Source organism: Hydrogenophaga sp. (assembly GCF_051860785.1).
Taxonomy (GTDB): domain Bacteria; phylum Pseudomonadota; class Gammaproteobacteria; order Burkholderiales; family Burkholderiaceae_C; genus Hydrogenophaga.
This window is the reverse complement of sequence record NZ_JBIMLB010000018.1, coordinates 55963-112910: the sequence shown is the minus strand read 5'-3', so window position 1 is coordinate 112910 and position 56948 is coordinate 55963. Positions and strand designations below refer to the sequence as shown.

The 56948-nt window shown below is 65.7% G+C and carries 51 protein-coding genes and 1 pseudogene (2 of these 52 only partly in view); 42 read left to right on the top strand and 10 right to left on the bottom strand.

What is annotated here, in order from left to right; translation table 11 throughout:
* The 14 genes in view from ACTIF6_RS20390 to ACTIF6_RS20325 are tightly spaced (at most 30 nt apart) and all read left to right on the top strand, a layout consistent with a single transcriptional unit that may run on beyond the window.
* A protein-coding gene (locus ACTIF6_RS20390; protein WP_439589761.1) for a 3-hydroxyacyl-CoA dehydrogenase NAD-binding domain-containing protein crosses the window boundary here: on the top strand, nt 1-1786 show its 3' portion. Its footprint begins 329 nt before the window's first position; the window shows 1786 of its 2115 coding nt (coding positions 330-2115); the start codon falls outside the window, past its left edge; the stop codon is at nt 1784-1786.
* A gap of 30 nt (nt 1787-1816) precedes the next feature.
* The gene (locus tag ACTIF6_RS20385; protein ID WP_439589760.1) at nt 1817-2992 is read left to right on the top strand and encodes an acetyl-CoA C-acyltransferase; all 1176 of its coding nucleotides are present in this window, start codon (nt 1817-1819) and stop codon (nt 2990-2992) included.
* Between the two features lie 12 nt (nt 2993-3004).
* Nucleotides 3005-3442 (top strand): PaaI family thioesterase, encoded by a 438-nt coding sequence (locus tag ACTIF6_RS20380; RefSeq protein ID WP_439589759.1) that lies wholly within the window; start codon nt 3005-3007, stop codon nt 3440-3442.
* Nucleotides 3443-3455: 13 nt separating this feature from the next.
* Nucleotides 3456-5279, top strand: a complete 1824-nt coding sequence (locus ACTIF6_RS20375) for an acyl-CoA dehydrogenase (RefSeq protein WP_439589758.1) — start codon at nt 3456-3458, stop codon at nt 5277-5279.
* 25 nt (nt 5280-5304) lie between these two features.
* Nucleotides 5305-6099, top strand: coding sequence for an SDR family oxidoreductase (locus ACTIF6_RS20370; protein WP_439589757.1), 795 nt, complete (start codon nt 5305-5307; stop codon nt 6097-6099).
* A gap of 7 nt (nt 6100-6106) precedes the next feature.
* Nucleotides 6107-6535, top strand: coding sequence for a PaaI family thioesterase (locus ACTIF6_RS20365; protein ID WP_439589756.1), 429 nt, complete (start codon nt 6107-6109; stop codon nt 6533-6535).
* A gap of 10 nt (nt 6536-6545) precedes the next feature.
* Nucleotides 6546-7562, top strand: coding sequence for an NADP-dependent oxidoreductase (locus tag ACTIF6_RS20360; protein WP_439589755.1), 1017 nt, complete (start codon nt 6546-6548; stop codon nt 7560-7562).
* An 11-nt stretch (nt 7563-7573) separates the two neighbouring features.
* Nucleotides 7574-9217, top strand: a complete 1644-nt coding sequence (locus ACTIF6_RS20355) for an isovaleryl-CoA dehydrogenase (RefSeq protein ID WP_439589754.1) — start codon at nt 7574-7576, stop codon at nt 9215-9217.
* A gap of 20 nt (nt 9218-9237) precedes the next feature.
* Entirely contained in the window at nt 9238-10173 is a 936-nt protein-coding gene (locus tag ACTIF6_RS20350) for a glutathione S-transferase family protein (RefSeq protein WP_439589753.1), read from the top strand.
* Entirely contained in the window at nt 10170-10637 is a 468-nt protein-coding gene (locus ACTIF6_RS20345) for a GNAT family N-acetyltransferase (protein WP_439589752.1), read from the top strand. Before ACTIF6_RS20350 ends, ACTIF6_RS20345 begins: the two co-directional genes overlap by 4 nt.
* A gap of 29 nt (nt 10638-10666) precedes the next feature.
* Nucleotides 10667-11572: an SDR family oxidoreductase gene (locus ACTIF6_RS20340; protein WP_439589751.1), complete on the top strand. Its 906-nt coding sequence runs from the start codon at nt 10667-10669 to the stop codon at nt 11570-11572.
* A 2-nt stretch (nt 11573-11574) separates the two neighbouring features.
* Nucleotides 11575-12132 carry a methylated-DNA--[protein]-cysteine S-methyltransferase gene (locus ACTIF6_RS20335; protein WP_439589750.1) on the top strand — a complete coding sequence of 186 codons (558 nt, stop codon included), beginning with the start codon at nt 11575-11577 and terminating at the stop codon, nt 12130-12132.
* Nucleotides 12129-13049: a helix-turn-helix transcriptional regulator gene (locus tag ACTIF6_RS20330; RefSeq protein WP_439589749.1), complete on the top strand. Its 921-nt coding sequence runs from the start codon at nt 12129-12131 to the stop codon at nt 13047-13049. Before ACTIF6_RS20335 ends, ACTIF6_RS20330 begins: the two co-directional genes overlap by 4 nt.
* Nucleotides 13028-13399 carry a VOC family protein gene (locus tag ACTIF6_RS20325; protein ID WP_439589748.1) on the top strand — a complete coding sequence of 124 codons (372 nt, stop codon included), beginning with the start codon at nt 13028-13030 and terminating at the stop codon, nt 13397-13399. The genes ACTIF6_RS20330 and ACTIF6_RS20325 overlap by 22 nt, the downstream gene beginning before the upstream one ends.
* Nucleotides 13400-13421: 22 nt before the next feature.
* Here the strand turns inward: ACTIF6_RS20325 and ACTIF6_RS20320 are convergent, their stop codons facing one another.
* Nucleotides 13422-14246 (bottom strand): IclR family transcriptional regulator domain-containing protein, encoded by an 825-nt coding sequence (locus ACTIF6_RS20320; protein ID WP_439589747.1) that lies wholly within the window; start codon nt 14244-14246, stop codon nt 13422-13424.
* A gap of 143 nt (nt 14247-14389) precedes the next feature.
* Here ACTIF6_RS20320 and ACTIF6_RS20315 point away from each other — a divergent pair, with 143 nt between their 5' ends.
* From ACTIF6_RS20315 to ACTIF6_RS20290, 6 genes are read left to right on the top strand one after another with little or no spacing between them, the layout of a single operon-like run.
* Nucleotides 14390-15361, top strand: coding sequence for a Bug family tripartite tricarboxylate transporter substrate binding protein (locus ACTIF6_RS20315; protein WP_439589746.1), 972 nt, complete (start codon nt 14390-14392; stop codon nt 15359-15361).
* A gap of 4 nt (nt 15362-15365) precedes the next feature.
* Nucleotides 15366-17081, top strand: a complete 1716-nt coding sequence (locus ACTIF6_RS20310; protein WP_439589745.1) for an FAD-dependent oxidoreductase — start codon at nt 15366-15368, stop codon at nt 17079-17081.
* Nucleotides 17059-17664, top strand: coding sequence for a flavin reductase family protein (locus tag ACTIF6_RS20305; protein WP_439589744.1), 606 nt, complete (start codon nt 17059-17061; stop codon nt 17662-17664). Before ACTIF6_RS20310 ends, ACTIF6_RS20305 begins: the two co-directional genes overlap by 23 nt.
* 21 nt (nt 17665-17685) lie before the next feature.
* Entirely contained in the window at nt 17686-18456 is a 771-nt protein-coding gene (locus ACTIF6_RS20300) for a dienelactone hydrolase family protein (RefSeq protein ID WP_439589743.1), read from the top strand.
* Between the two features lie 17 nt (nt 18457-18473).
* Entirely contained in the window at nt 18474-19910 is a 1437-nt protein-coding gene (locus ACTIF6_RS20295) for a lyase family protein (protein WP_439589742.1), read from the top strand.
* The gene (locus ACTIF6_RS20290; protein ID WP_439589741.1) at nt 19907-21043 is read left to right on the top strand and encodes a mandelate racemase/muconate lactonizing enzyme family protein; all 1137 of its coding nucleotides are present in this window, start codon (nt 19907-19909) and stop codon (nt 21041-21043) included. The genes ACTIF6_RS20295 and ACTIF6_RS20290 overlap by 4 nt, the downstream gene beginning before the upstream one ends.
* Before the next feature lie 5 nt (nt 21044-21048).
* Here the strand turns inward: ACTIF6_RS20290 and ACTIF6_RS20285 are convergent, their stop codons facing one another.
* Nucleotides 21049-22836, bottom strand: coding sequence for a monovalent cation:proton antiporter-2 (CPA2) family protein (locus ACTIF6_RS20285; RefSeq protein WP_439589767.1), 1788 nt, complete (start codon nt 22834-22836; stop codon nt 21049-21051).
* Between the two features lie 101 nt (nt 22837-22937).
* Between ACTIF6_RS20285 and ACTIF6_RS20280 the strand changes: the two genes are divergently transcribed.
* On the top strand, nt 22938-24152 hold the full coding sequence (locus tag ACTIF6_RS20280; protein ID WP_439589740.1) for a multidrug effflux MFS transporter: 1215 nt from the start codon (nt 22938-22940) through the stop codon (nt 24150-24152).
* Nucleotides 24149-25089: pseudogene (locus ACTIF6_RS20275) on the top strand (MFS transporter). The gene ACTIF6_RS20280 and the pseudogene ACTIF6_RS20275 overlap by 4 nt, the downstream one beginning before the upstream one ends.
* Here ACTIF6_RS20275 and ACTIF6_RS20270 read toward each other — a convergent pair.
* Nucleotides 25073-26113, bottom strand: coding sequence for a DUF72 domain-containing protein (locus tag ACTIF6_RS20270; protein ID WP_439589739.1), 1041 nt, complete (start codon nt 26111-26113; stop codon nt 25073-25075). The pseudogene ACTIF6_RS20275 and the gene ACTIF6_RS20270 overlap by 17 nt on opposite strands.
* An 84-nt stretch (nt 26114-26197) precedes the next feature.
* On the opposite strand from ACTIF6_RS20270, the gene ACTIF6_RS20265 reads away from it, so the two are divergent.
* From ACTIF6_RS20265 to trhO, 5 genes are all read left to right on the top strand, one after another.
* Entirely contained in the window at nt 26198-28582 is a 2385-nt protein-coding gene (locus ACTIF6_RS20265) for a Tex family protein (RefSeq protein WP_439589738.1), read from the top strand.
* Nucleotides 28583-28682: 100 nt separating this feature from the next.
* Complete coding sequence (locus tag ACTIF6_RS20260) at nt 28683-29510, top strand: HDOD domain-containing protein (protein WP_439589737.1); 828 nt, start codon at nt 28683-28685, stop codon at nt 29508-29510.
* A 91-nt stretch (nt 29511-29601) separates the two neighbouring features.
* Entirely contained in the window at nt 29602-30435 is an 834-nt protein-coding gene (locus ACTIF6_RS20255; RefSeq protein ID WP_439589736.1) for an HDOD domain-containing protein, read from the top strand.
* A 40-nt stretch (nt 30436-30475) separates the two neighbouring features.
* A complete protein-coding gene (locus tag ACTIF6_RS20250) occupies nt 30476-31573 on the top strand; it encodes a patatin-like phospholipase family protein (RefSeq protein ID WP_439589735.1) in 1098 nt (365 codons plus the stop codon).
* A gap of 25 nt (nt 31574-31598) precedes the next feature.
* Complete coding sequence (trhO, locus tag ACTIF6_RS20245) at nt 31599-32540, top strand: oxygen-dependent tRNA uridine(34) hydroxylase TrhO (RefSeq protein WP_439589734.1); 942 nt, start codon at nt 31599-31601, stop codon at nt 32538-32540.
* Here the strand turns inward: trhO and ACTIF6_RS20240 are convergent.
* The 3 genes from ACTIF6_RS20240 to ACTIF6_RS20230 are packed head-to-tail and all read right to left on the bottom strand — an operon-like array spanning nt 32537 to nt 38404.
* Nucleotides 32537-34237, bottom strand: a complete 1701-nt coding sequence (locus ACTIF6_RS20240; protein ID WP_439589733.1) for a PAS domain-containing hybrid sensor histidine kinase/response regulator — start codon at nt 34235-34237, stop codon at nt 32537-32539. The two genes, trhO and ACTIF6_RS20240, sit on opposite strands and share 4 nt — an antisense overlap.
* Nucleotides 34234-37239, bottom strand: coding sequence for a CheR family methyltransferase (locus tag ACTIF6_RS20235; RefSeq protein ID WP_439589732.1), 3006 nt, complete (start codon nt 37237-37239; stop codon nt 34234-34236). Before ACTIF6_RS20235 ends, ACTIF6_RS20240 begins: the two co-directional genes overlap by 4 nt.
* Nucleotides 37240-37267: 28 nt before the next feature.
* Nucleotides 37268-38404 carry an iron-containing alcohol dehydrogenase gene (locus ACTIF6_RS20230; RefSeq protein WP_439589731.1) on the bottom strand — a complete coding sequence of 379 codons (1137 nt, stop codon included), beginning with the start codon at nt 38402-38404 and terminating at the stop codon, nt 37268-37270.
* A 114-nt stretch (nt 38405-38518) separates the two neighbouring features.
* Between ACTIF6_RS20230 and ACTIF6_RS20225 the strand changes: the two genes are divergently transcribed.
* Both ACTIF6_RS20225 and ACTIF6_RS20220 read left to right on the top strand, forming a co-directional pair.
* Nucleotides 38519-39505 carry an alpha/beta hydrolase gene (locus ACTIF6_RS20225; RefSeq protein ID WP_439589730.1) on the top strand — a complete coding sequence of 329 codons (987 nt, stop codon included), beginning with the start codon at nt 38519-38521 and terminating at the stop codon, nt 39503-39505.
* Between the two features lie 7 nt (nt 39506-39512).
* Nucleotides 39513-40370 (top strand): YbgC/FadM family acyl-CoA thioesterase, encoded by an 858-nt coding sequence (locus tag ACTIF6_RS20220; RefSeq protein ID WP_439589766.1) that lies wholly within the window; start codon nt 39513-39515, stop codon nt 40368-40370.
* A 4-nt stretch (nt 40371-40374) separates the two neighbouring features.
* Here ACTIF6_RS20220 and ACTIF6_RS20215 read toward each other — a convergent pair whose 3' ends face one another.
* Nucleotides 40375-41220 (bottom strand): NRDE family protein, encoded by an 846-nt coding sequence (locus ACTIF6_RS20215; RefSeq protein WP_439589729.1) that lies wholly within the window; start codon nt 41218-41220, stop codon nt 40375-40377.
* 19 nt (nt 41221-41239) lie between these two features.
* Entirely contained in the window at nt 41240-42184 is a 945-nt protein-coding gene (gene ygfZ / locus ACTIF6_RS20210) for a CAF17-like 4Fe-4S cluster assembly/insertion protein YgfZ (protein ID WP_439589728.1), read from the bottom strand.
* A 148-nt stretch (nt 42185-42332) separates the two neighbouring features.
* Here ygfZ and mltG point away from each other — a divergent pair, with 148 nt between their 5' ends.
* The 8 genes from mltG (at nt 42333) to ACTIF6_RS20170 (ending at nt 49275) form a co-directional block, all read left to right on the top strand.
* Nucleotides 42333-43340 (top strand): endolytic transglycosylase MltG, encoded by a 1008-nt coding sequence (gene mltG, locus ACTIF6_RS20205; protein ID WP_439589727.1) that lies wholly within the window; start codon nt 42333-42335, stop codon nt 43338-43340.
* 20 nt (nt 43341-43360) lie between these two features.
* A complete protein-coding gene (gene tmk / locus ACTIF6_RS20200) occupies nt 43361-44020 on the top strand; it encodes a dTMP kinase (protein ID WP_439589726.1) in 660 nt (219 codons plus the stop codon).
* Nucleotides 44017-45036 (top strand): DNA polymerase III subunit delta', encoded by a 1020-nt coding sequence (locus ACTIF6_RS20195; protein ID WP_439589725.1) that lies wholly within the window; start codon nt 44017-44019, stop codon nt 45034-45036. Before tmk ends, ACTIF6_RS20195 begins: the two co-directional genes overlap by 4 nt.
* A 140-nt stretch (nt 45037-45176) precedes the next feature.
* Nucleotides 45177-45548, top strand: a complete 372-nt coding sequence (locus ACTIF6_RS20190; protein ID WP_439589724.1) for a PilZ domain-containing protein — start codon at nt 45177-45179, stop codon at nt 45546-45548.
* 92 nt (nt 45549-45640) lie between these two features.
* Nucleotides 45641-46462 (top strand): TatD family hydrolase, encoded by an 822-nt coding sequence (locus ACTIF6_RS20185; protein WP_439589723.1) that lies wholly within the window; start codon nt 45641-45643, stop codon nt 46460-46462.
* A gap of 35 nt (nt 46463-46497) precedes the next feature.
* Entirely contained in the window at nt 46498-47169 is a 672-nt protein-coding gene (locus tag ACTIF6_RS20180) for an ankyrin repeat domain-containing protein (protein WP_439589722.1), read from the top strand.
* A gap of 84 nt (nt 47170-47253) precedes the next feature.
* A complete protein-coding gene (locus tag ACTIF6_RS20175; RefSeq protein ID WP_439589721.1) occupies nt 47254-47742 on the top strand; it encodes a tripartite tricarboxylate transporter TctB family protein in 489 nt (162 codons plus the stop codon).
* A gap of 21 nt (nt 47743-47763) precedes the next feature.
* Entirely contained in the window at nt 47764-49275 is a 1512-nt protein-coding gene (locus ACTIF6_RS20170) for a tripartite tricarboxylate transporter permease (RefSeq protein WP_439589765.1), read from the top strand.
* Between the two features lie 25 nt (nt 49276-49300).
* Here the strand turns inward: ACTIF6_RS20170 and ACTIF6_RS20165 are convergent, their stop codons facing one another.
* Nucleotides 49301-50065: an SDR family oxidoreductase gene (locus ACTIF6_RS20165; RefSeq protein ID WP_439589764.1), complete on the bottom strand. Its 765-nt coding sequence runs from the start codon at nt 50063-50065 to the stop codon at nt 49301-49303.
* A gap of 276 nt (nt 50066-50341) precedes the next feature.
* Between ACTIF6_RS20165 and ACTIF6_RS20160 the strand changes: the two genes are divergently transcribed.
* The 5 genes from ACTIF6_RS20160 to ACTIF6_RS20140 are packed head-to-tail and all read left to right on the top strand — an operon-like array spanning nt 50342 to nt 54576.
* Entirely contained in the window at nt 50342-51172 is an 831-nt protein-coding gene (locus ACTIF6_RS20160; protein ID WP_439589720.1) for an ABC transporter substrate-binding protein, read from the top strand.
* A gap of 12 nt (nt 51173-51184) precedes the next feature.
* The gene (locus tag ACTIF6_RS20155; RefSeq protein ID WP_439589719.1) at nt 51185-51871 is read left to right on the top strand and encodes an ABC transporter permease; all 687 of its coding nucleotides are present in this window, start codon (nt 51185-51187) and stop codon (nt 51869-51871) included.
* The gene (locus tag ACTIF6_RS20150; protein ID WP_439589718.1) at nt 51868-52581 is read left to right on the top strand and encodes an ABC transporter permease; all 714 of its coding nucleotides are present in this window, start codon (nt 51868-51870) and stop codon (nt 52579-52581) included. Before ACTIF6_RS20155 ends, ACTIF6_RS20150 begins: the two co-directional genes overlap by 4 nt.
* 26 nt (nt 52582-52607) lie before the next feature.
* A complete protein-coding gene (locus tag ACTIF6_RS20145; RefSeq protein WP_439589717.1) occupies nt 52608-53747 on the top strand; it encodes a succinylglutamate desuccinylase/aspartoacylase family protein in 1140 nt (379 codons plus the stop codon).
* 28 nt (nt 53748-53775) lie between these two features.
* Entirely contained in the window at nt 53776-54576 is an 801-nt protein-coding gene (locus ACTIF6_RS20140) for an ABC transporter ATP-binding protein (RefSeq protein WP_439589716.1), read from the top strand.
* A 3-nt stretch (nt 54577-54579) separates the two neighbouring features.
* Here ACTIF6_RS20140 and ACTIF6_RS20135 read toward each other — a convergent pair whose 3' ends face one another.
* Nucleotides 54580-56948, bottom strand: partial view of a penicillin acylase family protein gene (locus tag ACTIF6_RS20135; protein ID WP_439589715.1) — the 3' portion only. It continues 136 nt past the right edge of the window; the window shows 2369 of its 2505 coding nt (coding positions 137-2505); its start codon lies off the right edge, out of view; its stop codon occupies nt 54580-54582.

Sequence of the window (56948 nt, the reverse complement as noted above, 5' to 3'; positions counted from 1 at the left end):
CCACTACCGCATTGCCGCGCCGGGCACCAACGTGGCGCTGCCGGAAGTGAAGCTGGGCCTGATTCCCGGTGCCGGCGGCACGCAGCGCCTGCCACGCGCCCTGGGCGTCGAGCCCGCGCTGAACATGATCGTGAGCGGCGAAGCCATCAAGAGCGAGATGCTGGCGCAGGTGCCCGGCCAGATGCTGTTCAACAAGCTCGCGGCCTCGCCCGAAAGCCTGGCCGAGGAGGCCCTGGCGCTGGCCCGCGAGATGGCCGCCAAGCACGCCGACGGCAGCGCGCTGCCCAAGGTGCGCGACCTGCCCTGCAAGCACCCCAAGGGCGACGCCTACTTCCAGTTCGCGCGCAACATGGTCAAGGGCATGTCGAAAAACTTCCCGGCGCCCGCCAAATGCGTGGACGCGGTGGAAGCCGCCACGAAGAAGAAATTCGACGACGGTATGGCCTTCGAGCGCGAGATCTTCATCAACCTGATGTGGACACCCGAGTGCCGCGCCCTGCGCCACCTGTTCACGGCGGAGCGCGCCGCCAGCAAGATCCCGGACGTTCCTGAAGACACGCCCAGGCGCGAGATCGCCTCGGTGGCCATCATCGGCGCCGGCACGATGGGCGGCGGCATCGCCATGAACTTCCTCAACGCGGGGGTGCCCGTGAAGATCCTGGAGATGAAGCAGGAGGCGCTGGACCGTGGTATTGCCACCATCCGCAAGAACTACGAAGCCCAGGTGAAGAAGGGCAAGCTCAAGCAGGACAAGTACGACCAGCGCATGGCGCTGCTGACGACCACGCTGAGCTACGAAGACATCGGCTCGGCCGACCTGGTCATCGAGGCCGTGTTCGAGGAAATCGGCGTCAAGGAGAAGGTATTCAAGGAACTCGACCGCGTGATGAAGCCCGGCGCGATCCTGGCGTCCAACACCTCGACGCTGGACGTGAACGCCATCGCCAATTTCACCAAGCGCCCGCAGGACGTGGTGGGCCTGCACTTCTTCAGTCCGGCCAACGTGATGAAGCTGCTGGAAGTCGTGCGCGGCGAGAAGACCGCCAAGGACGTGATGGCCACCGTGATGGCCGTGGCGAAGAAGATCAAGAAGACCGCGGTGGTGTCGGGTGTCTGCGACGGCTTCATCGGCAACCGCATGATCGAGCAGTACGGCCGCCAGGGCGGCTTCCTGCTCGACGAGGGCTGCACGCCCGAGCAGGTGGACAAGGCGATGGAGAAGTTCGGCATGGCCATGGGGCCGTTCCGCATGGGCGACCTGGCCGGCAACGACATCGGCTGGGCAATCCGCAAGCGCCGCTACCAGGAAAAGCCGGACATGAAGTACAGCAAGACCGCCGACCTGCTGTGCGAGAAGGGCCGCTTCGGCCAGAAGACCGGTGCCGGCTGGTACGACTACGTGCCGGGCAAGCGCGACGCGATCCCGAACGCCGAGGTGGTGAAGATGATCGAGGACCACCGCGCTTCGCTCGGCATCAAGCCGCGCAAGATCTCCGACGAGGAAATCGTGCAGCGCCTGGTCTACGCGCTGGTGAATGAGGCCGCGCACATCCTGGAAGAGGGCATCGCCAACAAGGCCAGCGACATCGACGTGGTCTACATCTTCGGCTACGGTTTCCCGATCCATCGCGGCGGGCCGATGATCTACGCCGATACCGTGGGTCTGTTCAACGTGGTGCAGAGCATGAAGCGCTTTGCCAGGAATCCGCTGGACGACGCGAAATTCTGGGAGCCGGCGCCGCTGCTGGCGCGCCTGGTGGCCGAAGGCAAATCCTTCAACGGCTAAGCCCAAGAACCCACACAAGGAGAACCTTTCATGACCAACGCCGTCATCGTTTCCACCGCCCGCACGCCCCTGGCCAAGAGCTGGAAGGGCGCTTTCAACATGACCCATGGCGCCACCCTGGGTGGCCACGCGGTGCAGCATGCCGTGCAGCGCGCCGGCATCGAAGCCGCCGAGGTGGACGACGTCATCATGGGCTGCGCCAACCCCGAAGGTGCCACCGGCGCCAACATCGCGCGCCAGATCGCGCTGCGCGCCGGTCTGCCCATCACCACCTCGGGCATGACGGTGAACCGTTTCTGCTCGTCCGGCCTGCAGACCATCGCCATGGCGGCGCAGCGCATCGTTGCCGGCGAGGGCGACGTGTTCGTGGCCGGTGGCGTGGAAAGCATTTCCTGCGTGCAGCAGGAAATGAACACCCACATGCTGGCCGATCCCTGGCTCGTCGCGAACAAGCCCGAGATCTACTGGAACATGCTGCAGACCGCCGAGCAGGTGGCCAAGCGCTACAACATCAGCCGCGACGCCATGGACGAATACGGCGCGGCCAGCCAGCAGAAGGCCACGGCTGCATTGGAAGCCGGCCTGTTCAAGGCCGAGATCGCTCCCATCACCGTGACCGCAGGCGTGGCCGACAAGATCATGGGCCTCACCACCAAGCAGGTGACGGTGGAGAACGACGAAGGCATCCGCGCCGGTACCACCAAGGAAGGCATCAGCGGCATCCGCCCGGCCGTGCCCGGCGGCGTGATCTCGGCCGGCAACGCCAGCCAGTTCAGCGACGGTGGCGGCGCTTGCGTGCTCATGAACGAGACCCTGGCCGAAAAGCGCGGCCTGCAGCCGCTGGGTCGTTTCCTCGGTTTCGCGGTGGCGGGTTGCGAGCCCGATGAAATGGGCATCGGCCCGGTGTTCGCCATCCCCAAGGTGCTGGCGCGCCTGGGCCTGAAGATCAGCGACATCGACCTTTGGGAACTCAACGAAGCGTTCGCCGTGCAGGTGATCTACTGCCGCGACAAGCTGGGCATTCCGGGCGATCGCCTGAACGTGAACGGTGGCGCCATTGCAGTGGGTCACCCGTATGGCGTGTCGGGCCAGCGCCTGACCGGCCATGCGCTGATCGAAGGCAAGCGCCGCGGCGCGAAGAAGGTCGTGGTCACCATGTGCATCGGTGGTGGCATGGGCGCTGCTGGCGTCTTCGAAGTTCTGTAAGGTCGCTCCGCCATGGCCGAGGCCAGCGTCAGCCCTGAGGTGTTTCTGGCCATGGGGCGCGAGGTGCTGGCGGCTCAGCCTTTCTCGCGCCTGATCGGCGCGGAACTCGCTGCGTTTTCCCCGGGACGCTGCGAGCTGCATGTCCCGATCGGTGAATCGGTGAAGCAGCAGCATGGCTTCGTGCATGGCGGCGTGCTGAGCTACGCCGCCGACAACGCGCTCACCTATGCGGGCGGCAGTGCGCTGGGGTTGCCGGTGGTCACGGCGGAGTTCAAGATCAACTACCTGCGACCTGCGATCGGCGAGCGGTTGATTGCTCGCGCTGAAGCCGTGCACACCGGCAAGACGCAATCCGTCTGCCGCTGCGATGTGTTCGTGCTGAAAGATGGCGTGGAAAAGCTCTGCGCGGTGGCGCAAGGCACCATCGCCGCGATGCCGCCCAAGAACTGAAGAAGAGAGTGCCATGAGCCTGCGCCCCACCGTCGATTTCCTGCTCTACGACTGGCTCGATGCACCTTCGCTCAGCGAGCGCGAGCGCTTTGCCGACCACAGCCGGGAAACCTTCGACGCCGTGCTCGACACCTGCGAGCGCATCGCACGCGAGAAGTACGCGCCCTTCAACCGGCTGGTGGACACGCAGGAACCGCATTTCGACGGTGAGAGGGTGATCCTGCCGCAAGCCACGCACGACGCCCAGAAGGCCTACGCCGAAAGCGGCATGCTCAGCGCCGCGCAGGACTATGCCGTGGGCGGCATGCAGTTGCCCTACACGGTGGAGGCTGCGGCCAACGCTTTCTTTGCCATGGCCTCGGTGAGCATCGGCAGCGGCATGCTGACCACCGGCAACGCCAACCTGCTCATGGTGCACGGCACTGAGGTGCAGAAACAGGTATTCGCGCTCAACGAGTTTTCGGGGCGCTTCTCCGGCACCATGTGCCTCTCCGAGCCGCAGGCCGGCTCGTCGTTGAGCGACGTGATGACACGCGCCGTGCCCGATGGCGCCGATTTCCAGAACGACCCGCTCGGGCCGCGCTACCGCCTCAAGGGCAACAAGATGTGGATCTCGGCCGGTGAACACGAGCTGACCGAGAACATCGTCCATCTGGTGCTGGCCAAGATTCCGGACGAAAACGGCAGGCTCGTGCCCGGCACGCGGGGCATCTCGCTCTTCATCGTGCCCAAGAAGATGGTGGACACCGAAGGCGGGCTGACCGGCGAACGCAACGACGTGGCATTGGCCGGGTTGAACCACAAGTGCGGCTGGCGCGGCACCACCAACACGCTGCTCAACTTCGGCGAGGGCAAGTACCCGGTGAGGGGCGAGGCGGGTGCGGTGGGTTATCTGGTGGGGCAGGCAGGCAAGGGCCTGCACTGCATGTTCCACATGATGAACGAGGCCCGCATCGGCGTGGGCATGGCCGCCACCATGCTCGGCATGGCCGGTTACCACGCCAGCCTGGACTACGCCAAGAATCGCCCGCAAGGCCGCCCCATGGGCCCGGCTGGCAAAGACCCTGCGCAACCGCCCGTGCGCATCATCGAGCACGCGGACGTGAAGCGCATGCTGCTGGCACAGAAGTCGTACTGCGAAGGCGCGCTGGCGCTGGAGCTGTATTGCGCGCGCCTGGTGGATGAGCAGCACACCGCCGACGCCGCCACGGCAGACGACGCGCGCCTGTTGCTGGAGGTGCTCACCCCCATTGCCAAGAGCTGGCCGAGCGAGTGGTGCCTGGAAGCCAACAGCCTGGCGATCCAGATCCACGGCGGCTACGGCTACACGCGCGATTTCCCGGTGGAGCAGTACTGGCGCGACAACCGCCTGAACATGATCCACGAAGGCACGCACGGCATCCAGGCCATGGACCTGCTGGGCCGCAAGGTGCTCATGGAGAGTGGCAAGGGGCTCACGCTGCTGGCCGGCCGCATCAACGACACCATCCAGCGCGCCATTCACGTTCCCGAATTCGCCGCCCATGCCAACGCGCTGGGTCAGGCACTCGCGCAGGTGGGCGCGGCCACCAAGGCTGCCTGGGCCACGGGTGAACCCACCGACGCGCTGGCCAACGCCGTGCCCTACCTGCAGGCCTTCGGCCACACAGTGCTGGCCTGGATCTGGCTGGATGTGGCGTTGGTGGCACACGCCGCACCCGAATCGAACGCACGCACCGGCCGCCTGGCCGCGATGCGCTTTTTCTTCCATTACGAACTGCCGAAGATCGGCGCCTGGCTGCAGGTGGTGAGCCGCCGCGACCTGACCTGCGCTGAACTGCCCGAAGACGCCTTCTAATCACACGAAACCCAGGAGACCTCGCATGACGACCCGCACCATTTCCCAACTCTTCGACCTCAAGGGCAAGACCGCCCTGATCACCGGTGGCTCGCGTGGCCTGGGCCTTCAGATGGCGCATGCGCTGGGTGAGGCCGGTGCGCGCGTGCTGGTGAGCTCCCGCAAGGCAGAAGACCTGGAGAGCGCCACCGCCGAACTGCAGGCCGCCGGCATCGACGCGCGCTGGTTCGCCGCCGACTGCTCGAAGGAGGAAGACATCCACCGCCTGGCCGACGAGAGCCTCCAGCGCCTGGGCGACATCGACATCCTGGTCAACAACGCGGGCGCCGCGTGGGGTGCACCGGCCGAAGACCACCCGGTGGAAGCCTGGGACAAGGTGATGAACCTCAACGTGCGAAGCTACTTCGTGCTGAGTCAGGTCATCGCCCGGCGCAGCATGATCGCGCGCAAGCACGGCCGCATCATCAACACCGCTTCCATCGCCGGCCTGGGTGGCAACCCTTCGGGCATGAACACCATCGCTTACAACACCTCCAAGGGCGCCGTGATCAACTTCACCCGTGCCCTGGCCGCCGAATGGGGCAGGTACGGCATCACCGTCAACGCCATCTGCCCGGGTTTCTTCCCGAGCAAGATGACCGCGGGCACACTCAAGGCCATGGGCGAAGACAAGCTGGCCGCCCACGCCCCCTTGCGCCGCCTGGGCGATGACGAAGACCTGAAAGGCCTGACCGTGCTCTACGCATCCGACGCCGGCAAACACATCACCGGCCAGTGGCTGGCGGTGGACGGCGGGGTTTCCGTGATCACTGGTGGCTGAACACGACATGGAATTTTCCGTCCGCATTCCCTTCGTTGAATTGCTCGGCTTCGAACTGCGCAAGTTCGAGGGCGGCGAGGCCGAGATTGCCTTCAGCCCGTCGCCTGATCACCTGAATTCCTTCGACGTGGTGCATGGCGGCGCGAGCATGACCCTGCTCGATGTGGTCATGGCGCACGCCGCGCGATCGGTGCAACCCGATCAGGGCGCCATCACCATCGAGATGAAGACCAGCTTCACGCGGGCGGCCAAAGGCCCGCTGCTGGCCTCCGGGCGCATCCTGCACCGCACCGCCACCCTGGTGTTCACCGAAGGCCGCATTTCCGACGCCGCGGGCAAGCTCTGTGCGCATGCCACCGGCACCTTCAAGCTGGTGCCACGCCTGCCCACCGGGCCGGGCAGCGTCCAGCCCCTCAACCGCATTTCGACCGACTAGGAGACACCTCATGCCCACCAACCGCCAGATCCTGCTCGACAACCGCCCCCAGGGCGAGGCCACGGCCTCCAACTTCAAGCTCGTCACCACCCAGACGCCCGCGCTGGCCGATGGCCAGGTGCTGGTGCGCCACCACTTCCTGAGCCTGGACCCTTACATGCGCGGTCGCATGAACGACAGCAAGAGTTATGCGGCCTCGCAGCCACTGGGCGAGGTCATGATCGGCGGCACCGTGGGCGAGGCGGCTGAATCGAAACACCCCAAGTTCCAGGTGGGCGACAAGGTCGTGGGCATGGGTGGGTGGCAGGAATACAGCGTGGTCGATGCCAGCCAGCCCGGCGCGCTGCGCAAGGTCGACACCACGCACGTGCCGCTCTCGCACTACCTGGGTGCGGTCGGCATGCCTGGCGTCACCGCCTGGTACGGTCTTGTGAAGATCATCAACCCCAAGGCCGGCGACACCGTGGTGGTGAGCGCGGCCACCGGTGCGGTGGGCAGTGCCTTCGGTGCGCTGGCCAAGGCGCGCGGCTGCCGCGCGGTGGGCATCGCCGGTGGGCCCGACAAATGCAAGTACGCGGTGGAAGAACTCGGCTTTGATGCCTGCATCGACTACAAGCTGCACAAGGACGCTTACTCGCTGGCCAAGGCGCTCAAGGACGTCTGCCCCAAGGGCATCGACGGCTACTTCGAGAACGTCGGTGGCATGGTGCTTGATGCGGTGCTGCTGCGCATGAACGCTTTCGGCCGCATCGCCGTGTGCGGGATGATCGCCGGCTACGACGGCCAGCCCATGCCGCTGGCCAACCCGGCGCTGATCCTGGTGAACCGACTCAAGGTGGAAGGTTTCATCGTCAGCGAGCACATGGAGGTGTGGCCCGAAGCGCTCACCGAACTGGGCACGCTGGTGGGCACCGGCAAGCTGCGCCCGCGCGAAACCGTGGCCCAGGGCCTGGCTTCGGCACCCGAGGCGTTCCTGGGCCTGCTCAAGGGCAAGAATTTCGGCAAGCAATTGGTCAAGCTGATCTGAGGGAGGGCGCCATGGCCGCCGCCACGCACGAGGTCTTCAACCAGCCCGCGCCGCTGGTGGATGCCAACCTGTTTGCGATCAACCGGCCGATGCAGGCGGCGCTGAAGTTCAACGCGCCCGCGCTGGACACCGCCCCGCTGCAGAAGCTGGGCCAGGTGGCGGGCAGCGGCGAGATGCAGGCCCACGCGCGGCTGGCCAATGTGCACACCCCCCAGCTCAAGACCCACAGTCGCTTCGGGCACCGCATCGACCAGGTGGAGTTCCACTCCAGCTACCACGCGCTCATGACCGAAGCGGTGGGCGCGGGCCTGCACGGCGCACCCTGGGGTGAGGGTGCCGCGAGCCCACATCTCCTCAGGGCCGCCGGCTTCATGCTCTTCACCGAGCTCGAGCCCTCCGTGCTGTGCCCCATCTCCATGAGCTACGCCGTGGCGCCCGCGCTCAGGGACAACCCAGCCATCTACAAGGATTGGTCGCCCGGACTCACCAGCCGCGCCTACGACCTCGCGCTCAAGGTCTGGCGCGACAAGGCCGGCCTGACCATGGGCATGGGCATGACCGAGAAGCAGGGCGGTTCGGACGTGCGCGCCAACACCACGCGCGCCGAACCCGCAGGCAGTGACGGCTGGGGCCAGCGTTTCACCGTCACCGGCCACAAGTGGTTCTTCTCCGCACCCATGTGCGATGCGTTCCTGATCCTGGCGCAGACGAAGACCGGCCTCTCCTGCCTGTTCCTGCCGCGCGTGTTGCCCGACGGTTCGATGAACCAGCTCTTCATCCAGCGCCTGAAAGACAAGCTGGGCAACAAGGCCAACGCGAGTTCCGAGGTGGAGTTCGTGGGCGCCACCGCCTGGCTGGTGGGCGAGGAAGGGCGCGGCGTGCCGCAGATCCTGGCCATGGGCACCATGACGCGGCTGGACTGCGCGCTGGGCACCAGCGGCCTGATGCGCCAGGCCCTGTCCATTGCGCTGAACCACACCACGCAGCGCAAGGCCTTCGGCAAGACGCTGATCGACCAGCCGCTGATGAAGAACGTGCTGGCCGACCTGGCGCTCGAGTCCGAGGCCGCCACCGCGCTCGCGCTGCGCCTGGCGCGCAGCTTCGACCACCTTGACGACCCGCATGAGCAGGTGATGAGCCGCCTGCTCACGCCGGTGGCCAAGTTCTGGATCTGCAAGCGCGGCAGCCATTTCGCGCAGGAGGCCATGGAATGTCTGGGCGGCAACGGCTACGTGGAGGAGGGCGGTGAAGGCATCATGGCGCGCATCTACCGCGAGATGCCGCTCAACTCCATCTGGGAAGGCGCCGGCAACATCATGGCTCTGGACCTGCTGCGTGCGCTGCGCAAGGCCGATACCGCCGCCGCGCTGGCGCAGGAACTGGCCCCCGCGCGCGGCATGCACCGTGCGTTGGACCATCTCGCCGATCGACTTCCGGCTCGTGTCGAGGAAATGGCCACCGAAATGGAAGCGCGCCGCCTGGCGCAGGACGTGGCGCTGGCGGTGCAGGCTGCCTTGCTGGCGCAGACCGCGCCGCCCGAGGTGTTCGGCGCCTTCTGTGACTCAAGGCTCGACGGTCAGTGGGGCCACAGCTTTGGCTCCCTGGGCTCTGGCACAGGCTTCGACGCCATCATCGAACGCGCCATGCCGCGCTGAACCCATCCCTGAAAGACGCGATGTCCGACCTCATCCTTCACCATTACGCCTCCTCCCCGTTTTCCGAGAAGGTCCGCCTCATGCTGGGCCACAAGGGCCTCGCCTGGAAGGGCGTGAACATCCCGCGCATCCTGCCCAAGCCGGATGTGATCGCGCTCACCGGTGGCTACCGGCGCACGCCATTCCTGCAGATCGGTGCCGACATCTATTGCGACACGGCGCTGATCACCGATGTGCTGGAACACCGACAGCCCGAGCCACCGCTGTATCCCGAACACCAGAAGGGCGTTGCGCGTGTGCTCGCCCAGTGGGCCGACAACAGCCTGTTCTGGGCCGCCATGGCCTACAACCTGAGCCCCAAGGGCGCGGCCGCGCTTTTCGCCGGCCAGCCACCTGAAGCCGCGCAGGCTTTTGCGGCCGATCGTGGTGCCATGCGCGGCGGCATGGTCAGCCTGCGCCCGGGCGATGCCACCGCCGCCTACCGCAGTTACCTGCGCAGGCTCTCCACCATGGTGGAAGCGCAACCCTTCCTGCTGGGCGACACACCCTGCGTGGCGGACTTTGCCGCCTACCACCCGCTGTGGTTCAGCCGCGTGGTCAACCCCACCATGGCCGGCATCCTCGACGCCACGCCGCACGTCATCGAATGGCTGGACCGCATGGCACAGATCGGTCATGGACAGGCGAGCAAGCTGAGTGCCACCGAAGCGATTGCCATCGCGGCGGCGGCCGAGCCCGCCCCGCTGGCCGACGAAGCCTTTCAGGACGAGCACGGTATCGCTCTGGGCAGCCGTGTCACCGTGAGTGCCGAATCCTTCGGCCAGGAACCCACCGAAGGCATCCTGCGCGCGGCCACGCGCACCCGCTACACGCTGGAGCGCACCGACGAGCGAGCGGGACGCCTGCATGTGCATTTCCCGCGCATCGGTTTCGTGCTGAGGGAAGTGCGCGCTTGAGTCCGAACGAAAAAACCCTTGTCTGGCGCTGCCTGCCTTTCGATGCCCTGCATGCCCGCACGCTCTACCGTCTGCTGCAATTGCGAACCGAGGTGTTCGTGATGGAGCAGGCCTGCGCGTTCCAGGACATGGACGGCGCCGACCCGGCCTGTTTCCACCTGCTGGGCGAAGCCGCCGACGGGGCACTGCTGGCCTACGCCCGCCTGGTGCCGTCCGGCCTGAAATTCCCCGAGGTCAGCATCGGCCGCGTGATCAGCGCGCAGGCCGCACGCGGCACCGGCATCGGCCACCTGCTCATGCGCGAGGCGGTGCGAGCCGCGCACGGCGTGTGGGGCGCACAGCCCATCCGCATCGGCGCCCAGGCGCGGCTGCAGGCCTTCTACCACCAGCACGGGTTCGAGCCCGCCAGCGACATCTATCTTGAAGACGGCATCGACCACATCGAAATGCTGAGAGCCGGCTGACTTCGCTTTCAAACACACAGGAGACACGGATGATTCAGGACTTCAAGGGCAAGACCGCGGTGCTGACCGGCGCGGGCTCGGGTTTCGGCCTGGAATGCGCGCGCATTGGCGCGAAGCTGGGCATGAACCTGGTGCTGGTGGACGTGCAGCAGGACGCGCTGGACAAGGCCGAGGCGGAGATGCGCGCCACGGGCGTGCAGGTGCTCGCACGCCGGGTCGATGTGTCGAACCAGGCGCAGATGGAGGCCCTGGCCACCGACGTGCAGAAGACCTTCGGCGCACCGCACTTCGTCTTCAACAACGCCGGCGTGGGCTCGGCCGGCCTCATCTGGGAAAACTCGGTCAAGGACTGGGAATGGGTGATGGGCGTGAACGTGTGGGGCGTGATCCACGGCGTGCGCCTCTTCACGCCCATGATGCTCGCCGCTGCGAAGGCGGACCCCGCCTGGCGCGGCCACATCGTCAACACCGCCAGCATGGCCGGCCTGCTCACGCCGCCCAACATGGGCATCTACAACGTGAGCAAGCACGCAGTGGTCAGCCTCACCGAGACGCTCTACCAGGATCTGAAGCTCGTGAGCGACCAGCTCAGCGCCAGCGTGCTGTGCCCGTACTTCGTGCCCACCGGCATCAGCCAGAGCCACCGCAACCGGCCTGAAGCCATGGCCGATGAAAAGCCCACCCAGAGCCAGCTGATCGGTCAGGCGATGAGCGACAAGGCCGTGGGCTCCGGCAAGGTCACGGCGGCCGAGGTGGCCCAGTTCGTGTTCGACGCCATCCGCGCCGACCGTTTCTACATCTTCAGCCACCCGCGCGCGCTGGGCAATGTGCGCTCGCGCATGGAAGGCATCGTGAACCAGACCAACCCGGCCGACCCGTTCCTCGAACGGCCGGAGATTGGCGTGGGTCTGCGCGCGGCGCTGCGCGCCGTGTAGCCATGGAAGAGGGCGGTCACGCGCTGTTCCCCACCGCCATCGGCGTGTGCGGCATCGCGTGGGGCGCGGCGGGGGTGGTGGCGGTGCAGTTGCCCGAAGCCGATGCAGCCCGCACTCGGGCACGCCTGCTCAAAGGCCTGCCGCCTCTGCCCGAGGAGCCATCACCGCCCGCCGAAGTGCAGCTTGCCATCGAAGGCGTCCAGGCGCTGTTGAACGGGGAGGCGCGCCATCTGCGCGAGATACCGCTGGACATGGCCCGACTCACGCCGTTCCAGCGCGACGTGTACGCCATCGCCCGCGCCATTGACCCTGGCCACACACTCACCTACGGCGACATCGCCAAAGCGCTGGGCGACCTGGGTCTGGCCCGCGCCGTGGGGCAGGCGCTCGGCCACAACCCTTTTGCGCCGGTGGTTCCCTGCCACCGCGTGCTGGCGGCTGGCGCGCGCTCGGGCGGCTTCTCGGCCGCTGGCGGCGTGGACACCAAGCTGCGCATGCTGCAGATCGAGCGAGCCCGTTTCGGTGATGAACCCGGTCTGTTCGACGGAGAGCCCACATGATCAGCGCCACTGAACTCCAGGCCGGCCCGATCCGGGTGATGGATTTCCGTTGCAGCGCCGGTCCTGCCGAGAAACCCTTCGTTGAGCAGCACCAGGCCTATTCGGTGTCCTATGTGCGCAAGGGCAGCTTCGGTTACCGCGTGCGCGGCAAATCTTATGAGTTGGTCGCCGGATCGGTGCTGGTGGGCCATCCCGGCGACGAATTCGTGTGCACGCACGACCATCACGTCTGCGGTGATGAGTGCCTCTCGTTTCAGGTATCGCCGCGTTTTGTGGAACTTGTCGGTGGCGATCGGGGCCGCTGGCGCGCCACCGGCCTGCCGCCGCTGCCCGAGCTGATGGTGCTGGGCGAACTGGCGCAGGCGGTGGCCAGTGGCCGCAGCGACGCCGCGCTGGACGAGGTGGGCCTGTGGTTCACCTCCCGTTTCCTCGACGTGACGACCGGCCGCGAGCCAGCATCGTCCAAAGCCAGCGAACGCGACCGCAGGCGCGCAGTGGAAGCGGCAATGTGGATCTCCGCCCATTCGCAGGAAGCCATTGACCTGGACCGTGTGGCCGGAGAAGTGGCCTTGAGTCCGTTCCATTTCCTGCGGATGTTCTCGCGCGTGCTCGGCGTCACGCCGCACCAGTACCTGGTGCGTTCGCGGTTGCGGCACGCCGCGCAGCTGCTGGCCGAGAGCGACCGCGAGGTGACCGACGTGGCCCTCGAGGTGGGCTACGCCGACCTCAGCAACTTCGTGCGCAGCTTCCACCGCGCGGCCGGCATGTCGCCTGGCGCCTTTCGCCAGACCGCGCTCAAGGGCTCGAAGAAGTTGCGCAAGATTCTCCAAGACCGCGTGAACGACTTGATCGACGATGACCGCCTGATCCACCCATCAAGCAGGAAACCATCGCCATGTACGACCACCTCGGACTGAAAGTCCACGACCTCGCCGCCAGCATCCGCTTCTACCAGGCCGCGCTCGCGCCCCTCGGCCACGTGCTGGGTTCGCACGACGACACCTATGCCGGCCTCGGCCCCAAGGACGCGCCCGCGCTGTGGCTCTACGCGCATCCGGGCGGACAACCGGGCAACAAAGGGCAGGGCACGCACATCGCGTTTCGCGCCGAGACCCCGGCGCAAGTGGACGCGTTCTACAAGGCGGGCCTGAAGGCAGGCGCGGCAGACAACGGCGGCCCCGGCCCCCGTCCGGACTACAGCCCCACCTACTATGCCGCCTTCCTGATCGACCCCGACGGCAACAACGTAGAGGCGGTGTGCCCTTGAACGTCTGGGCAAACCAGGCATGTCAGGCAAGTTGCGAGGGATGCTGGATCCCTGCTGTGATCAAGGCGGATTCAATGGCCTTCACAGCGTCGCCCATGGCGGACAGGTGCCTTGACAGGATGTCGCTCTCCATCACGACCTCGGGAAGCCAGACCATGGTGATGGCGCCGATCGTGGCGCCATGGAGGCGGATAGGGAGGGCAACCGCCCCGTAGTCGGAAACGGAATTCTTCCCTTGCCGTCTGCGGGTCTTGAGTGAATAGCCCTGGGTCCGGGTCTGCGCGAGCACCGACTGCAACTCTTCCTTGGTCAGGCTTCCCATGGCGCCTGATCGTTCAAGCCGGCGGAGTATGGACTGACGCTCGGGCTGAGGACAGAACGCAAGGTAACAACGCCCCACCGCAGAGTCGATCATGCTCGGCCTGTAGCCAAGGGCGTGGTAGTTCGGGGTCAGGCTGCAACTCGAGGCCGCATCCAGTATGACCATCTGGCTGCCGTCCGGAACAGCGATGTTGACCGGCCAGGGTGTCTGCCGCTCCAGTGCGGCGCGATACGGCGCGCACAACTGCGAAAAGGCGCCGTGCCAGGCTTCCATGTTGTGGGCCGCAGCGACAGGTTGCGCGGTAAAGCGTTTGGTCAGGGGGTGGCGAATCAACCATCCGTCATCACACAGCGTCTTCAGGATGCGCAAAAGCGTTGCACGAGGGATGCCGGTGAGTCGGTGCACGTCGGCAAGCGAAATCGCCTCCTCGGCCTGTACCGCGCGAAGCACCTTGAGACCGCGGCTGAGGGCTTCGATCGACTTGACCTGCAAGTCCAGCGATTGGGGCTGATAGGGTGGTTTCACGTTGATGTTTGTCTCCGCCCTCATTGTGCTGCCTCATGCGACGCTGCACGGCCTGAAAGAAGACAACTGTTCACCAGGTGAAAACAGTGGTTCTCGTGTCCCATCAAGCCTCATAGAGTCTCGACTCCAACAAAGGAGACTTCATGAGACAAAAACTTCTACGGGTCGCGACCGGCCTGGCCATGTTCCTCAGCGCTTCCCTTCACGCACAAACTTGGCCGCAGAAGCCGATCACCATCGTGATTGGATTCCCCGCCGGAGGCGACACCGACGTCGTGGCGCGAATTTACGCCGACAAGTTGAGCAGCCGGCTGGGGCAGCCGGTCATCGTCGAGAACAAGCCTGGCGCCAGCGGGATGATTGGCGCAGCCTATGTCGCCAAGGCGCCCGCGGATGGTTACACCATCATGAATGTGGCGAGCACCTTCGCCATTGCCCCCCACGTTGTCGCGCCATCGCCTGGCATTGTCCAGGATCCCGTCAACGACTTCACCGCCATCTTCCAGGTGTCGAAGGCTCCGCTGGTGGCTTTCACGGGTGTCTCGACCAATATCAAGTCTTTGAGCGACTTGGTTCGTGATGGGAAAGCAGGCAAGCCACTCTCTTACGGAACTCCGGGATCGGGTACACCCATGCACCTGCTGGGTGAGCAATTCAAGAACTCGGCTGGAATCCCCATGATGCATGTGCCCTACAAAGGCTCAGCGCCCGTGCTCACCGACGCCCTGGCTGGCCACATCTCTGTCGGCTGGACCAGTCCCGCCTCCGTGAGCCCGCATCTGACGAGCGGGAAACTGTTGGCACTTGCGGTCTCGAGCCCTGAGCGCAGCGCTCTCCTGCCCAACGTGCCTACCTTCACCGAATCAGGCTTCCCCGATGTGCGGTTCGTTTCGTGGCAAGGATTTCTCGGCCCCAAGAACTTGCCGCCTGAGGTGGTTCAGACCCTGAACAAACACCTGAACGAAATCACCCAGATGCCGGACGTTCGGGCAAGGCTTGCGTCCATCGGACTCGAGCCAGTGGGAGGCGCCCCTGATCATTTCGCCAATACCGTGCGCGGCGACTACGAACGACTCGGCGCCATGGTTCGCAAATACAACATCAAGCTGGATTGAGCCGATGAACAAGCTGGATACGGCGGCCGACAATGCCGCCCATGGATCGACGCGCCCGTTTCACGACGTGGTCGTGGTGGGGGGCGGCCCGGTGGGGCTGGCCACAGCCCTCGAGCTGGGGCGAAGGGGCGTGAGCGTCTGTGTGGTCGAACCTGAGACGGATCTGCGCACGCGCTACCGCCATCCCCGTGCGCGCTACGTCAATCTGCGCGTCACCGAGCATTTTGCTCGTTGGGGTTTGTTGCCTCGGATGCGTGAGCGCGCGGAGTTTCCGGTGTCGTGGCCATCCCAGGTGGTTCTGACGACCCGCCTCAGTGCGCCGGATCTTGCGGTCATCGACAACGCGTTCTTCTCTGACCCGTTGAAAGTCAGCGACGCATTTCCAGAACCCATCGTGCAGGTGATCCAGGCACAGATCGAGGAAGTGCTGAGAGAAGAACTGGCCAAGCTCCCCATGGTGGAAACGCGGTACGGTTGGCAATGTGCCAGCATCGAGCAGGACAGCAACGGGGTCACTGTGAGCGTGCAGGACGCCCAGGGCAACACCCAGAAGATCCAGGCCTTGTATGCGGTGGGCGCCGACGGGGCCCGCAGCGTCGTCGCGCGATCAGGTGGCTTCCGATACGAAGGACGCGCGCGGATCGCGCAATGCGTACAGATCCTGTTTCGCTGCAAGGCGATCTATCGAGACATGCACCGATCGAAGGCGATGATGTGGTGGTGCCTGAACCCGGAGGCGCCAGCGTTTGTCATGCCGGCGGACAGCGAGGACCTTTTCCTGGTGTCCTTGCACAAGATATCCAGCGAAGAGGAAGTGCGCCAGCAGGCACCGCGCATCGTCGCGGCCTTGATCGGGAAGGATGCTCCCTTTGAGATCGAGGGGTTCGACTTCTACCACATGCACGCGCGTATTTCGCAACAGTATCGGCGCGAGCGGATCTTCCTGGTGGGCGATGCGGCGCACCAGCATCCCACCTATGGCGGCCACGGCTTGAACCTGGGCATGAGCGATGCCGTGGACCTGGGGTGGAAGCTGGCGGCGGTCCTTCGGGGTTCGGCACCCGATGGGTTGCTCGACAGCTACGACAGCGAGCGCCGGCCAATCGGCGAACGGCTGGTTCGCGAAACGGTGCGCAGCTTCGAACATGCCCCCAAGGACATGGTGACGCCGGAGATCGAGGGGGTAGGTCCGGATGGCGAGGCGGCGCGGCGCCATGCAGCCAAGGATTTCTTGCGCCTGAAGCAGCCGCAGTTCCGCAGCATTGGAACGCAGCTCGGCTATGTCTACAGCGGCTCCCCCATCGTCTGGTCGGAAGCAGGGTTGGCGCCACCAGACGCGAATCCCAACCACTACGCCCCTGACGGCCGCCCAGGTTCCATCGCACCCCACGCGAGACTTGCGGACGGCCAGTCGCTGTATGAACAGTTCGGGCCGTGGTTCACCATCCTTTGTTTTTCCGAAGGTGCCGAACTCGAACGCGCGAAGGCATTGGCTGCTGCGGCACCGCGAGCCGAGGAGTTCTGTGTGGTGCGTTCTCTGCCAAAAAAGCTGCAAGAACTCTACGGGTCGCCGATCGTTCTGGTCAGACCCGATCAGCACATTGCCTGGCGCGGTAGCACAGTCAGCCCCGAACTGGACATGCAGATCTGGCAAACGGTGTTGGGTGCGACCTCCCTCCTCAAGAAGCAGCAACACGATGACGTACATCACGCGGCCTAGCGCGGGCATGTCTTCGGAGGAAGCCTACCGCCTGCTCACCGGCGCAGTGGTTCCCCGGCCCATTGCGTGGATCACCACCGTGGACGATGAGGGGGTGGTCAACGCCGCACCGTTCAGTTCCTACAACTACGTGGCCCACAGCCCGCCCGCGTTGGCTGTGAACATCGCCAGTCGCGCCGATGGCTCTCTCAAGGACACCGCGCGCAACATGCTGCGCAGCCGAGAGTTTGTCGTGAACGTGGCCACGGTGGAAAACCTCGACGCCCTCCACGCCAGCAGTGCGGCCTACGCGGCCGAAGTCAGTGAATGCGCGACCCTGGGAATTCCTCTGGAGCCCAGCCATTTCGTGCGTGTGCCGCGCATCGCCGCTTCGCCGATCCAGATGGAATGCCGCCTGCTGCAATCGGTGCCGCTCGGCGACGTCAACACGCTGTACATCGGCGAAGTCGTCGCCTTTCATCTGTCGCCCACGGTGTTCGATGGTCGGCGCATCGACGTGCGCCAGCTGCAACCACTGGCCCGTTTGGGCGGCCCCTTCTACACCCAGGTCGGACCCGTCACAGAACGGCAGCGGCTTGAATAAATCCCCACGCAAGGAACTCGCATGTGCCATGGCAAGCTGCTGACCAGCGGCCCGCTCTACGACCCCAACGAAGAGGAATTCGTGCATCTGCCGACCGGCAGCGGCATGCTCTACGCCTCCCTGTTTCCGGCCCGGATCTCCCAACGCGGCACGGTGCTGCTCGTTTCCGATGTGTTCGGTCGCACGCCTTTCTACCGCATGCTGGGGCACCGGCTAGCCGGCATGGGCTACCGCACCTTGGTGCCGGAATTGTTCAGTGCGTCTTTTCCGGTGGCCAACGGTGACATGGAGGCCACCTTCGATCGACTGGGCCAGCTCGATCAAACGAAGTCGCTCGACCAACTCGGCGTGTGCCTGTCGACGCTGCGTGAGCAGGATGCGGCAGGTCATGTGGTGACCATGGGCTTTTGCCTCGGCGGCACCCTTGCCATGATGCTGACTGCGCGCCACTCTTTCGCTGGTGCGGTCATCTATTACGGTTTCCCTGCGCGCAAGCCCGCCACGGAAAAAGCGCCCTACATCGTGCTCGATCACCTGGACGATATCGGGCGCCATCAGGTGCCCGTTCTCGGCTTCTGGGGAGACCAGGAAGAGCGCGTGCCTCTCGATACCGTGGCCGCTTACCGGGATGGTCTGAACTCGAAGGGCGTCCGCGCAGACATCCAGCTCTGCCCGGGCGTGCGTCATGCATTTCTCACCTTTGATCCAGACAACCCCGACTATCAGGTCGCTCAACGCAGTTGGGATCAGACGCACCAGTTCCTGGAAAGCACGATTCGCCCGGCCGGCTGAATGTGATGGAGTCCATCTTGCTTCAACCCGCCACGGACGATTTCCAGCGCGTTCATCGTCTCAACCTGGCAGCGGCCGTGGCACTCTGGCAATCGGGCGAACTTTCGGACAATGCGCGTGCCGTTGCCTATCCCGCGCTGTCTGCCGTGGCCCGTTGCTATTCAGACGATCCAGCGCGTTGGTCCCAGGTCAGTGACTACCTGGAAATCGAGAAGCTCATGCTGGAGGTCGGCGGTTGGCCCATCACCGAGTTGCACTCGGGACGCAGTCGGCAGGACATCGTTGCATCCGTCCTTCGAATGGCATGGCGCACCTCGGTGCTCGACGCGGTGGCGGCGGCGGGCGAAGTGCGTCGCGCGTTGTTCGACCTGGCCGCATCACATCCACATGCCGTGCTGCCCGCGTACACCTGGGGCGTGCAGGCTCAGCCCACCACCCTGGGCCACTACCTGCTGGGTTTCAGCCAGTCGCTGGCGCGGTGGCAGCAGCGCCTGATCCAGACGTACGAGCGCATCAATCAATCCCCCTTGGGAAGCTGCGTGCTGGGCAATTCCCTGTTCTCTCTGGATCGCAACCTGCTGGCCTCTCTGCTGGGCTTTTCCGGGCCGGTGTTGAATTCGTTTGATGCGGTGCAACTCGCCACGGTCGACCTGAGTGCGGAAATCGCGGGGCATGTGAACACGGTCGCCAGCAGCATGTCGTTGTTGTACGCGGATCTGACCGCGCAGTACCACCATGCAGAGCCGTGGCTGGTTTTTATCGATGCGGACAACGTGGGTGGAAGTTCGGCAATGCCCCAGAAACGAAATCCCATGGTGCTCAGCGCGTTGCGGCGCCAGCAGAACAGGATGGTGGGTTGCGCCATGACGATCCTCCTGAATGGCCACAACGTGCCCAGCGGGATGAACGACTGCAAGTACCACGAGCCGACCGAGGCGATGCACTTGGCCACATCCCTGATGCGTGCGACGGCCGCCATGGTGCGAGCGATCCGCTTCGTTCCTGCCGCCGCAAAAGAGGAGCTTGAACGCGACTACGCCAACGCCACCGATCTCGCGCATGTGCTGCAGACCAAGGGCATTCCTTTTCGATTGGCCCATGCCTGCGTGGCAGCCCTGGTGGGTTTTGCGCGCGGAAAAGGCATTCCTCTGGGTGAGGTGAATGACGCACAGGCGCACCGCATCCTTGCCGAGACATTGGGTGGCGACCATGCTCTTGCGTCCAGCGTGCGCTGGGGCGATGTGCGGCAGGCCGCCGATGCCGACTGGGTCGTGCAGAACCGCAAAGGTCTGGGCGGCCCACAGCGGCCGTCTGTCGAAGCGATGCTGAGGCACGACGTGCAGGACGTCGAGGACATGAACCATTGGGTGGCAGACCGCACCACGCGGCTTGCCGCCGCCGACGAGGAGCTTTGCGCAAGCCTTCTCCAACTGCACAAGGAGCATTCCGTTTGAACACACCACGAATCCAGGATGTACAGGTTGACCTCCTGTCCATTCCACTGCCTCGTGACTTTCGCGGCAGCGTTTACAGCGTCACGAACAAGATGGCGCTGTTGACGACCATCCGCCTCGACGACGGCAGCACGGGGATTTCTGTGAATGGCGAAGGCGACGTCGAGACCTTCCGCACGGCACTGAAGATCGCACGCGACTGCATGGCGCCTGCCCTCATCGGCGAAGACCCGTCGTCGATCGGTCGCCTATGGGCGAAGTGCTGGCGGCTGACCGACACGCACTGGATGCCCTGGCAGCGAGCCGCTGCAGTGCGCGCCGTCGCCTGCATGGACTGTGCGCTGTGGGATCTTCTGGGCAAGCGCGCTGGACTGCCGCTGGCGCGGATGTGGGGTGGGCATCGCGATCGATTGCCCATTCTCGCCATCGCCGGTCAATACGTGGACGGTTTCGCACCACACGACTACGTTCCCGAGATGGAGGAGCTTGTGGAACTGGGATTGGCGGGTTGCAAATTCAAGGTGGGCGGACTCAGCCCCGAGCAAGACGCCGATCGCGTTCGCGCGGTGCGCCGCGCCATGGGGGAAGACTTTGTGATTTGTGTGGACGCGAATCGCGGATGGAGCCGACCCGATGCGGAGGACTTTGCCCGACGGGTGAGGGACCTGGGTGTTCGATGGTTCGAGGAACCCTGCCATTGGGAAACCGACGTAGGTGATATGAGCCACCTGCGCCGCACCAGTGACCTGCCCATTGCGGCAGGTCAGTCCGAATACACGGTATCGGCCTGTGTGCACCTGATGGACGCGCAGGCCATCGATGTATGCAATCTCGACGCGAGTTGGGGAGGAGGGGCCACGCCATGGTTGAAGGTGGCCGCCGCAGCCGAGACGCGGGGTATTCAGATGGCTCACCATGGCGAACCCCTGCTGGGCGCGCACCTGCTGTCCGCCGTGAGCAATGGCACTTATGTCGAGACGCACCACCCGTTGCGCGATCCTTTGTTCCATGGCGGCATGCACCGGCGTGGCGTCATCCAGGCGGGCGAGTACGTTCTGTCAGAGCTACCGGGCTGGGGGTTCGAACTGGACGACGATTTTGTCGCGCGGCATGTGGTGGGCGACGCAAGGTAGACCGGTCAGATTGCAGGCTGCGCCTCTTCCGGGGCCGTGTCCTTCTTCACCCGGTTGCCCAGCACCAGCGCGCGCCCCGCAAACAAGCCACCAGCCGCCTCCATGTCCATGCGCTCGGCGTCGCGCCGGCGCAGGTGGTCCATCACCTCGTCGGCTTCTTCTTCTGCAGCGCCCAGAGTGAGCACGGCCTGGCGGCCCATGGCCATGGCGGATTCGAAGGTCTCACGCACCAGGTAGCCCGCATCGGCCTTGCGCAGCTCCAGGATGTGCTCGCGGTCGAAAGCGCGGATCAGCAGCTCGGCATGCGGAAACTCGGTCTTGGCCAGGTGGGCGATGCGGGTGGCGGCCTCCTTGTTGTCCAGGCACACCAGAATCGCCTGGGCGGCGTGCGCGCCCGCGGCGTGCAGCACGTCGGCGCGGCAACCGTCACCGTAGTACACCTTGAACCCGTAGGCCTCGGCGTCGCGGATCATCTGCACGTTGTTGTCGATGATGGTGATGCTCGCGCCGCGCGCGATGACGCCCTGGCTGGCGATCTGGCCGAAGCGCCCGAAGCCGATCACCAGCACGCTGGCGGTCTGGCCGTCGACCTTTTCCACGCCATCCAGCGACACCTCGGCGTCGCGCGCCGTGAAGCGGCGGTGCACCAGCACCACCAGCGGCGTGAGCGCCATGGAGAGCACCACGATGGCCGTCATGTTGGCATTGACCACCGGGTCGATGACGCGCGCACCCAGCGCGGCGGCAAACAGCACGAAGGCGAATTCGCCGCCCTGGGCCATGAGCACCGCGCGGTCCAGCGCGTCGGCGTGCGAGCTTTTCGCGAAGCGCGCCACGCCGTAGATGCACAGGCCCTTGACCACCATCATGGCGAGCACGCCAGCCACGATGATGGGCCAGTTGCTGGTCACGGCGGCCAGGTCCAGCGACATGCCCACGCTCAGGAAGAACAAGCCGAGCAGCAGGCCCCGAAAGGGCTCGATGTCGGCCTCGAGCTGGTGGCGGAAGGTGGATTCGGACAGCAGCACGCCGGCCAGGAAGGCACCCATGGCCATCGACAGGCCACCCAGCTGCATGAGCAGGGCCGCGCCCAGCACCACCAGCAAGGCGGCGGCGGTCATCACCTCGCGCGCTTTGGCGTTGGCCAGGATGCGGAAGAGGGGGTTGAGCAGCCACACGCCGGCCGCTACCAGCGCCACGAGCGAACCCAGCGCCAGGCCGATGGTGGCCAGGCGCGACGAATCGGCCGCCGCCTGCTGGCCCAGGTCCGGTGCCATGAAGGTCACCACCGCGAGCAAGGGCACGATCAGCAGGTCTTCGAACAGCAGGATGGCAACGATCTTCTGGCCGCGCGGCTGGGCGATGTCGCCACGCTCGCCGAGCAACTGCATCACCACGGCGGTGGAGGTCAGCACGAAGCCCATGGCGCTGACGAACGACACCGGCAACGAGAAGCCGAAGGCCAGGCCCACCCCGGTGAGCAGCAGGCCGCACACCACCACCTGCAGGCTGCCCAGGCCGAAGATGGCCCGGCGCAGGCTCCACAGGTGCGAGGGCTGCATTTCCAGCCCGATCACGAAGAGGTACATCACCACCCCGAGCTCGGCGGTGTGCAGGATGGTGGCGGGATCGCTGATGAGGCCCATGCCGAACGGCCCGATGGCCAGTCCCGCCGCCAGGTAGCCCAGCACCGAACCGAGGCCGATCCGCTTGAACAGCGGCACGGCCACCACGGCGGCGCCCAGCAATGTCACGACCTTGAGCAAGTCGCCCGCGCTGCCTTCCACGGCCATGGTGGAGTCCCTCAGTGGTTGTTGAATCAGGAAATTGTGACGCAAGTGGCGCGCCAACCCCATTCCAGCAAGGAATGCGGGGCACGGCGACAATCGCCGCCATGCGTTCTTCTGGTTTCTTTCGGATCGCCCTGATCCTGGGTCTGCTTTCGGCCATCGGTCCCTTCGCCATCGACATGTACCTGCCCGCACTGCCGGCGATCGGCAGCAGCCTGGGCGCGCCCGTGGGCCAGGTGCAATGGACCCTGATGGCTTTCTTCCTCTCGCTGGGTGTCGGCCAACTGCTCTATGGACCGGTTTCGGACATGGTGGGGCGCAAGCCGCCGCTGTATTTCGGCCTGGGCCTGTTCACGCTGGCCAGCGTGGGCTGCGCCCTGGCCACCGATGTGGAGACTCTCGTGGTGCTGCGTTTCCTGCAAGGGCTGGGTGCGGCGGCCGGCATGGCAATCCCGCGCGCTGTGGTGCGCGACCTGCACACCGGCAACGAGGCGGCACGCATCATGTCGCTGCTGATGCTGGTCTTCAGCGTCTCGCCCATCCTCGCGCCGCTGGCGGGCAGCGGCGTGATCGCGCTGGCCGGCTGGCGCGGTGTGTTCTGGGCCGTGGCGCTCGCCGCGGTGGCCGGGCTGGTCATGGTGTATGGCGCGCTGCAGGAGACGCGCACGCAGGCTGAACGCGTGGAAAGCAGCCTGGGCAGCGCCTTGCGCGCCTACGGCTTGCTGTTTCGCGACTGGCACTACCTGGGCCTGGTGGGCATCGCCAGCACGGCGCTGGCGGGCTTCTTTGTCTACCTCGCGGGCTCGCCGTTCGTGATGATCGACCACTATGGCCTCACACCCACGCAGTACAGCCTGGCGTTCGGCGTCAACGCGGCAGCCTTCTTCGGTGCCGCCCAATGCACCGCGCTGCTGGGTCGTCGCTTTGGTCTGGTGAACGTGGTCAAGGGCGCGGCCACGGCCTCGGGCCTGACGATGACGCTGCTGCTGGTGTATTACCTGCTCGGCGGTGACAGCCTGTGGGTGCTGATCGCGCTGTATTTCGTGGCCAGCGGCTTCATGGGCCTGGTGATTCCCACCACCTCGGTGCTGGCGCTGGAGCAGCACGGCGCCATTGCCGGCACGGCATCGGCGCTCATGGGCACGCTGCAGATGCTGGGTGGCGCATTGGCCATGGCCATCGTGAGCCTGTTCGCCAACGGCCAGCCGCTGCCCATGGTGGTGGGCATGGCCAGTGGCGCCTTGATCGGCGTGGCGCTGACGTGGCTCACGCTGTCGGGTGATTCGAAGGCACACCTGGCCGCCGAGGCGGGCGGGTGACGCTTCCGGACGGTTTGCCATCCCCCCAGCGCGGCAAGGCCGTGCTGGTGATCTTGCTGGGCATCACCCTGGGGGTGATGGACGGCAGCATTGTCAATCTGGCGCTGCCTGGCATTGCACAGGAACTGAACGCCCCGGCCTCTCAGGCCATCTGGGTGGTCAACGCGTACCAGATCGCATCGCTGGTGATGCTGCTGCCTTTGGCCGCGCTGGGTGACCGGCGGGTGTGCGCAGTGGATCGGCCCACGGCAACCCCGCGCTGGGCTGGGCCTTGCTGGCCGCTGGCGTGGCAGTGGGCGCCGTGTACCTGCGCCGCCAGTGGCACCTGGCAGCACCCCTGTTCCCGCTGGACCTGCTGCGCATTCCCGTCTTCGCCTTGTCCATGGGCGCGTCGCTCGGTGCCTTCTGCGCGCAGATGCTGGCCTTTCTTGCACTGCCCTTTCTGTTGCTCGACGTGCAAGGCCGTGCGCACATGGAAGCTGGCCTCATCATGACGGCATGGCCCATGGCCACCGTGCTGGTGGCACCGATCGCGGGTCGGCTCATCGGCCGCTACCCGGCCGGCTGGCTGGGCGGCATCGGCATGGTGGTGTTCGCCCTGGGCCTGTTGCTGGTGGGCCTGCGGCCGGAACACACCACGGCCTTCGAGATGGGCTGGCGTCTGGCGCTGTGCGGCGCGGGTTTTGCGCTGTTCCAGTCGCCCAACAACCACACCATCGTGACCAGCGCCCCCGTTCACCGCAGTGGCGCGGCCAGCGGCATGCTGGGCACGGCACGGCTGACCGGGCAGACGCTGGGCGCCGTGATGCTGGCCGCCATCTACGCGGTGTGGAACCAGCACGACGGGCAGGGCGAAACGATCGCGCTGTGCCTGGCGGCCGGGTTCGCGTTGCTGGCGGGTGTGAGCAGTTCGCTGCGGGTCAGGGCGCGCCGCTAGCCAGGCCTTCGGCCAGCGCCTGCGCGGAAAGCGGCGCGCATCCCTCGGCCTTGTTGCTGATCGTGACGAAGACGTTCTGGCCCGCGTTGCTGATGCCGGCGATGGTGCGCACCAGCAACTCGCGCGTGTCCTGGTCCACGTCGTGGATGCGGTCGTAGGGGCTGTATTCGCGTTGCGCGTCTTCGTAGCCGTAGGCGCCATGCAAAGGGTTGAGGTTCCAGCGGCAGACCATGGGGCCGGGCCAGAGCCGGCGCAGCAGGGGCAGTTGTTCGGCCAGCCGCGGCATCTTGGCGTGCAGGCACAGGCACCAGGTGGCACTGCATTCGCGCAGCACGGCGGCGAGCTCGGGCATGAAAGCCGGATTCAGCCATTCCGGGTCGCGCACTTCCAGGGCCAGCACGCCGTCGGGCGCGGTGGGTTTGAGCGCGGGTTGGGCCAGCAGCAGGGTGCGCACGCGCTGCAGCACCAGCGGCAGGTTGTGCAGCAGATGCCTTGGCATGGGGCTCAGTTGAAACACCAGCGCGCCCACCTTGTGGCCCAGGCCCGCGAGCGCGGGCGCCACGAAATCCTGCGTGGCCAGCGCGGGATCGAGAAACGCCGGGTTGGGTTGCAGGCCCCGGCCATCCTCACCGCGCACCAGCGCGTCCGTCACGTGGCTCGGCGCCTTCACCACGAAGCGGAAGTCGTCCGGCACCTGGGCGGCGTAGCGGGCGTACTGGTCCTGCGTGAGCGGGCGGTAGAAGCTGCGGTCCACGCTCACGGCGCGCATCAGCGGATGCTGTGCGTAGGCGCGAAGGCCTTCCTTGGAGAGCAGGGTTTCGGGGTACTCGCCGTCCCACATCAGCCCGGCCCAGCCGGGGTAGGTCCATGAAGAAGTGCCCAGACGCACCCGTGGCGACAGGGCGGCGGCCAGGGCCTGCAGCGCCGGGTCCGGCGGTGCAGGGGTCACGCGGTCCTGCCGCTTGCGGGATGGAGGCGGGCTGGGCGTTGGTGCGGGCGGATCGCCGAACAGGTTGTCTTGCATGCTTGGGCCGGGATCGGACAGCGGCCATGGTAGCCCGGCAGCGTGTGGCAAACTTCCGCGCTTCGCTTTTTCACATCGGTTCGAATGCAGCAGATCATCCGGCAGATTGCCACGGACATCAGGGTTGAAGAGAGACAGGTATTGGCAGCGGTCGAGCTGCTGGATGGGGGAGCCACGGTGCCCTTCATTGCCCGGTACCGAAAAGAAGCCACGGGCGGGCTGGACGACGTGCAACTGCGCGAGTTGTCGTTCCGCCTGGACTACCTTCGCGAGCTGGAAGACCGCCGCGCCGCCGTGCTGAAGGCCATCGACGAACAAGGCAAGCTCACCGACGCGCTGCGCGCGGCCATCGCCGCGGCGCCGACCAAGCAGGAACTGGAAGACCTGTACCTGCCGTTCAAGCAGAAGCGCCGCACCAAGGGACAGATCGCACGCGAGTTCGGCATCGAACCCCTGGCCGACAAACTGCTGGCCGATCCCACGCTGGACCCCGCCACCGAAGCCGGCGCCTTCACGAAACCGCCCGAAGTGCTGGACGACGGCAAGCCTGGCGCCGATTTCTCCACCGTGCCGGCCGTGCTCGACGGCGTGCGTGACATCCTCTCCGAACGCTGGGCGGAAGACCCGGCGCTGGTGCAGAGCCTGCGCGAGTGGCTGTGGACCGGCGGCCTGCTCAAGAGCACGCTGGTGGCGGGCAAGGACGAGAACGCACCCGACATCGCCAAGTTCCGCGACTACTTCGACTACGACGAGCCGATCTCGCGCGTGCCTTCGCACCGCGCGCTCGCCGTGTTCCGGGGCCGCGCGCTGGAAATCCTCGACGCCAAGCTCGTGCTGCCCGAGCCACCCGACGCGGTGCCGGCCGGCAAGCCCGGCGCCACGCCCTCACTGGCCGAAGGCCGCATCGCCCTGCACCTGGGCTGGAGCCACCAGGGCCGCAAGGCCGATGACCTGCTGCGCAAATGCGTGGCCTGGACCTGGCGCGTCAAGCTTTCGCTCTCCAGCGAACGCGACCTGTTCGCCCGATTGCGCGAGAGTGCCGAGGGTGTGGCGATCAAGGTGTTCGCCGACAACCTGCGTGACCTGTTGCTGGCAGCGCCCGCAGGCCCCAAGGTGGTGATGGGCCTGGACCCAGGCATCCGCACGGGCGTGAAAGTGGCGGTGGTGGATGCCACCGGCAAGCTGGTGGACACGTCCACGGTGTATCCGCATGAGCCCCGGCGCGACTGGGACGGCTCGCTGCACACGCTGGGCCTGCTGGCACGGAAACACGGCGTGAACCTGATCGCCATTGGCAACGGCACGGCCAGCCGCGAAACGGACAAACTGGCCGCCGACCTCATCAAGTTGCTGGAGAAGGCCGGGCAGGGCGGTGTGGTGAAAGTGGTGGTGAGCGAGGCTGGCGCGTCGGTGTATTCCGCCAGCGAATTCGCTTCTCAGGAAATGCCCGATGTGGACGTGAGCCTGCGTGGTGCGGCTTCCATCGCCCGCCGCCTGCAGGACCCGCTGGCCGAACTGGTGAAGATCGATCCCAAGAGCATCGGCGTGGGCCAGTACCAGCACGACGTGAACCAGAGCGAACTGGCCCGCACGCTCGAAGCCGTGGTGGAAGACTGCGTGAACGGCGTGGGGGTGGACCTCAACACCGCCAGCGTGCCGCTGCTCGCGCGCGTCTCCGGGCTGTCGGCCAGCGTGGCCAAGGCGGTGGTGCGCTGGCGCGAGGCGAACGGCGCCTTCAGGAACCGCCAGCAACTGATGGACGTGGCCGGCCTGGGCGCCAAGACCTTCGAGCAAAGCGCCGGCTTCCTGCGCATCCGGGGCGGTGACAACCCGCTGGACATGACGGGCGTGCACCCTGAGACCTACAGCGTGGTCGAGCAGATCATGGAAAAGACCGGCAAGCCCGTGGCCGAGCTCATGGGTCGGGCCGACATGCTCAAGACCCTGCGTCCCGAGCTGTTTGCCAACGAGCGCTTTGGCGTCATCACGGTGAAAGACATCCTGGGCGAGCTGGAAAAGCCCGGCCGCGACCCGCGCCCGGACTTTCAGGTGGCTCGTTTCAACGACGGCGTGGACGACATCAGCGACCTGCGCGAAGGCATGATTCTGGAAGGCACGGTGAGCAACGTGGCCCAGTTTGGCGCCTTCGTGGACCTGGGCGTGCACCAGGACGGCCTGGTCCACGTCAGCCAGCTGGCCCACAAGTTCGTGAACGATGCCCGGGAAATCGTGAAAACCGGCGACATCGTGAAGGTCAAGGTGATGGAGGTCGATGTGGCACGCAAGCGCATCGGCCTTTCGATGAAGCTGGGCGAAGCGCCTGCGCGTGGTTCAGACGGCCCACGGGACAACCGGTTCGAGCCGGCGCGAGGTGCACGCGGCGGCCAGCCGGTCGCAAAAGGCAACCCGCCGGTGGCATCGGCCATGGCGTCGGCCTTCGCCCGTTTGCAGGGCTCCGGGAAACGCTGAAAAACCGGTAGTTCAAAGGCATTCAAGGGGCTCAAGTCGCAGGGGCAGGTGTCGATAGCTTGGGTAGTCAAACCCACCCAAGCCATCGGACTTCAGCCCCATGCAACTCGAAGCCCTGTTGAACTACCCCCGTGCGCTGCCGGCCATGTCGCGCACGGTCTCGGACCTGCTGGCCGAGATGAACAAGGAAGATCCCAGTCCCCGGCGGGTGGCGGGCCTGATTTCCCAGGACCCGGCGCTCACCACGCGCGTGCTGCGCCTCTCGAATTCCGCCTTCTTCCGCGCCAGCCGCCAGATCGGCAGTGCCGACGAGGCCGTGGCCCTGCTGGGCATGACCCATGTGCGTTCGCTGGTGATGGCCGCGGCGCTGGGTTCGGGCTTCAAGAACGTGCCGGGCGTGGACATGCGCCAGTTCTGGCGCTACAGCCTGCGCGTGGCCGACATTTCCCGCTCGCTGGCGGGCCTTCTGCGGCAGAACGAGGGCAATGCCTTCACCGCTGGCCTGGTACATGCCATTGGCGACCTGATCATGCACATCGCCATGCCCGATGTGATCGGCCCCATCGACATGGGTACACCGCCCCTGGACCTGCGCCGTGCCGAGGCCGAGCGTGCGGTGCTGGGCTACACCTACGCCGAGGTGGGTGCAGGCATGGCGGAGAAATGGCAGTTCCCGCCCGACATCGTCTCGGCCCTGGCCAATCAGGTGGCCCCTTTCGACGGCGAGACCTACGACCCTCTGGGTGGCGTGCTGCACCTGGGTTCCTGGCGCGCGCGCGCTGAGGAAATCCAGCTCGACGAAGGCGGCCTGGTGTCCACCTTTCCGGACATGGTGGGCCTGACCCTGGGTCTGGATGTGGACAGCGTGCTGGGCAAGGACCCCACGGAGTGGTCGTTCAGCCAGGCCCTGGGCGCTTTCATCGATTGATCGTCACCGAAAGTTCTCAAGACTCTCTCGAGCCTGACGAAGAAACCATCAGTCCTCCAATTACAAGCCACCAACGTCGAAGGGTCAGATCATGCAACTCGAAAAGCTGCTCAAGCAACCAGACGCACTGCCTTCCGCCCCCAAGGTGGTGCGCAAGCTGATCGAAACCTTCGACCAGGAAGAGGTCGACGCCATGCTGGTGGCCTCCTACATCGAAGACGACCCTGTGCTGGTGGCCAAGCTGCTCAAGACCGCCAACTCCGCCTTCTTCGGTCTGTCCCGCCAGGTCTCCAACGCCCGTGAAGCCATGAACGTGCTGGGCATGATCAAGGTGCGCGCGCTGGTGATTGCCGCTTCGCTCGGCGAAGGTTTCCACACCCTGGGCAGCGTGAATCTGAACCAGTTCTGGCGCTACAGCCTCAACACCGCCAACCTCTCGCGTTACATCGCGTTGCCGATCAAGATCGACGAGAACACCGCCTTCACCGCCGGCCTGATCCACGGCATTGGCGAACTGGTGATGCATGTGGGCATGCCCGAGGCCATGCTGGACCTTGACCGCAGCGTGCCCATGCTGGACCTCAAGCGTTCCAAGGCCGAGCGTGGCATCTTCGGCTACAGCTATGCCGAAGTGGGTGCCGCCCTGGCACGCGAATGGCATTTCCCCAAGCGCATGATCAACGCCATCGAGCACCAGACCGCGCCGTTCGACAACGACGTGTACGAGCCGATCGCCGGCGTGATCCACATTGGCTCCTGGCGCGCCCGTGCAGAAGAGCAGGCCATGCGCAGTGAATTGCTGATCAACACCTACCCCGATCCTGTCGGGCTCGTGCTGGGCATCGATCCGGACACCGTGGTGGCCGAGGAAATTCCCTCGCTTTCCCGGCACTCCGAGGACACGGAGTCGCAGGCGCATCACTGACTCGAAGGGCAGGGCAGGGCCTGCGAGACAATCGCAGCCTATGCCTTTCGCGCTTCGCCTCTACGCCGGCCCTCGGGCCCGGCAACACCTCGAACAGCACGGCCTGCGTCCGCAGGACGTGGGCATCATTCCCGCCGCCGCCGGTGGACCCAAGGGCCTGATCCTCGGCCCGCTCGATCGCTTCCTGTTCGCCCAATGGCTGCCCCGCAGCCAGCAGCCGGTGCATCTGGTGGGCGCATCCATCGGCGCATGGCGCATGGCCACGGCCTGCCTGAACGAACCGCTGGCCGCCCTCCAGCGCCTTGAAACCGACTACATCCACCAGCACTACGAACTGCCTCCGGGCCAGAAGCGCCCCACGGCCATGCAGGTGAGCGAACGTTTCGCGGACAACCTGAAGCTGTTCTACGGCGGGCGTGTGGGCGAAGTGCTCGGGCAGTCTCGCTTTCACCTGCACATCGTCACCTCGCGCGGGCGCCACCTGTTGCGCCGGGACGGTCTGCTGCGCACGCCGCTGGGCTACCTGACGGCCTATGCGGTGAACGCCGTGAGCCGCAAGGCGCTGGGCAGTTCGCTGGAGCGCGTGGTCTTCTCGTCGGTGCCGCCGGCTTCTGGCGCCGTGAGCCCGCTGCCGTTCTCCACACAGGACTTCCGCACGCGGCAGGTCGCCATGGCCGAGAACAACTTCATGGACGCGTTGCAGGCCAGTTGCTCCATTCCCTTCGTGTTGCGACCGGTGCACGGCATTGCCGGTGCGCCGCCCGGCACCTATTGGGACGGCGGCATCACGGATTACCACCTGCACCTGCGCTACCAGCCACCGGCGTCCGCGCCCATCGTGCTCTACCCCCACTTCCAGAAGGCCGTGGTGCCCGGCTGGCTCGACAAAGGCTGGAAGGGCCGGCACCTGGCCAGCCCTGCGCTGGACAACATGCTGGTGATCGCGCCCGACCCAGCCTGGGTCGCCTCGCTGCCCAATGCCCGGCTGCCCGATCGCAGTGACTTCACCCGCTACGGGCAGGATCTGCCCGCGCGTGTGAAAGCCTGGGGCGCGGCGGTGTCGGCCAGCCAGCAACTGGCGGACGAATTCGCGCAATGGGTCGAGCGACCCGACCTGTCGCGCATCGAGCCCCTCTGAACGGGGAGGGGGATAATCCTTCCCCATGTCCAGCGAGCCCGCCACCCCACGCTTCCTCACCGCCGCGCTCTACCAGTTCGTCGACCTGCCGGACTTCGCCCGGCTGCGCGCACCCTTGCTCGCCTGCTGCGAGGCCAACGACGTCAAGGGCACGCTGCTGCTGGCCCCCGAAGGCATCAACGGCACCATCGCCGGGCCGGCGCAAGGCGTGCGCGCCGTGCTGGCGCACCTGCGCGCCGACCCACGCCTGGCCCGTCTGCCACACAAGGAATCCTGGAGCGAGCATCCGCCGTTTCACCGCATGAAAGTGCGCGAGAAGCGTGAGATCGTCACCCTGCGCGTGCCTGGGCTCGACCCCAACCGCACCGTGGGCCAATACGTGAAACCGGAAGACTGGAATGCCCTGCTGGCCGACCCCGATGTGCTGCTGATCGACACCCGCAACGACTACGAGGTGGCCATTGGCACCTTCCACGGCGCGATCAACCCGAACATCAGATCGTTCACCGAGTTGCCGGCCTGGCTGGACGCGCAGCCTGCGCTGCAGAGCGAGAAGAAACCCAAGGTGGCCATGTTCTGCACCGGTGGCATCCGCTGCGAGAAGTCGACCGCGCTCATGAAGATGCGCGGTTTCGACGAGGTCTATCACCTCGAAGGCGGCATCCTCAAATACCTGGAAGCGGTGCCGCCAGCGCAAAGCACCTGGGAGGGCGAGTGCTTCGTGTTCGACGAGCGCGTGAGCGTGGGCCACGGCCTCGTGCCCGGACCGCACGAACTCTGCCGCTCGTGCCGATGGCCCCTTTCGCCAGAGGACAAGGCCTCGCCTCACTACGTGCTGGGCGTGAGTTGCGCCCATTGCTACGACCAGCGCAGCCCGGAGGAAAAAGCCCGGCTGGCAGAACGGCAAAGGCAGGTGGAACTGGCCGAGGCGCGCGGGGAGCAGCACGTCGGTGCGAGGATGCCTTAGCGCGGGGTGATGATGGAAAGGACCAGCTCGCGCAGGGCGGCGGGACGTGCCGGTTTGTACAGCAGGGCAATGCCCAGGCTCCTGGCGCGCTCGGCCACCGCCTTGTCCATGTCGCCTGTGATCAGGCAGGCAGGTATGTTGCGGCCGGTCAGTTCCCTCAGCGAGAGAATCGCATCGATGCCATTCTCGTTGCCTCGCAGGCGGTGGTCGCTCACGATGTAGTCGGGTACGAGACCCCTGGCGACCAGGGTGCGCGCTGTCTCGATGCCTTCGGCGGCATGGGGAATGGATTTCCAGGTCTTGAGCAGATCGAAAAGGGCGTCACTGGCCATGGCGTCGTCTTCGATGATGAGCGCTTGAAGTCCCACCAGAGGCTCCTGCGTCAGATCCCAGGCGTGCACGGGCGGCTCCTCGGCCAGTGCGGGTTGCGGTGGCGCCAGGGGAATGGTCACGCTGAAGCAGCTTCCCCAGCCGGGCGCCGATTGCACGGTGAGTGGATGGCCCAGCAGGTCGCAGGTGCGCCTGGCAATGCTCAGTCCCAGGCCCAGGCCTTTGCTGCGGTCGCGTTCCGGGTTATCGGCCTGGAAGAACTCGTCGAAGATGTAAGGCAGGTGCTCAGGCGCAATGCCGATACCGCTGTCGCGCACTTCAATCCGTGCGTGCGTGCCATTCTTCGTGGGGCGGCAGGCCACCAGCACGGTACCCTGCGGTGTGAAACGCAGGGCGTTGCCCACGAGGTTGTGCATCACGCGCTGCAACATCGCGAGATCGGTGTTCAGCCAGACGTGCGACGGCCTGAACTTGAGGCGCACACCGCTTCGGATGCCTTCGCCAGGAAATAGCGGGCGCACCTGTTCGACCAGGCGCGCAAAGGGAACCGCGGTGACCTGCACCTGTACGGAATCCGAGCCCAGGCGGGAAAGATCGAGCAGGGCGTTGAGCATGTGCTCCAGAGTTCGGACCGAGGCGTCCAGGCGGCTCACAAGCACATGGCTTTGCGGTGTGCCCGGAAGCTGCTTCAGTTGATCGATCAGCAGCCCCATGGCATGCGTGGGTTGGCGAAGGTCGTGGCTGGCTGCCGACAGGAAGCGGGACATGGCCCTGCGCTCCGCCTCCGAGGCCTCCTGCTTCTCGCGCATTTGCTCGGCCTGCCGGCGCATGGTGATGTCGACCAATACGATTCGCAGCAGCGGCGTGCCGCCTTCGTCCAGCGCAGCGGTGGCGCCCATTTCCACCCAGATGTGCTCCCCCTCGCGACCCACCAGCCGCATTTCGCAGGACCTGTGTTCACCTACCGCCAGATTCATGCGGCACTGGCGGTAGAAATGGTCCTGGTCTTCAGGGGCAATGAAGCGCGCCAGCGGCATGTCCACCAGGTACTCACGCTCTGTGCAGAGCAACTTGGCGGCAAAGTGATTGACCTGCTGGATCAGGCCCTTGGCGTTGACGGTGCAATAGGCCACCGGCGCCATGTCGTACAGATTGAAGTAGTGCTCACGCGTGGCGTCCAGCGCTGCCTGCGTGATGCGGAGTTCCTCGTTCTGCATCTCGAGCTCGATCTGGTGCACCCGCAGTTCCTGCACCAGCAGGCGCAGTGCGCCCGCTGGCAGGTCGTCCACCGGCGCGACCGCAGCAGCCTTCATCCGGCTATCGCTGTCCAGGTCGGGGGGTGGGCGGTGCGGGTCCGGGTCGCTCATGGCAATGGCTTTGATGCCGTCTCGATCGGGGAGACAGGTTGTTCCATCAGGGCGACCCCTCGCAACCGGTTGCGCCCATCGCGCAGCGCGGTCGCCGTCACCCAGACCTCCTGGACCTTGGCGTCCTTGCGCAGACGCTGCGTCAGCCAAGGTATCGCAGCTTTCCCATTGCGCAGGGCAGAAATCCGATTCTCGTGATCGTCGCGAAGAGCCACTGGAATCCGCGCGTGCGCTGGAAGCAGCAGGGCTTCACTCTCGTCCCAGCCGTAAAGACGACGAGCCGCTTCGTTCCAGGCCTGGGTTCGGCCTTCGATATCCTCGATGACCACCGCGGCATCGGAATCGCGCAACATGCGCGCCATGTGGCTCAACCCGATCACCTTTCGCAAGGCCTCTTGCGCCTGTCGCACCTCGGTGATGTCGACGAAGGTGATCACCGCGCCCTCGATCACGTAGTCCAGCGTGCGGTAGGGCTGGATGCGCATGGTGTACCAGCGCTGCTGCGAGGTCTGCACATCCAGTTCGAAGTTCTCGAGCGTGTCGAGCACGGCCAGCACGTCCGGGACGAGCTTGTCATAGCCGACCAGGTTGGACGCGATGTGGCTGATGGGTCGGCCCACGTCGCCCGGGATCAGGTTGATGATGGTCGACGTTGCAGGGGTGAAGCGCAGGATGCGCAGGTCGTGGTCCACGAACAGGGTGCCGATGCCGGTGCCGGCCAGCAGGTTGTTCATGTCGTTGTTGGCGCGGGAGAGATCGGTCACCTTGATCTGCAACTCGGTGTTCACGGTCGTCAGTTCCTCATTGACGGCCTGCAGCTCTTCCTTCGATGTTTCGAGCTCTTCGTTGGTGGATTGCAGCTCTTCGTTGACGGCCTGCATCTCCTCGTTGGACGAGCGCAGTTCCTCGCTGGAGCGTTCGAGCGCCTCCGACATGGATTTCAAGTGTTCATCGCGAACGCGCAGAGCCCGTCGCAGTTCCTGCAACTCGTCACCGGATCCAGGCACGTTCCCAGCCAGTTCACTGGACGTTGCCACCTGCGCCGCCACCGTGTTCAGCTCGGCGTTGGCCGACACCTCGAACACCACCAGATACAAGGGATCGCCCGGCGTGTCGCCGCCTGGGCTGGTGACCTGGCGGATGGTGAGGTTGACGATGGCGAAATGGCCATTGGTGCGGATCTGGACACGTGGAGCAGGGGAGACTTCCTGATGGGAAACGGCCGCCCGGAGAGCAGCTTCGAGCGCGGGCCGCAGACCCTCGCGCGCCATCTTCAGGATGTTGTTGACACCCGCCTCGCCAGGCGCGGGCTCCAGGAAATGGCCTGTGCGGCCGTGAAGGTAGCGGATGTCCCCCTGAGCATTGACCAGGGCGCTGGCCGGTGCGATCCGCAGCAGGGCCTGTTCGGCAATGTCACGCAGCGAAGTTTTCATGGGTGATTCCCGTTTTTCCTGACCCGGATGTGGCGCGGCTTCGATCCTCGTCGTGGGAAGCAGGGTGGCGGTGGTGTAGCTGGGTCGGGTGGATTTGGAATCTTCCCTGCGCCGGAAGAGCTTGGCGAGGCGGTCCAGCACGGAAAACAGTTCGCCATTTTCGCCTACGCTTTCGGATGGGCCCAGGAACAACGTGCCGCCCGGCTTCAACGCGTAGTGAAACAGGGGAATGAGCCGCTTCTGCAGATCGCCTTCGAAATAGATCAGGAGGTTCCGGCAAACGATCAGGTCGAGCCGGGAGAACGGCGGATCACGGATGACGTCGTGTTCGGAGAACACCATCATGTCTCGCAGGTACTTGTGCACCCGGTAGGCACTGCCCCCCATTTCCGGGGTGAAGAACCGCGAGAGTCGTGAGAGGGATAGCTCGGAGGCAATGCTGGCGGGATAGACCCCGGCGCGCGCCACGGAGATGGCGCGGCTATTCAGGTCGGTCGCGAAGATCTGCACTTTGCGTTGCTGCTGCAGCCGTTCCATGGCCTCCGCAACCAGCATGCCGATGGAGTAGGGCTCTTCACCGGTGGAACAGCCCACCGACCAGATGCGCACCGCACTCGAGGGGTCCTTCTCCGCCAGCAAACGCGGCAATATGCTCCGCTCGAGCATCTGGAACGCCTCGGGATCGCGGAAGAACGCGGTCACGCCAATCGGCAGATCGAAGTAGAGGTTTCTCACTTCACCGGGCGTCTGGCGCAGGTAGGCGGCATACGCATCGAGCGAATCGAGCTGGTGCACCGCCATGCGCCGCTCGATGCGTCGCCGGATGGTGCCCAGCTTGTACTGCGAGAAGTCGTGGCCGGTCTGCGAGCGCAGCAACTGCATGACCGCGACATAGGCATCCTGAGACCAGATGCCTGCGCCAGCCAGCGACATCCAGCGTTTGCCTGACCGCTGATGGGTCAGGGACATGAGGTGCGCCGCCATCTGGTCGGGTGGCAGATCGATGTCGACCTCGCCGGTTTCCATGGCGCTGTGTGGCATGCCGTGAAACTGCGCGGTTGCTGGTGTCTGGACCATCGTCAGGCCCCCGGCTTTCCTGATCGCCCGCAGGCCGATGGCCCCATCGCTGCCGCTGCCCGAAAGCACGATGCCCACCGCCCGGTCACGCAGTTGCCGCGCGAGGGAGTTGAAGAAGATGTCGATGGTCTGAGGGCCGCCATGCAGGCGGGTCCGGACATGGAGCGTGAGCCGGCCGTCCAGATACAACAACTCATGGTTGGGTGGAATCACGTAGACGCAGTTCGGCCGAACCGGCATGTCTTGCTGGATCTCGAACACCTGCATGCTGGTGTAGCGCTGGATGAGCTCGCTCAGGATGCTCGGGTGGTCGGGCGCCAGGTGTTGAACCAGCACAAAGGCCATGCCGGACTCGGCGTCGGTCGGCACGCTGCGAAAGAAGGCCTCGAACGCAGCCAGTCCTCCCGCAGAAGCCCCGATGCCGACCACCTTCAAGGGGCGCTCGGTGTCGTCGACCTTTGCGGATGCGACAGACAGGTCAACGCTGTTCATGGCGAAGGTGGATGGCAAAGCCTGTGGTTCAAAGGGCCGACTGCAGCAGGTCTCGGTAGTCTTGTGCCGTGGCCAGTCGCGGGTTGGTCTTGTGGCAGTGGTCCGCCAGTGCACCCACGATCACCCGTTCGAACAGGTCCTCCCCCACGCCCATGGCCGCCAGGCCGCTGGGCAGCCCCAGGCGGGCGTTCATGTCCAGGATGGCCTCCGGCACGTCGCTGCCGCTCGCCAGGCCCATGGCGTGCGCCATGCGCTGAAGGCGGCCATCCTTCTTCATGGAATCGGCCTCGGCATTGAATCGGATCACCGCGGGCAGGAACACCGCGTTGAGGGTGCCATGGTGCAGGCGCGGGTTCACGCCGCCCAGGCTGTGGCTGAGCGAATGCACGCAGCCCAGCCCTTTCTGGAACGCCATGGCACCCTGCATCGAGGCACTCATCATGTTCAGGCGGGCCTCGCGATCCTGCCCGTTCCGGGTGGCGCGCTCGATGTGGGCCCAGCCGCGCTGCAATCCATCCAGGCCAATGCCATCGGCCGGTGGGTTGAAGGCCGGGGCCATGAAGGTTTCCATGCAGTGGGCGATGGCGTCCATGCCGGTGGCGGCTGTCAGCATGGGTGGCAAGCCCAGTGTGAGTTCAGGGTCGAGCAGAGCGGTTCTGGGGAGCAGGTGCCAGCTGTGAAAGCCCAGCTTGCGACCGTCGTCCACGATGACGATCGCTCCGCGCGCAACCTCGCTGCCGGTACCGGCCGTGGTCGGTACCGCGATGAGCGGTGGCACACGGTCGGTGATCTTCGGTGAACCGCCCTCGATGGTCGCGTAGGTTTTGAGCGGCCCTTCGTGGGTGCTGGCAATGGCCACGCCTTTGGCGCAGTCGATGGCGCTGCCACCACCCAGGGCGATCAGGCCGTCGCAGCTTTCCCGACGGTAGATGTCCGCCGCGGCGCGCACGGCGGCCTCGGTCGGGTTCGAAGGCGTCTGGTCGAAAACCGCGGGCGACTGGCCGGGCAGGGCGGCCAGCGCCTTGTCCAGCAGGCCGGCAGCTTTCACGCCCGCGTCGGTGACGATGAGCGCCTTGCGAATGCCCACACGCTCGCATTCGGCCGCCAGCTGGGCAAGCACACCGAAGTCGATCAGGATGTTGGTCACATAAAGAATCTGCGCCATGCGATGGGCCTCGGTGTTCTTTCCGGCAATGTGGATAACTATAAGGTTTTGGATGCGGTGGGGCCATGTTGGCTCATGCCATCCGGTCGCGGAAAAGACAGGGACAATTTCCCCATGCCACACCCCTCCAATCCCCGCGCCCTGCTCACACCCGCCATGCGTGGCCTGCTCGACCGCATCGAACGCGCCGGCCATCCGCCCCTGCATGCACTCTCGCCCGATCAGGCGAAGGCGTCCTACCTGGCCGGGGCTCCCGTGCTCGACATCCCTCTCCACAAGCTCACCCGGGTGCAGGACCTGGGCATTCCCGCACGCGACGGCGTCAAGCTGCCGGCGCGGCTGTTCGCCCCGGCGCTGGATGCGGCGCTGCCTGTGTTGCTTTTCTTCCATGGAGGTGGTTTCACCGTGGGCAGCGTGGCCAGCCACGAACCGCTGTGCCGCCACCTGGCCCATCTCGCGCATTGCGCCGTGCTTTCGGTGGACTACCGGCTGGCGCCCGGATCGAAATTCCCCACTGCGGTGGAAGACGCCTGGGACGCGCTGACGTGGTTGCGCGATCAGGCTGGTGCGCTGGGCCTGGATGGCAGGCGCATCGCGGTGGGCGGCGACAGCGCTGGCGGCACGCTGGCCGCCGTCACTGCCATCGCCGCGCGCGACGAGGGCTGGCCGCTGGCCCTGCAGATGCTTTTCTATCCGGGCTGCGCGGGCCACCAGGACACCGCGAGCCACAAGACCTTCGCGCATGGCTTCCTGCTCGAGGAGCCGCACATCAGCTATTTCTTTCACCACTACCTGCGTACCGAGGCCGACCGCGACGACTGGCGCTTTGCTCCGCTCGACGGCGTGGATGCCTCCGGCCACCCGCGCGAACTCGACGGCGTGGCGCCTGCGTGGCTGGGCCTGGCAGAGTGCGACGCGCTCACCGACGAAGGTGTGATGTACGCCGACCGCCTGCGCCACGCGGGCGTGCCGGTGGCGCTGGAGATCTATGCGGGTATGGTGCACGGTTTCATCAATTTCGGTCGCGCCATTCCACAGGCGCTGACCGCCCACAACGATGCGGCCCGTGCGCTGCGCAGAGCTTTCAACCCGGAGACCTGAGATGACCTTGAAACGCAGCGACTTCCGCTTCTTCCACCGCCTGCGCGTGCGCTGGGCCGAGGTGGACATGCAGAAGATCGTGTTCAACGCCCACTACCTGATGTATTTCGATACTGCCATCAGCGACTACTGGCGTGCGATGGCACTGCCGTACCAGGAGAGCATGGATCAGCTCGGCGGCGACCTCTACGTGGTGAAGGCGACCGTCGAATTCCACGCCTCGGCGCGCGTCGACGACCAGCTCGACATTGCGATGCGATGCCTGCGCATCGGCAATTCGTCGCTCACGTTCCAGGGGGCCATCTTCCGGGGCGAGGAACACCTCATCACGGGTGAGATCGTCTATGTGTTCGCCGATCCCGCGACCCAGAAGTCGCGCCCCGTGCCTCCCGCCTTGCGCGAGACCCTGCTGGGTTTCGAGGCCGGCGAGTCCGTGACCCGCTTGCGCGTGGGCACCTGGAGCGAGCTGGGTACCGACGCAGGGACCCTTCGCACGGCGGTGTTCGTGCAGGAGCAGCGCATTCCGAAGGAACTCGAATGGGACGAGGCCGACGCTGTGGCGGTGCACGCCGTGGCCTACAACCGGCTCGGCCGCCCTGTAGCCACCGGGCGGCTCGTGCCGCACACACCGGGCGTGGCCCGGATCGGCCGCATGGCGGTGGACCGGACGCTGCGTGGGAGCCGCCTTGGCCGCGATGTCTTGCACGCCCTGATGGACGCGGCGCGGGCGCGCGGCGACACCGAGGTGATGCTGCACGCGCAGCAGAGTGCGATCGGGTTTTACCGACGCCTGGGCTACGAGGACCGGGGCACGCCTTTCGAAGAAGCGGGCATACCGCACCAGGAAATGGTGGCGAAGCTTTAGGGCCTTAGGGCCAGACCAGCTCGACCCGTTGGTGGGCCTTGCCGGGCATGACCGGTCGCCCGACCGACCCGTGGTCGTGTGTCCACTCCATCAGGTCCACCTGCCAGCCGCTGGCCATCGGGCGCGTGCTCACCAGCATGCTGCTGCGTGTGCCGTAGGCCCGCCCGGGCATGCGCACGAAGGCGCTGGAGAGCGCGCGTTCGGCATCGCCGGGCACGCCGGTGCGAGGCAGGTCGAGATCCGGTGCCGGCTGGTCGTCGAACAGCGCTTGTGTCAGCGGGTCGATCCAACCACCGTTCGCGTCGTGCCGGAGTGCCAGGGACGCCTGCAACGCCAGCTTGAGGCGCTGCGTCTTCGGCCAGGGCGTGTCCAGGCTCGCGTTGGAGAGCCCGTACACACCGGCGCCTAGCGCACGGCGATGCAGTTCGGGCGGGTGGTCTTCATGCGGCCGGTCGGGATGGCGATTGCCCAGCCAGCTCCAGCGGCGCGCATGGAAGTCGCCCACCACGAGGTTGAAGCCGCCGTAGGCCTCGGGGTCAATGCCTTGAGCGAAGCGGTCTTCGTCACCGTCGCCCTGCAACCAGCGGGTGACGAGTTCACCACGGCTGCGAGAGCCGGGGCCGGCGACCGACTGGCGCACGTTGGTCAGCATGGCCACGCGCCCCTGTGGGCTGAGCCCCAGCCAGGTGCCGCCGTCGCGCAGGTCTCGCCCGCCGACCACCTCGGTCCCGTCGGCCAGCGACCAACGATGCAGCGGCGCCGTCGGGCGGTCCAGGTACTCGTCGCGGTTGGCTGCGATGAGCAGCGGGCAGACCGGGTCGGCGTTCAGCGCGAAGGCAATCAGGCACATGGCGCGGGTGTCCGGGCGCTCAGATGTCTTCGAGCAGGGGATAGGGCAGGGGCAGCAGGGTGAGGGCGGGGCCATTTGCACTGCCCGCGCGCAGGCCGCCCTGCGCAGCCGCGCTGGTCTGCAGGGAGACGATGGCGTCGAAGCCTTCGTCGGGATGTGGCGCCACCTCGACGACGGTGCCACAGGGTTGCTCGGCATCGCCTTCCTGGAACACCTCCTGCCCTGGCGATATCGCGCCATCGGCATGCACCAGATAGGCGCGGCGCTTGAGCGTGCCCCGAAACTGGCTGCGGGCCACCACTTCCTGGCCGGGGTAGCAGCCCTTCTTGAAGTTCACACCGCCCACCGATTCGTAGTTCAGCATCTGCGGCACGAAAGCCTCCACCACCGGCTGGCTCAGCGTGGCCACGCCACTGTGCACCGAAAGCCATTGCCACAGCGGCTCGGCCAACTCCGGGCCTGCTGGCGCGGGTTCGCCAGCGGGCGCCAGCCAGAGGGCGCGTGGTGCGCCATCGGCCGACGGGAGCCGCACCACGCTGGTTTCGCCTTCGCGCCACTGGCTCCAGGAAGCAGCGGGCAGCGCGGGTGGTACCGAACCACCGGCCAGTCCGAAGACCTGAAAGTTCTCGCTGGCGTCGCTGACGCGGGCCTTGGCCCGCAACACGAACATCGAGAGGCGCTTGAGCGTGGGTGCGAGCAGGTCGCGGCTGCAGACCAGGAGGATGTCGTCATGGGTGCGCTTGAATCCCACGAAGCTGGCGAGCATTCGGCCCTTGGCGGAGCAGAAAGCGGCCAGACGTGCTTCCGACAGGCCGAGCAGGGAAAAGTCCTGCGTGAGCTGACCGTGCAGGAAAGCCGCGGCATCGGCTCCTTCAACGCGGATCACGCCAAGCTGCGTCAGCAAGGTCACGCCGCTCAGCGCGGCGGCCTGGACCGGATGGGCGGGTTCGGAAGTGTGGGTCATGTTGAGGGGCTGTTCTCGATGAGTGGCGGCCGGGATCCGGCCAGTGGGCTGCCCACGGGCCCTGAGGGAGCGAGGGGCTCGATTATCATGGCCGGCCGGGTTCTCCGCAGCCCTCCCGAACCTTGTCCCTGCCCACACCAAGCCTGTGATGCGCATCCTCAAACTGCTGGTGGTCTACCCGCTGATTCTGGCCGTGCTGGCCGCCGCCGTCGGCATGTGGTGGCTGCAGCAACCCCTGCGCCTGCCCGCAGGTACGTCGGCGCAAACCCCGCTGGACGTAACCATCGTGCCAGGGTCGTCGGCCCAGTCCATCGCCCAGACCCTGGCCGACGCCGGCATCGGCGCGCCAGCCGAGCTGCTGTACGCCTGGTTCAGGCTCTCGGGTGAATCGCGCGACATGAAGGCCGGCAGCTACGAGTTCGCACCCGGTACCACGCCGCGCAGCCTGCTTTCCAAACTGGTGCGCGGCGAACAGGCTTTGCGCAGCATCACGCTGGTGGAGGGCTGGAACGTGCGCCAGGTGCTGCAGGCCGTGCGCAGTGCCCCCGACCTCAAGCAGGACCTCGAAGGGCTCAGCCAGGCCGACATCATGGCCCTGATCGGCTACCCGGGCCGCCATCCCGAGGGCCGCTTCTTTCCCGACACCTACCGCGTGCTCAAGAACGCACCTGCGTCCAGCGTGCTGCGCCAGGCCGCCAAAGCCATGGAAGACCGCATTGCACAGGCCTGGGCTCAGCGAGACCCGACCTCACCGCTGAAAGCCCCCGACGATGCCCTGATCCTGGCCAGCATCATCGAGAAGGAAACCGGTCTGGAAAGTGACCGGCGCCGCATCGGTGGCGTGTTTTCCAACCGCCTGCGCATCGGCATGCGACTGCAGACGGATCCCACCGTGATCTACGGGCTGGGCGAGGCTTTCGATGGCAACCTGCGGCGCAGCGACCTCGATCGCGACACGGTCTACAACACCTACACGCGCGCCGGCCTGCCGCCCACACCCATTGCCATGCCTGGCATGGCATCGATCATGGCGGCGGTGCAGCCGCTCACCACCAACTCCATCTATTTCGTGGCGCGCGGCGACGGCTCCAGCCAGTTCAGCGCCACGCTCGAAGAGCACAATGCGGCGGTGCGGCGCTACATCCTGCGCCGTTGAACCTTCCCGATCTTCCGCACATGCATCCGGCCGGACTCTTCATCACCTTCGAAGGCATCGACGGTGCAGGCAAATCCACCCACATCGCCGCCCTGGCCGAGGCCTTCCGGGACGCGGGCCGGCACCTGACGCTCACCCGCGAGCCCGGCGGCACGCCGCTGGCCGAGAAGCTGCGAGAACTGGTGCTCAACGACGCCATGGACCCGTTGTGTGAAGCCCTGCTGATGTTCGCCGCGCGGCGCGACCACCTGCAGCAGGTCATCGAACCCGCGCTGGCGCGGGGCGACGTGGTGCTGTGCGACCGCTTCACCGACGCGACCTTTGCCTACCAGGGTGGCGGGCGAGGCTTTGACCTCACGGTGCTGCGCCAGCTCGAGCAATGGGTGCAGGCGCTACCGGATGCCGCCGGGCTGCGCCAGCCCGACCTCACCGTCTGGTTCGACCTGCCTCCCGAAGTGGCAGCACAGCGCCTGGCGGGCGCCCGCGTGCCTGACCGGTTTGAGGCCCAGCCGGCGGCCTTCTTCGAACGCGTGGCTGCAGGCTATGCCCAGCGCTTCGGCGAGGCGCCCGCACGCTTCGTCCGCGTGCCGTCCAATCAATCGAAGGAGGCCGTCTGGCAGGCCGTGCGCACGGCCTTCGAACAGCGCGGTTGGCTGCGGGCGGCGGAGACCCGCGCATGAACGCCCTGGCGCCCTGGCTGCAGGCTCAATTGAAGGATCTGCTGGCACAGCGCGGCCATGCACTCTTGCTGGCAGGTCCGTCGGGCCTGGGGCAGTACGAACTGGCGCTGGCGCTGGCACGCGCGTGGTTGTGCGAGCGACCCGGCGCGCAGGGCGCCTGCGGCGAATGCGGCAGTTGCCATGCCATCGACGTGCGCACCCATGCCGACCTGTGCGCGCTGATGCCGGAGACGCTGAGCCTGGAACTGGGCTGGCCATTGGACGAGGGCGCGCAGAAGGAGATCGACGACAAGAAGCGCAAGCCCAGCAAGCTGATCCGCGTGGAGGCCGCGCGCGAAGCCGTGGCGTTCACCCAGTTCACCCGCTCCCGAGGCAGCACCAAGGTGATCCTGGTCTACCCCGCCGAGCGCATGAACATGGAATCGGCCAACACCTTGCTCAAGACGCTGGAGGAGCCGGTGGGTGAGGTGCGCTTCGTGCTCGCCACCGATGCCGCTCACCAGTTGCTCCCCACGATCCGCAGCCGTTGTCAGACGCACGCCATGATCTGGCCTGAGGAGGCCCAGGCGCTGGACTGGCTGCTGGCCCAGGAGGAGGCCGCAGGCGCCACCCGGGAGCAGGCGCAAGTCTGGCTGCAGGCCGCCGGTGGACGGCCTGACGACGCGCTGGGTTGGGCCGCATCTGGGCTGCAGGGTCCGGCGTGGGCGCAGTTGCCCCGTTCGCTCGCGCGTGGCGACTGGGCGCTGCTGTCCGAATGGCCGCCTGCCCAGCAGCTCGCGGTGCTGCAAAAGCTCTGTCATGACCTCATGGCCAAGGCGGCAGGCGCTCCCACGCGCTTCTTCCCCGACGAGCATCTGCCTGCCGCGCCGCGCTGGGGGGTGCTGGCCCAGTGGTCGCGCGAACTCATGGCGGCGGCACGCTCGGTGGAGCACCCCTACAGCGCGGGCCTGATGCAGGAAGCCTGGAGCGCACGCACGCGCCGGGTGCTGGCCAGCACCGGGCCGGGAAGTGCCTGATTGCCGCATCGTCTTGCAACCACCGCATGGCGCCCGTTCGGGCATAGCGCGCATTTGTCACGAAAACACCCCGCTATTGGGCGCCTGGAAGGGGCTCTGAAGCCACTGCGCACGCCACGATTGCCGCTAAACTGCCTCCCATGAGCACCAACCCTTCTCCATCGGCCGCTGCCGCGCGACCGAGCGTGATCCAGCTCTCCATCAAGGAGAAGGCTGCGTTGTATGCCGCTTACATCCCGTTGTTCGCCGACGGCGGCATCTTCATTCCCTCGGCGCGCGAATACCGCCTGGGCGATGACGTGTACGTGCTCCTGAGCCTGCCCGACGACCCGCAGCGCTACCCGGTGGCCGGCAAGGTGGCCTGGGTGACACCGGCCAAGGCGCAGGGCGCGCGCACCCAGGGCGTGGGGATCCGGTTCCCGTCCGATGAGAAATCGCGCCAGCTCAAGCTCAAGATCGAGGAAATCCTGGGCGCCAACCTGGGCTCGGACAAGGCCACCCAGACGCTCTGATCCGCCCTGGCGGCGGTTATCGCAAAGCCGATGCGGCGCACAATGCGTGTCCCATCGGCTTTTTGCTGCCCTTTTCGAATTCGCGATTCCGCATGTTCACCGATTCCCATTGCCATTTGAGCTTTCCCGAATTGCGGGAGCAGTTGCCCGACATCCTGAAAGCCATGGCGCAAGCCCAGGTCGAGCGAGCCCTTTGCATCTGCACCACCCTGGAGGAATTCGAGGACGTGTACCGGCTGGCCCACGAGCATCCTCATCTGTGGGCCACGGTGGGCGTGCATCCCGACACCGAAGGCCTGCAGGAACCTTCCCTGGACGACCTGCTGGCCAGGGCAGCGCGGCCCAGGGTGGTGGGCATCGGCGAGACAGGACTGGACTACTACAGGCTGGGCGAGCGCAGCGTGGCCGACATGGCCTGGCAGCGCGATCGCTACCGAACCCACATCCGCGCGGGTCGGCTCACCGACCTGCCCCTGGTGATTCACACCCGCAGCGCATCGGAGGACACGCTGGCGATCCTGCGGGAAGAGGGAGGGCTGGGCTCCTCGACCTCCGTTGTGGCCTCGGATGGGGCGCCCTCCCGGGGCGTATTTCACTGCTTCACCGAAACCATGTCCGTGGCCCGCGCCGCGCTCGATCTGGGGTTCTACATCTCCTTCTCCGGCATCCTGACTTTCCGCAACGCGGCCGACCTGCGCGAGGTGGCCCGATTCGTGCCTCTGGATCGCATGCTGATTGAAACCGACAGCCCCTACCTGGCACCGGTGCCGCACCGAGGCAAGACCAATTCCCCCGCCCTGGTGCCCTGGGTGGCAAGACAGATCGCGGAGATCCGGGGACTGGAGGTGGACGCCGTGGCGGAGGCGACCAGCCGCAATTTCGAGCGTCTTTTCGGACGGGTTCTTACTGTTTGAGAACCTGACAAAACCTCAAGCAATACATGAGATTCATGAAAAAACGTACTGTCATCAAATGCGTTGTCCTAGGTGCCAGCCTGCTGGGCCACACCGCCTGGTCGAGCTCGTTCGACGATTTTTTTATCGCCATCAAGCGCGACGATGTCGCCGCTATCCAGAACCTCGCCCGGCGAGGCTTCGACCTGAACACCCGCAATGCCGCTGGCGAGCACCCTCTGTACCTGGCACTGCGCGATGACGCAGCCGCTGCCGCCGACTTTCTGGTCGGACAGAGCAAGGTGAATGTGAACGTCATCAGCGAAAAGGGCGAAACGCCTTTGATGATGGCTGCGCTGAAAGGTCGCCTGACCATGGCGCGCCGTCTGATCGAGCGCAAGGCCGAGGTCAACAAGACCGGCTGGACACCGCTGCACTACGCCGCCACTTACGCCGGTGCCGAGAGCCCCGCCATGGTGCGCCTGCTGCTCGAGAACCACGCCTACATCGATGCCGAGTCGCCCAACCGCACCACGCCCCTGATGATGGCCGCGCACTATGGCAACCCGGGCGTGGTCAAGTTGCTGCTGGAAGAGGGTGCCGACCCGCTGCTGAAAAACCAGAAGGGTTTGAGCGCCATCGATTTCGCTCAGGGCGCCAACCGGGCTGAAGCCGCGGAAATCATTGCCGCTTTCGTGCGTGCAAAGCAGCCGCGGGGCAAGTGGTAACCACAAGTAGGTGTAATCCACATTGGTTCATCCAGGCCCACGCATCACAATCGCCCCCCGATACCCACAAATTGAGGAGACGCTGTGAAGCTCGCCAGCCAGAAAGACTTTTTTTCAGGACTCATGTTCACCATCGTCGGCATTTCCTTTGCCGTCGGTGCGACCAGCTTCACGGTCGGGACTGCGTCCCGAATGGGTCCGGGCTACTTCCCGCTGTTGCTTGGCATCCTGCTCGCCGCTCTCGGCATCCTGATCACGGTGCTCTCGTTCCGCAGCAAGGCGCCTGATGGCGATCCTGTCGGTGCTTTTGCTTGGCGCCCACTCGGCTACATCCTCGGCGCCAACCTGGCCTTCGGTGCCTTGTTGGTGGGCCTGCCCTCGATCGGTTTTCCGGCGATGGGGTTGATCGTCGCGATCTACGCACTGGTGATCATCGCCGGCATGGCGCGCCCCAAGCACAACCTGAAAGAATCGGTGATTCTCGCCACCATCCTGGCCGTAGCCAGCTATGGCGGGTTCGTGTACATGCTCAACTTGCAGTTCCCCGTGTGGCCTGCGTTCCTGAATTCCTGATCCAAGGCTGCACACATCATGATGGAACTCTACGACCACCTGGCGCTGGGCTTCGGCGTCGCCTTCACCCTGCAAAACCTGATGTACGCCTTCATCGGCTGCCTGCTGGGCACGCTGATCGGGGTGTTGCCAGGCATCGGCCCGCTGGCCACCATTGCCATGTTGCTGCCTGCCACCTATGGCCTGCCGCCTGTGGCCGCGCTGATCATGCTCGCAGGCATTTACTACGGTGCGCAGTACGGCGGCTCCACCACCGCCATTCTGGTCAACCTGCCCGGTGAGTCGTCCTCGGTGGTGACTGTGATCGACGGCCACCAGATGGCACGCAAGGGCAGGGCGGGGCCGGCCCTTTCGGCTGCAGCGCTGGGCTCCTTCTTCGCTGGCTGCGTGGGTACGCTGGTGCTGGCGGCCTTCGCGCCGCCCCTGACCGAGGTGGCCCTGAGCTTCGGCCCGGCGGAGTATTTCGCGCTCATGGTGCTGGGCCTGATCGGTGCGGTGGTGCTGGCCTCGGGTTCGCTGATCAAGGCGCTGGCCATGATCGTGCTCGGTCTGCTCATCGGCCTGGTGGGCACCGACGTGAACTCCGGCGTGGCGCGGTTCAGCTTCGACATCCCCGAACTCACCGACGGCATCAGCTTCGTGGTGATTGCCATGGGTATCTTCGGTTACGGTGAAATCATCAGCAACCTGTCGCAGGACGAGGAAAAGCGTGAAGTGTTCACCGGCAAGGTGACCGGCCTCATGCCCACGGCAGAAGACTTCAAGCGCATGGCACCCGCCGTGCTGCGCGGCACGGCCCTCGGTTCGGTGCTGGGCATCCTGCCTGGTGGCGGTGCGCTGCTGTCGTCGTTTGCTGCTTACACGATCGAGAAGAAAACCAAGCTCAAGCCCGGTGAAGTGCCGTTCGGCAAAGGCAACATCCGCGGCGTGGCATCGCCCGAAGCGGCCAACAACGCAGGCTCGCAAACCTCCTTCATCCCACTGCTCACCCTGGGCATTCCACCCAATGCCGTGATGGCGCTGATGGTCGGTGCCATGACCATCCACAACATCCAGCCCGGCCCGCAGGTGATGACCTCCAACCCGGAACTGTTCTGGGGTCTGATTGCTTCCATGTGGATCGGCAACCTGATGCTGGTGATCCTGAACCTCCCGCTCATTGGTCTGTGGGTCAAGCTGCTCACCGTGCCGTACCGCTGGCTGTTCCCGGCCATCGTGCTGTTCTGTGCCATCGGCGTCTACTCGACCAACAACAACAGCTTCGATATCTGGATGGTGGCGATGTTCGGCTTCATCGGCTACCTCTTCATCAAACTGGGCTGCGAGCCGGCGCCGCTGCTGCTTGGCCTCATCCTGGGGCCGATGATGGAGGAGTACCTGCGCCGCGCCATGCTGATCTCCCGCGGTGACTGGTCGGTGTTCGTCACTCGCCCAATCTCGGCTTCCCTGCTGGCTGCTGCGGCGGTGCTCTTGATCATCGTGCTCCTGCCATCGATCAAGAAGAAGCGCGAGGAAGCCTTCGTCGAAGACTGAAAAAGGGGGCCTCGGGCCCCTTTTTCTATCCCCGACCCACGAAAGGCATCTGACTGGCCATCACGGTCATGTTCAGGACATTGGTCGAGAGCGGCAGCCCGGCCATGTAGCGCACCGCCTGTGCCACGTGCTCCACGTCCATCATCGGCTCGGTGGCCATCGTTCCATTGGCCTGGCGCACGCCCTGGGTCATGCGTGCGGACAACTCCGTCAACGCGTTCCCGATGTCGATCTGGCTGCACACGATGTTGAAATCCCGCCCGTCCAGGGCGATGGTCTTGGTCAGGCCGAGCACCGCGTGTTTGCTGGCGGTGTAAGGGCTGCTGAAGGGGCGGGGCGCGTGGGCGGAAATGGAGCCGTTGTTGATGATGCGGCCGCCTTGCGGGTTTTGCCGCCGCATCAGTCCGAAGGCCGCGCGTGCACACAGGAACACGCCCGTGACGTTGGTGTCGATCACGTCTTTCCAACGCTCGACAGGCAACTCGTCCATGGGAACGGCGGGTGCGTTGACGCCCGCGTTGTTGAACAGCAGGTCCAACCGGCCGAAACGCCGCTCGATGTCGTCAAACAGGGCCTGCACACTGTCTGGATCTCGAACATCCGCAGGAATCGCCAAAGCTTGCTGACCCGCGACCCGGGCCGATTCGGCCACCGCGGCCAGCGGTTCGGGTCGCCGTCCGGTCAGCACGACGTGGAATCCATCCTGCAACAGACCGAGTGCGACGCTGCGGCCGATGCCGCTGCCTGCGCCTGTGACCAGCGCGATCCTGGGGGAAGCTTGAGATGCCATGGCGATGCCTTGTGGTGGTTGGGGGAAACTGATGCCGATGTTAGTCGTGAGGGCTGGGAAGTCTGGGTTCATTGAGTTTCTACGATGTATATTATGTATAGTTAAACAAGCGATGAACTCGGCCTGGAACTTGCTGACAAACCCCTGTCCCCAAGGCGGCGCGTTCAGGGCAAACACTGCTGACCATCTCCCTGCGCTTCGTTACCCTGCACCTACAATCCATCGCCTGCAATCAACCATTGGGTCGCCTTCAAGGCCGGCCTGCGAAAGATCTTCATGAAACACGTCCTCCTGTCCCTCAGCCTCGTTGGTGCGGCAGTCCTCGTGGGCTGCGGCAAGACCGAAACGCCCGCGCCCGCTGCCACACCGGCAGCCGCACCTGCGCCGGCTCCAGCCGCCATGCCTGAGCTCAAGGTCGCGATCGACCCGACCTACGAACCTTTCACCTTCAAGACCGCCGACGGCAAGCCCACTGGCTTCGACGTCGACATCGCCGAAGCGCTGTGCAACGAGATCAAGCGCAAGTGCGTCTACGTCGAACAGGTCTGGGACAGCATGATCCCGGGCCTGCAGGCCAAGAAGTACGACGTCATCATCAGCTCGATGTCGATCACCGAAGAGCGCCAGCAGGTGGTGGATTTCACCGACAAATACTATTTCACGCCCAGCCGCATCGTGGTGAAAACCGGTACGCCGTTCACCGACCTGGCGTCGCTCAAGGGCAAGAAGATCGGCGTGCTCAAAGGCAGCACGCAAGAGAAATACGCCATGGGTGAGCTCAAGCCCGCAGGTGCCAGCATCGTGCCTTACGAAGCCCAGGACCAGGTCTACCTGGACATCAAGTCCGGCCGTCTGGATGGCACGGTGGCCGACCAGGTGGAGGTCAACGGTGGTTTCCTGAGCAAGCCCGAAGGCGCGGGTTACGGCTTCGTGGGCCCCGTCCTGAACGAGGCCAAGTACTACGGCACCGGCGTCGGCGTGGCTCTGCGCAAGGGTGAGACGGCGCTCAAGGACGAACTCAACGCCGCCATCAAGGCCATTCGAAGCAACGGCGTCTACGAGACGGTGAGCAAGAAGTACTTCGACTTCGACGTCTACGGCAACTAAAAGCGCGGCGCCTTGACCGGCTACCACGCCTCGATCCTGCAGGGCGCCCTCCTCACGGTGGGCGTCTCGCTGGCCGCCCTGGTGGTGGCCATCCTGCTGGGTCTGCTGGGAGCGAGTGCCAAGCTTTCGGGTCGTCCCATCCTCGTGGGGCTGGCCACGGTCTACACCACGCTGGTGCGGGGCGTCCCCGAACTGGTGCTGATGCTGCTGATCTTCTACGGCGGCACCATCGGTCTGAACCATCTGATCGCGGCGACGGGCAGCCGCGCCACCGTGGACATCAACCCGTTTCTGGCGGGCATGCTCACCATCGGCTTCATTTACGGCGCCTACATGACGGAGACCTTCCGCGGCGCCATCCTTTCCATTCCCAAAGGCCAGATGGAAGCGGGCTGGGCATTCGGCATGAGCCCGCTGCGCACCTTCGTGCGCATCACCGCACCGCAGATGGTGCGTTATGCCCTCCCCGGCTTCACCAACAACTGGCTGGTGCTGATCAAGGCCACGGCGCTGGTCAGCCTGATCGGCCTGCACGAGATGACGTATCTCGCCAAGCAGGCCAGCGCGGCCACGCGTGAGCCGTTCACCTATTTCCTCTTCGCGGCGGCACTGTTCCTGGTCTACACCACGGTCTCGCTGTGGGCGTTGCGATGGCTGGACCGCCGCTTCAGCATGGGTGTGAAGCGGGCGCGGGCATGAACTGGGAAGTCATTTTTCGTCCCACCTCCCTTGCCATGTACGGCGAGGGCCTGATCACCACGTTGTGGTTGCTGCTGTCGTCGCTGGGCGTCGGTGCGGTGCTGGCGCTGCTGTTTGCGCTGGCGCTCACCAGTTCCATCGCGCCGCTGCGCTGGCTGGTCGGGGCCTACACCTATGTGATTCGCGGCACACCGCTGCTCATTCAGCTCTACCTCATCTACTACGGCCTGGCCCAGCTCGACTGGATCCAGGCGCGCTGGAACGACATCTGGCCCTGGACGCATTTCAAGGAGCCGTTTTTCTGCGCCCTGCTGGCTTTCAGCCTGAACACCGCGGGCTACACCGCGGAGATGATTGCGGGCGCCATCCGCGAGACCGCGCCTGGTGAGGTCGAGGCGGCACAGGCCATGGGCATGAGCCGCAGCCAGGCGCTGCGCCGCATCGTGTTGCCGAGTGCGCTGCGGCGCACTTTGCCGGCCTACAGCAACGAAGTGGTGATGATGCTGCACGCCACCAGCCTGGCCAGCACGGTGCCGGCGATGCTGGACGTGACCGCCGCCGCCAGCCGCATCTATTCGGATTTCTACCTGCCGTTCGAGGCCTACTTGTTTGCTGCGGGGATTTACCTCACCATCACGTTCAGCCTGGTGGGCATGTTCAAGCTGGCGGAGCGCCGTTTCCTGGCCCACCTGGCTCCGCGAGCACATTAAGCTGCTCGCACCCGCCGCCTGGACCCATGCAACGCATCGAACACCCCCTACCCAGCCCGAGCCTTGGCAGCCAGAAGACGCTGGTCAGCTTCCATTTCGGTTCGCCAGACGCCCGCCCCAAGGTCTATATCCAGGCCAGCCTGCACGCCGAGGAGTTGCCCGGCATGCTGGTGGCACACCATCTGCGCGAACACCTGCAGGCCGCCGAAGCCGACGGCCGCATCAGCGGGCAGGTGGTGCTGGTGCCGGTGGCCAACCCGATCGGCCTGGCGCAGCGCCTGGACCACAAGGCCATGGGCCGCTTCGAGTTCGACACGGCGCAGAACTTCAACCGCCACTACCCTGACCTGGCAGAGGCTGTGCTGGCCGATGCCATCAAGCAGCTCGGGCAGGACGCTCAGGCCAACGTGGCGACGGTTCGCACGCTGGTCGGTCAGTGGCTCAAGTCCTGGCAACCTTCGAGCGAGCTCGAAGGGCTGCGTCGACAGCTGCTGCGGCTCTCACACGACGCCGACCTGGTGTTGGACCTGCACTGCGACTGCGAATCCGTGATGCACCTCTACAGCGAGGAGGCCTGCTGGCCGCCACTGGAGCCGCTGGCCCGTCTGCTGGGTTGCCGGGCTGTGCTGCTGGCGCGCGAATCCGGCGGCGGACCGTTCGACGAGCGCCTCTCCGGCCTGTGGTGGCAACTGGCCGATCGCCTCAAGGCCGCGGGCGTGCAGGTGCCTCTACCCCAGGGCTGCGCGAGCACCACCGTGGAGTTGCGTGGCGAAGCCAATGTCTCTCATGCGCTGGCCCGCCAGGATGCCCAGGCCCTGCTCTCATTCCTCGAGCACAGCGGCGTGGTCTTCTGCCCGAATCCACCTGTTCTTCCTGCCCTGCCCTGCACGCCCACGCCGCTGTCGGGCTCGCAGACCCTGCATTCGCCGGTGCCCGGCGTGCTGGTCTTTCTGGCCGCACCCGGTGCCCGGCTCGCGGTGGGCGACGTGGTGGCCGAAGTGATTGACCCCACGACGCCGGAACAGGCGCGCGTGCACCCGGTGCGCGCCGAGGTCGCCGGCGTGCTGTACGCCACGGTGCGCGAACGTTACGTGGTCGCCGGCGGCGAGGTGGGCAAGATCGCCGGCGCCACCCCGTTCCGTTCGGGCAACCTGCTTGGCGCCTGAATCACGACCCCAAACCCTGGCCGTTCCCATGACCACCGAAATCCCCACTTCCCGCCCATCCGCCCGTCCGCTGCTGGAAGTACACGACATCCACAAACGGTTTGGCGACAACGAGGTGCTCAAGGGCGTGTCGCTGCAGGCCCGTGCGGGGGATGTGATCAGCCTGATCGGCAGCTCGGGTTCCGGGAAGAGCACGCTGCTGCGTTGCATCAACCTGCTGGAGCACCCGAACACGGGGCGCATCGTGCTGGGCGGTGAGGAACTGCAGCTCAAGGCTGATCGCCACGGCGAACTGCGCGCCGTGAACGCCGCGCAGTTGCAGCGCCTGCGCACCAAACTCGCCATGGTGTTCCAGCACTTCAACCTCTGGGCCCACATGACGGTGCTGCAGAACATCATCGAGGCGCCGGTGCATGTGCTCGGCATCCCGAAGGACAAGGCCGTGGAGACGGCGCGCCGTTACCTCGAGCGCGTGGGCCTGCACGGCGTGGAAGACCGTTACCCCTCGCACATGAGCGGTGGCCAGCAGCAGCGCGTGGCGATCGCACGTGCGCTGGCGGTGGAGCCCGACGTGATGCTGTTCGACGAGCCCACCAGCGCGCTCGATCCCGAACTGGTGGGCGAAGTGCTGCGCGTGATGAAGCTGCTGGCCGAGGAAGGCCGCACCATGGTGGTGGTCACGCACGAGATGGGCTTTGCGCGCGAGGTGTCCTCGCACCTCATCTTCCTGCACAAAGGCTGCATCGAAGAACAGGGCGTGCCGGCCGAGGTGCTCGCCCGCCCCAAGAGCGAGCGCCTGACGCAGTTCCTCTCCGGGAATCTCAAATGACCGTCAGGGGCTGAGCGTCAGCGTCGACGTCCACTCCGCCGGGTTCATCGTCAGGGCCCGGTATTGCACACCCACCCAGGTCTCGCTCATGTCGCGGTAGCGGCTGGAAAACACGTTGCCGCTCTGCCCGGTCTGGTAGATGAAGCGAGAGTTCTCGAGGTTGGCCAGGTCGTAGATGGCGCGCAGGCTGGCGGCGTGGCGGTTGGCGTACGGCGCGTCCAGCTTGTCCAGGTGGTACTGGCCCACGTTCACGGTGAACGGGTCGCCGCCGGTGGGGGTTCGCACCTCGAAGAAATGCGCGAGCGGCTTCACGTTGCTGAGCGGCCGGTGGATCGAGATCGCAGGATGCGCCTTGCCCCAGCGCCAGGCCGACACGTCGGCACCGTGCACCTTCTGCAGGCGCTCCAGCGCATCGGCCAGGGCGGCGCTGCTGGCTGCAGCGCAACCTGCCGTGCCACACCAGCTGGCGTCGTCGCGCTCCAGAATGCCTTCCATGGTGTTGCGGAACAGCCGCTTGCCGTACATGGCCTCGAAGCGCTCCTTGCCCAGGCGCTCGCCAACCACGCGGCGAGTGAACGAATCGGCCCAGGCTGAGTAGATCAACGGTGCGGCACGGTCCGCGCTCATGACGCCATCGAAGTCCTTCAATGCAGCTTGAGCGGCGGCGGCCAGAGGGTGGTCCGACGTGGTTTTCTGCAGGAATGGCAGCAGGCGCAGTGTGGCTTGCGAGAGCTGGTCCGCGTGCATGGCCTGGAAAGACTCGACGCTGTGGCTGGGTGTTTTCTCTAGCAGCGCTTCAATGCGTTCCTGGCGATACGGTGCGGCCCAGTCCTGTGTGAGGAAGTGCGGGTAGTCGGGGCCGTGGATGCGCTGGTTGGCGGTGGCGATCCAGCCACGAGCACCGTCGTCCTGCGGGGTGTCCTCGAACGGCAGCCAGCCGGCCCAGTCGTAGCGTGCGTCCCAGCCGGGCGCGGGCGCCACGCCCCGGATGTCGTTGGCCGGCGAGCGCAGCGGGATCTTGCCCACCGCCTTGTACTGGATGCGACCACTGCGGTCGGCCATCACCACGTTCTGCATCGGCGCGTGGAATTCGCGCATGGCCTCCACCAGTTCCGGCACCGAGCTCGCCTGGTTGGACTTCATGGTGGCCACCACATTGCGGTTGTCCGCATCCAGCGCCGTCCAGCGCAGGGACAGCACGAAACGGGTGGTGTCGAGCACTTGCGCGTGTTGCGCCTGGGCATCGCTGAGCACCGGGCCGTGGCGCGTGCTGCGCACCGTGTGGATCACGTCCATCTGACCCTTCACACGAATGGTTTCCGAGCGCGTATTGAAGGCGGCCCACGCCGGCTCACTGCCGGCGCCGGGCACGCGGTACTGCATCGGGTTCGCAGGATTGATCTGCTCCAGGTAGAGGTCCTGCACATCGGGGCCGGTGTTCGTGAAGCCCCAGGCCACCTCGGCCGTGCGGCCCAGCACCACGAAGGGCGTGCCCGGCAAGGTGGCGCCAATCACGTCCATGCCAGGAATGCCGTCGGCCGCCGGTGCCTGCAGCCTCGCGAAGTACCAGATGGCTGGTGCGCTCAGGCCCAGGTGCGGGTCGTTGGCCAGCAACGGCTTGCCAGTGGCGCTGCGCGAGCCGGCCACCACCCAGTTGTTGGAGCCCTTGCCTTCCACATCGCCCAGGCCTTGCGTCCAGAGCTGCAGGTCGGCGCCAATGCGGGCCAGAAACGTTTCGCGCAGACCTTCTGCCGGCGACGCCTGTGGCGCGGCGCTGGTGGTCACGGGTGTGGCGCGGTACACGCCCAGATCCTTGTACAGGGTTGCGAGATCCGCCGATGCTGCAGGCTGCTCGCCCGGGTACGGTGGGAACAATTCCCACAGCGCCTTGGTGTCGAGCACCTTGAGCGCGGAGAGGCGCGCGAATTCGTTGCCCCAGTTGCCCCCGAGGTCCAGCGCCATCATGATCGACCAGCCCAGGCTGTCCAGCGGATCCCACCAGGTGCCTGCGCGCGCTTCCTCGGAAGGATCGATGCCCAGCAGCAGGAATTCGGGCGAGAGCGACTGGCCACCCTGGGCAAAAAAGGCGTTGATGCCTGCGCTGTAGGCTTTCACAGCCTCCTTCGCCTCGGGCGGCAGACCGTCGAACTGGGCGCGCGCAGCCTCGCGGATGCCCAGCGTGCGCATGAGCCGGTCGGTCTCCAGCGTGGCCGGACCCAGCACTTCAGAGAGCTGGCCCCGCATGACGCGGCGGTTGAACTCCAGTTGCCAACCCCGCTCCTGCGCGTGCACGTAGCCCATGGCCATCCAGGCGTCGGTGGGGCGGCTGGCCAGGATGTGGGTCACGTCGCTGGCATCGCGCTGCACCTTCA

Bases quoted from the DNA above. Each gene is read 5' to 3' on its own strand.
- ACTIF6_RS20385 (WP_439589760.1), top strand. From the start codon at position 1,817: ATGACCAACGCCGTCATCGTTTCCACCGCCCGCACGCCCCTGGCCAAG.
- ACTIF6_RS20380 (WP_439589759.1), top strand. From the start codon at position 3,005: ATGGCCGAGGCCAGCGTCAGCCCTGAGGTGTTTCTGGCCATGGGGCGC.
- ACTIF6_RS20375 (WP_439589758.1), top strand. From the start codon at position 3,456: ATGAGCCTGCGCCCCACCGTCGATTTCCTGCTCTACGACTGGCTCGAT.
- ACTIF6_RS20370 (WP_439589757.1), top strand. From the start codon at position 5,305: ATGACGACCCGCACCATTTCCCAACTCTTCGACCTCAAGGGCAAGACC.
- ACTIF6_RS20365 (WP_439589756.1), top strand. From the start codon at position 6,107: ATGGAATTTTCCGTCCGCATTCCCTTCGTTGAATTGCTCGGCTTCGAA.
- ACTIF6_RS20360 (WP_439589755.1), top strand. From the start codon at position 6,546: ATGCCCACCAACCGCCAGATCCTGCTCGACAACCGCCCCCAGGGCGAG.
- ACTIF6_RS20355 (WP_439589754.1), top strand. From the start codon at position 7,574: ATGGCCGCCGCCACGCACGAGGTCTTCAACCAGCCCGCGCCGCTGGTG.
- ACTIF6_RS20350 (WP_439589753.1), top strand. From the start codon at position 9,238: ATGTCCGACCTCATCCTTCACCATTACGCCTCCTCCCCGTTTTCCGAG.
- ACTIF6_RS20340 (WP_439589751.1), top strand. From the start codon at position 10,667: ATGATTCAGGACTTCAAGGGCAAGACCGCGGTGCTGACCGGCGCGGGC.
- ACTIF6_RS20335 (WP_439589750.1), top strand. From the start codon at position 11,575: ATGGAAGAGGGCGGTCACGCGCTGTTCCCCACCGCCATCGGCGTGTGC.
- ACTIF6_RS20330 (WP_439589749.1), top strand. From the start codon at position 12,129: ATGATCAGCGCCACTGAACTCCAGGCCGGCCCGATCCGGGTGATGGAT.
- ACTIF6_RS20325 (WP_439589748.1), top strand. From the start codon at position 13,028: ATGTACGACCACCTCGGACTGAAAGTCCACGACCTCGCCGCCAGCATC.
- ACTIF6_RS20315 (WP_439589746.1), top strand. From the start codon at position 14,390: ATGAGACAAAAACTTCTACGGGTCGCGACCGGCCTGGCCATGTTCCTC.
- ACTIF6_RS20310 (WP_439589745.1), top strand. From the start codon at position 15,366: ATGAACAAGCTGGATACGGCGGCCGACAATGCCGCCCATGGATCGACG.
- ACTIF6_RS20305 (WP_439589744.1), top strand. From the start codon at position 17,059: ATGACGTACATCACGCGGCCTAGCGCGGGCATGTCTTCGGAGGAAGCC.
- ACTIF6_RS20300 (WP_439589743.1), top strand. From the start codon at position 17,686: ATGTGCCATGGCAAGCTGCTGACCAGCGGCCCGCTCTACGACCCCAAC.
- ACTIF6_RS20285 (WP_439589767.1), bottom strand. From the start codon at position 22,836: ATGGCCGTGGAAGGCAGCGCGGGCGACTTGCTCAAGGTCGTGACATTG.
- ACTIF6_RS20280 (WP_439589740.1), top strand. From the start codon at position 22,938: ATGCGTTCTTCTGGTTTCTTTCGGATCGCCCTGATCCTGGGTCTGCTT.
- ACTIF6_RS20270 (WP_439589739.1), bottom strand. From the start codon at position 26,113: ATGCAAGACAACCTGTTCGGCGATCCGCCCGCACCAACGCCCAGCCCG.
- ACTIF6_RS20265 (WP_439589738.1), top strand. From the start codon at position 26,198: ATGCAGCAGATCATCCGGCAGATTGCCACGGACATCAGGGTTGAAGAG.
- ACTIF6_RS20260 (WP_439589737.1), top strand. From the start codon at position 28,683: ATGCAACTCGAAGCCCTGTTGAACTACCCCCGTGCGCTGCCGGCCATG.
- ACTIF6_RS20255 (WP_439589736.1), top strand. From the start codon at position 29,602: ATGCAACTCGAAAAGCTGCTCAAGCAACCAGACGCACTGCCTTCCGCC.
- ACTIF6_RS20250 (WP_439589735.1), top strand. From the start codon at position 30,476: ATGCCTTTCGCGCTTCGCCTCTACGCCGGCCCTCGGGCCCGGCAACAC.
- trhO (WP_439589734.1), top strand. From the start codon at position 31,599: ATGTCCAGCGAGCCCGCCACCCCACGCTTCCTCACCGCCGCGCTCTAC.
- ACTIF6_RS20240 (WP_439589733.1), bottom strand. From the start codon at position 34,237: ATGAGCGACCCGGACCCGCACCGCCCACCCCCCGACCTGGACAGCGAT.
- ACTIF6_RS20235 (WP_439589732.1), bottom strand. From the start codon at position 37,239: ATGAACAGCGTTGACCTGTCTGTCGCATCCGCAAAGGTCGACGACACC.
- ACTIF6_RS20230 (WP_439589731.1), bottom strand. From the start codon at position 38,404: ATGGCGCAGATTCTTTATGTGACCAACATCCTGATCGACTTCGGTGTG.
- ACTIF6_RS20225 (WP_439589730.1), top strand. From the start codon at position 38,519: ATGCCACACCCCTCCAATCCCCGCGCCCTGCTCACACCCGCCATGCGT.
- ACTIF6_RS20215 (WP_439589729.1), bottom strand. From the start codon at position 41,220: ATGTGCCTGATTGCCTTCGCGCTGAACGCCGACCCGGTCTGCCCGCTG.
- ygfZ (WP_439589728.1), bottom strand. From the start codon at position 42,184: ATGACCCACACTTCCGAACCCGCCCATCCGGTCCAGGCCGCCGCGCTG.
- mltG (WP_439589727.1), top strand. From the start codon at position 42,333: ATGCGCATCCTCAAACTGCTGGTGGTCTACCCGCTGATTCTGGCCGTG.
- tmk (WP_439589726.1), top strand. From the start codon at position 43,361: ATGCATCCGGCCGGACTCTTCATCACCTTCGAAGGCATCGACGGTGCA.
- ACTIF6_RS20195 (WP_439589725.1), top strand. From the start codon at position 44,017: ATGAACGCCCTGGCGCCCTGGCTGCAGGCTCAATTGAAGGATCTGCTG.
- ACTIF6_RS20190 (WP_439589724.1), top strand. From the start codon at position 45,177: ATGAGCACCAACCCTTCTCCATCGGCCGCTGCCGCGCGACCGAGCGTG.
- ACTIF6_RS20185 (WP_439589723.1), top strand. From the start codon at position 45,641: ATGTTCACCGATTCCCATTGCCATTTGAGCTTTCCCGAATTGCGGGAG.
- ACTIF6_RS20180 (WP_439589722.1), top strand. From the start codon at position 46,498: ATGAAAAAACGTACTGTCATCAAATGCGTTGTCCTAGGTGCCAGCCTG.
- ACTIF6_RS20170 (WP_439589765.1), top strand. From the start codon at position 47,764: ATGGAACTCTACGACCACCTGGCGCTGGGCTTCGGCGTCGCCTTCACC.
- ACTIF6_RS20165 (WP_439589764.1), bottom strand. From the start codon at position 50,065: ATGGCATCTCAAGCTTCCCCCAGGATCGCGCTGGTCACAGGCGCAGGC.
- ACTIF6_RS20160 (WP_439589720.1), top strand. From the start codon at position 50,342: ATGAAACACGTCCTCCTGTCCCTCAGCCTCGTTGGTGCGGCAGTCCTC.
- ACTIF6_RS20150 (WP_439589718.1), top strand. From the start codon at position 51,868: ATGAACTGGGAAGTCATTTTTCGTCCCACCTCCCTTGCCATGTACGGC.
- ACTIF6_RS20145 (WP_439589717.1), top strand. From the start codon at position 52,608: ATGCAACGCATCGAACACCCCCTACCCAGCCCGAGCCTTGGCAGCCAG.
- ACTIF6_RS20140 (WP_439589716.1), top strand. From the start codon at position 53,776: ATGACCACCGAAATCCCCACTTCCCGCCCATCCGCCCGTCCGCTGCTG.